Annotated in this window: 44 protein-coding genes (2 of these 44 only partly in view); 22 read left to right on the top strand and 22 right to left on the bottom strand. The window is 47.6% G+C overall.

Annotated features, from left to right (window positions below):
* Together rne and BCT27_RS20390 are read left to right on the top strand one after the other, a co-directional pair.
* Positions 1-2,700, top strand: partial view of a ribonuclease E gene (gene rne / locus BCT27_RS20395; protein ID WP_102396606.1) — the 3' portion only. 423 nt of this gene lie to the left of the window's left edge; only the last 2,700 of its 3,123 coding nucleotides appear in the window; its start codon lies off the left edge, out of view; it ends in the stop codon at positions 2,698-2,700.
* A gap of 406 nt (positions 2,701-3,106) precedes the next feature.
* Positions 3,107-4,663 carry a SulP family inorganic anion transporter gene (locus BCT27_RS20390; RefSeq protein WP_102317128.1) on the top strand — a complete coding sequence of 519 codons (1,557 nt, stop codon included), beginning with the start codon at positions 3,107-3,109 and terminating at the stop codon, positions 4,661-4,663.
* 122 nt (positions 4,664-4,785) lie between these two features.
* Here the strand turns inward: BCT27_RS20390 and BCT27_RS20385 are convergent, their stop codons facing one another.
* The 3 genes from BCT27_RS20385 to BCT27_RS20375 form a co-directional block, all read right to left on the bottom strand.
* Positions 4,786-5,313: a fasciclin domain-containing protein gene (locus tag BCT27_RS20385; protein ID WP_102396605.1), complete on the bottom strand. Its 528-nt coding sequence runs from the start codon at positions 5,311-5,313 to the stop codon at positions 4,786-4,788.
* 112 nt (positions 5,314-5,425) lie between these two features.
* Complete coding sequence (locus BCT27_RS20380; protein WP_102396604.1) at positions 5,426-6,115, bottom strand: helix-turn-helix transcriptional regulator; 690 nt, start codon at positions 6,113-6,115, stop codon at positions 5,426-5,428.
* 11 nt (positions 6,116-6,126) lie between these two features.
* A complete protein-coding gene (locus BCT27_RS20375) occupies positions 6,127-6,453 on the bottom strand; it encodes a hypothetical protein (protein WP_102396603.1) in 327 nt (108 codons plus the stop codon).
* A 137-nt stretch (positions 6,454-6,590) separates the two neighbouring features.
* Here BCT27_RS20375 and miaE point away from each other — a divergent pair, with 137 nt between their 5' ends.
* Positions 6,591-7,370 (top strand): tRNA isopentenyl-2-thiomethyl-A-37 hydroxylase MiaE, encoded by a 780-nt coding sequence (miaE, locus tag BCT27_RS20370; RefSeq protein WP_102317132.1) that lies wholly within the window; start codon positions 6,591-6,593, stop codon positions 7,368-7,370.
* A gap of 249 nt (positions 7,371-7,619) precedes the next feature.
* Complete coding sequence (locus BCT27_RS20365; protein WP_102396601.1) at positions 7,620-8,360, top strand: sporulation protein; 741 nt, start codon at positions 7,620-7,622, stop codon at positions 8,358-8,360.
* 40 nt (positions 8,361-8,400) lie between these two features.
* On the opposite strand, the gene BCT27_RS20360 is transcribed toward BCT27_RS20365, so the two are convergent.
* Positions 8,401-9,222, bottom strand: coding sequence for a LysR family transcriptional regulator (locus BCT27_RS20360; protein WP_241908611.1), 822 nt, complete (start codon positions 9,220-9,222; stop codon positions 8,401-8,403).
* A gap of 155 nt (positions 9,223-9,377) precedes the next feature.
* Here BCT27_RS20360 and BCT27_RS20355 point away from each other — a divergent pair, with 155 nt between their 5' ends.
* Positions 9,378-9,635: a hypothetical protein gene (locus BCT27_RS20355; RefSeq protein WP_102317134.1), complete on the top strand. Its 258-nt coding sequence runs from the start codon at positions 9,378-9,380 to the stop codon at positions 9,633-9,635.
* Here BCT27_RS20355 and BCT27_RS20350 read toward each other — a convergent pair.
* Positions 9,632-10,348 carry an RluA family pseudouridine synthase gene (locus BCT27_RS20350; RefSeq protein WP_102390948.1) on the bottom strand — a complete coding sequence of 239 codons (717 nt, stop codon included), beginning with the start codon at positions 10,346-10,348 and terminating at the stop codon, positions 9,632-9,634. The two genes, BCT27_RS20355 and BCT27_RS20350, sit on opposite strands and share 4 nt — an antisense overlap.
* Positions 10,349-10,554: 206 nt before the next feature.
* Here BCT27_RS20350 and BCT27_RS20345 point away from each other — a divergent pair, with 206 nt between their 5' ends.
* Positions 10,555-11,040: an acyl-CoA thioesterase gene (locus tag BCT27_RS20345; RefSeq protein WP_102396600.1), complete on the top strand. Its 486-nt coding sequence runs from the start codon at positions 10,555-10,557 to the stop codon at positions 11,038-11,040.
* A 76-nt stretch (positions 11,041-11,116) separates the two neighbouring features.
* On the opposite strand, the gene BCT27_RS20340 is transcribed toward BCT27_RS20345, so the two are convergent.
* From BCT27_RS20340 to BCT27_RS20330, 3 genes are all read right to left on the bottom strand, one after another.
* Positions 11,117-12,628, bottom strand: coding sequence for a CoA-acylating methylmalonate-semialdehyde dehydrogenase (locus tag BCT27_RS20340; protein WP_102396599.1), 1,512 nt, complete (start codon positions 12,626-12,628; stop codon positions 11,117-11,119).
* A gap of 101 nt (positions 12,629-12,729) precedes the next feature.
* Positions 12,730-13,620: a myo-inosose-2 dehydratase gene (iolE, locus tag BCT27_RS20335; protein WP_102317138.1), complete on the bottom strand. Its 891-nt coding sequence runs from the start codon at positions 13,618-13,620 to the stop codon at positions 12,730-12,732.
* Positions 13,621-13,678: 58 nt separating this feature from the next.
* Positions 13,679-15,616: a bifunctional 5-dehydro-2-deoxygluconokinase/5-dehydro-2-deoxyphosphogluconate aldolase gene (locus BCT27_RS20330; protein WP_102390945.1), complete on the bottom strand. Its 1,938-nt coding sequence runs from the start codon at positions 15,614-15,616 to the stop codon at positions 13,679-13,681.
* 239 nt (positions 15,617-15,855) lie between these two features.
* Here BCT27_RS20330 and BCT27_RS20325 point away from each other — a divergent pair, with 239 nt between their 5' ends.
* Together BCT27_RS20325 and BCT27_RS20320 are read left to right on the top strand one after the other, a co-directional pair.
* Entirely contained in the window at positions 15,856-16,452 is a 597-nt protein-coding gene (locus BCT27_RS20325; protein WP_102396857.1) for a TetR/AcrR family transcriptional regulator, read from the top strand.
* A 183-nt stretch (positions 16,453-16,635) separates the two neighbouring features.
* Positions 16,636-17,670: an NADP-dependent oxidoreductase gene (locus BCT27_RS20320; RefSeq protein ID WP_102396598.1), complete on the top strand. Its 1,035-nt coding sequence runs from the start codon at positions 16,636-16,638 to the stop codon at positions 17,668-17,670.
* 92 nt (positions 17,671-17,762) lie between these two features.
* Here the strand turns inward: BCT27_RS20320 and BCT27_RS25910 are convergent, their stop codons facing one another.
* Entirely contained in the window at positions 17,763-19,640 is a 1,878-nt protein-coding gene (locus BCT27_RS25910; protein ID WP_241908610.1) for a cholesterol oxidase substrate-binding domain-containing protein, read from the bottom strand.
* Between the two features lie 570 nt (positions 19,641-20,210).
* Between BCT27_RS25910 and BCT27_RS20310 the strand changes: the two genes are divergently transcribed.
* The gene (locus BCT27_RS20310) at positions 20,211-20,687 is read left to right on the top strand and encodes a DM13 domain-containing protein (protein ID WP_102317141.1); all 477 of its coding nucleotides are present in this window, start codon (positions 20,211-20,213) and stop codon (positions 20,685-20,687) included.
* A gap of 112 nt (positions 20,688-20,799) precedes the next feature.
* Here BCT27_RS20310 and BCT27_RS20305 read toward each other — a convergent pair whose 3' ends face one another.
* Entirely contained in the window at positions 20,800-23,361 is a 2,562-nt protein-coding gene (locus BCT27_RS20305) for a hypothetical protein (protein WP_102390943.1), read from the bottom strand.
* Positions 23,362-24,073: 712 nt separating this feature from the next.
* Here BCT27_RS20305 and BCT27_RS20300 point away from each other — a divergent pair.
* From BCT27_RS20300 to BCT27_RS20285, 4 genes are all read left to right on the top strand, one after another.
* Positions 24,074-24,727 carry a heme-binding beta-barrel domain-containing protein gene (locus BCT27_RS20300; protein WP_102317143.1) on the top strand — a complete coding sequence of 218 codons (654 nt, stop codon included), beginning with the start codon at positions 24,074-24,076 and terminating at the stop codon, positions 24,725-24,727.
* 208 nt (positions 24,728-24,935) lie between these two features.
* Positions 24,936-25,637: a class I SAM-dependent DNA methyltransferase gene (locus BCT27_RS20295; RefSeq protein WP_198597599.1), complete on the top strand. Its 702-nt coding sequence runs from the start codon at positions 24,936-24,938 to the stop codon at positions 25,635-25,637.
* Between the two features lie 141 nt (positions 25,638-25,778).
* Positions 25,779-26,714, top strand: coding sequence for a patatin-like phospholipase family protein (locus BCT27_RS20290; protein WP_102396597.1), 936 nt, complete (start codon positions 25,779-25,781; stop codon positions 26,712-26,714).
* Between the two features lie 360 nt (positions 26,715-27,074).
* Positions 27,075-27,986, top strand: coding sequence for a DMT family transporter (locus BCT27_RS20285; protein ID WP_198597598.1), 912 nt, complete (start codon positions 27,075-27,077; stop codon positions 27,984-27,986).
* Positions 27,987-28,048: 62 nt separating this feature from the next.
* Here BCT27_RS20285 and BCT27_RS20280 read toward each other — a convergent pair whose 3' ends face one another.
* From BCT27_RS20280 to iolB, 3 genes are all read right to left on the bottom strand, one after another.
* Positions 28,049-28,615 (bottom strand): DNA-3-methyladenine glycosylase I, encoded by a 567-nt coding sequence (locus tag BCT27_RS20280; RefSeq protein WP_102390940.1) that lies wholly within the window; start codon positions 28,613-28,615, stop codon positions 28,049-28,051.
* Between the two features lie 158 nt (positions 28,616-28,773).
* Entirely contained in the window at positions 28,774-29,763 is a 990-nt protein-coding gene (gene iolG, locus BCT27_RS20275; RefSeq protein WP_102396595.1) for an inositol 2-dehydrogenase, read from the bottom strand.
* A 74-nt stretch (positions 29,764-29,837) separates the two neighbouring features.
* Positions 29,838-30,668 (bottom strand): 5-deoxy-glucuronate isomerase, encoded by an 831-nt coding sequence (gene iolB, locus BCT27_RS20270; protein WP_102396594.1) that lies wholly within the window; start codon positions 30,666-30,668, stop codon positions 29,838-29,840.
* A 341-nt stretch (positions 30,669-31,009) separates the two neighbouring features.
* Between iolB and BCT27_RS20265 the strand changes: the two genes are divergently transcribed.
* Positions 31,010-32,185, top strand: coding sequence for a phytanoyl-CoA dioxygenase family protein (locus BCT27_RS20265; protein WP_102396593.1), 1,176 nt, complete (start codon positions 31,010-31,012; stop codon positions 32,183-32,185).
* 108 nt (positions 32,186-32,293) lie between these two features.
* Complete coding sequence (locus tag BCT27_RS20260) at positions 32,294-32,875, top strand: GNAT family N-acetyltransferase (RefSeq protein WP_102396592.1); 582 nt, start codon at positions 32,294-32,296, stop codon at positions 32,873-32,875.
* A gap of 57 nt (positions 32,876-32,932) precedes the next feature.
* On the opposite strand, the gene BCT27_RS20255 is transcribed toward BCT27_RS20260, so the two are convergent.
* From BCT27_RS20255 to BCT27_RS20245, 3 genes are all read right to left on the bottom strand, one after another.
* Complete coding sequence (locus BCT27_RS20255; protein WP_102396591.1) at positions 32,933-35,581, bottom strand: calcium-binding protein; 2,649 nt, start codon at positions 35,579-35,581, stop codon at positions 32,933-32,935.
* A gap of 688 nt (positions 35,582-36,269) precedes the next feature.
* Complete coding sequence (locus tag BCT27_RS20250; protein WP_102396590.1) at positions 36,270-39,047, bottom strand: calcium-binding protein; 2,778 nt, start codon at positions 39,045-39,047, stop codon at positions 36,270-36,272.
* A 647-nt stretch (positions 39,048-39,694) separates the two neighbouring features.
* The gene (locus tag BCT27_RS20245) at positions 39,695-41,446 is read right to left on the bottom strand and encodes a calcium-binding protein (protein ID WP_102396589.1); all 1,752 of its coding nucleotides are present in this window, start codon (positions 41,444-41,446) and stop codon (positions 39,695-39,697) included.
* Positions 41,447-42,243: 797 nt separating this feature from the next.
* Here BCT27_RS20245 and BCT27_RS20240 point away from each other — a divergent pair.
* Positions 42,244-44,199, top strand: a complete 1,956-nt coding sequence (locus tag BCT27_RS20240; protein WP_102396588.1) for a methyl-accepting chemotaxis protein — start codon at positions 42,244-42,246, stop codon at positions 44,197-44,199.
* 90 nt (positions 44,200-44,289) lie between these two features.
* Here BCT27_RS20240 and BCT27_RS20235 read toward each other — a convergent pair whose 3' ends face one another.
* The 6 genes from BCT27_RS20235 to BCT27_RS20210 all read right to left on the bottom strand — a co-directional run bounded on the left by BCT27_RS20235 (position 44,290) and on the right by BCT27_RS20210 (position 50,321).
* Positions 44,290-44,793, bottom strand: coding sequence for a M48 metallopeptidase family protein (locus BCT27_RS20235; protein WP_102396587.1), 504 nt, complete (start codon positions 44,791-44,793; stop codon positions 44,290-44,292).
* Between the two features lie 51 nt (positions 44,794-44,844).
* Positions 44,845-45,903: a LacI family DNA-binding transcriptional regulator gene (locus tag BCT27_RS20230; protein ID WP_102317156.1), complete on the bottom strand. Its 1,059-nt coding sequence runs from the start codon at positions 45,901-45,903 to the stop codon at positions 44,845-44,847.
* A 322-nt stretch (positions 45,904-46,225) separates the two neighbouring features.
* Positions 46,226-47,194, bottom strand: coding sequence for a sugar ABC transporter substrate-binding protein (locus tag BCT27_RS20225; RefSeq protein ID WP_241905138.1), 969 nt, complete (start codon positions 47,192-47,194; stop codon positions 46,226-46,228).
* Positions 47,195-47,325: 131 nt separating this feature from the next.
* On the bottom strand, positions 47,326-48,129 hold the full coding sequence (locus tag BCT27_RS20220; protein ID WP_017010770.1) for an ATP-binding cassette domain-containing protein: 804 nt from the start codon (positions 48,127-48,129) through the stop codon (positions 47,326-47,328).
* Between the two features lie 55 nt (positions 48,130-48,184).
* Positions 48,185-49,321 (bottom strand): ABC transporter permease, encoded by a 1,137-nt coding sequence (locus BCT27_RS20215; protein ID WP_102317157.1) that lies wholly within the window; start codon positions 49,319-49,321, stop codon positions 48,185-48,187.
* A gap of 106 nt (positions 49,322-49,427) precedes the next feature.
* Positions 49,428-50,321 carry a TIM barrel protein gene (locus BCT27_RS20210; RefSeq protein WP_102317158.1) on the bottom strand — a complete coding sequence of 298 codons (894 nt, stop codon included), beginning with the start codon at positions 50,319-50,321 and terminating at the stop codon, positions 49,428-49,430.
* Between the two features lie 346 nt (positions 50,322-50,667).
* On the opposite strand from BCT27_RS20210, the gene iolD reads away from it, so the two are divergent.
* The 6 genes from iolD to BCT27_RS20180 form a co-directional block, all read left to right on the top strand.
* Positions 50,668-52,521, top strand: a complete 1,854-nt coding sequence (gene iolD, locus BCT27_RS20205) for a 3D-(3,5/4)-trihydroxycyclohexane-1,2-dione acylhydrolase (decyclizing) (protein WP_102396586.1) — start codon at positions 50,668-50,670, stop codon at positions 52,519-52,521.
* A gap of 38 nt (positions 52,522-52,559) precedes the next feature.
* Positions 52,560-53,735, top strand: coding sequence for a Gfo/Idh/MocA family protein (locus BCT27_RS20200; RefSeq protein ID WP_017010774.1), 1,176 nt, complete (start codon positions 52,560-52,562; stop codon positions 53,733-53,735).
* The gene (gene iolC, locus BCT27_RS20195) at positions 53,728-54,759 is read left to right on the top strand and encodes a 5-dehydro-2-deoxygluconokinase (RefSeq protein ID WP_102396585.1); all 1,032 of its coding nucleotides are present in this window, start codon (positions 53,728-53,730) and stop codon (positions 54,757-54,759) included. The genes BCT27_RS20200 and iolC overlap by 8 nt, the downstream gene beginning before the upstream one ends.
* Positions 54,760-54,826: 67 nt before the next feature.
* Complete coding sequence (locus tag BCT27_RS20190) at positions 54,827-55,687, top strand: 5-deoxy-glucuronate isomerase (protein WP_102396584.1); 861 nt, start codon at positions 54,827-54,829, stop codon at positions 55,685-55,687.
* A 27-nt stretch (positions 55,688-55,714) separates the two neighbouring features.
* On the top strand, positions 55,715-56,566 hold the full coding sequence (locus tag BCT27_RS20185; RefSeq protein WP_102396583.1) for a class II fructose-bisphosphate aldolase: 852 nt from the start codon (positions 55,715-55,717) through the stop codon (positions 56,564-56,566).
* Between the two features lie 48 nt (positions 56,567-56,614).
* Positions 56,615-57,671, top strand: the 5' portion of a protein-coding gene (locus BCT27_RS20180) for a Gfo/Idh/MocA family protein (protein ID WP_102396582.1). It continues 113 nt past the right edge of the window; the window shows 1,057 of its 1,170 coding nt (coding positions 1-1,057); the start codon lies at positions 56,615-56,617; the stop codon falls past the right edge of the window.

Here is a 57,671-nt window from a genome sequence, read left to right as displayed (position 1 = left end):
GGTGAAGAGCGTAGCCAACTTAAAGAAGCAATGTCAGGCCTTAAACTGCCACAAGGCATGGGTCTTATTGTTCGCACCGCAGGCGTAGGCAAATCAGCTGAAGAACTTGAATGGGATTTGAACTATCTGTTGAACAACTGGGAACGTATCCTAGGTGCTGCAGATTCTCAAAATGCTCCTTTCCTTATCTATCAAGAAAGTGACGTTATTGCTCGTGCATTCCGTGACTACCTACGCCGTGACATCGGTGAGGTATTGATTGATAGCGAAACAGTATTCAATCAGGCTCGTGAGCGTATTCAGGCGACCCGCCCTGACTTCCTGCAGCGCGTTAAGCGCTACGAAGGCGAAGTACCTCTATTCAGCCATTACCAAATCGAAAGTCAGATTGAATCTGCATTCCAGCGTGAAGTCCGTCTTCCATCTGGCGGTTCGATTGTTATCGACCCTACAGAAGCATTGACCTCTATTGATATCAACTCAGCCCGCGCAACAAAAGGCTCTGATATCGAAGAAACTGCACTTCAAACGAACCTAGAAGCAGCTGACGAAATTGCACGTCAATTACGTCTACGCGACTTGGGTGGCTTGGTTGTTATCGATTTTATCGATATGACCCCTGTTCGCCACCAACGTGAAGTTGAAAACCGCCTTCGTGAAGCAGTTCGTATGGACCGCGCACGCGTTCAAATCGGCCGTATTTCACGTTTCGGTCTGCTAGAAATGTCTCGCCAACGCCTAAGCCCGTCTTTGGCAGAAGCGAGCCACCATATTTGTCCTCGTTGTACGGGTACAGGTGTGATTCGTGATAACGAATCCCTGTCGCTGTCTATTCTTCGATTGATCGAAGAAGAAGCATTGAAAGAGAACACATCGCAAGTAATGGCTATTGTGCCAGTGCCTGTTGCCTCTTACCTGCTTAACGAAAAACGCCGCTCTGTGCAGCATGTAGAGAAATATCACAACGTTCGCGTTGTTATCGTGCCAAACGCAGACATGGAAACGCCACACTTTGAAGTGTTGCGTGTCCGTGGCGGTGATGAAAACAGTACGCTTTCTTACCACTTGCCTAAGCAGCTGGAAGCAATACGCGAAGCAGAAGCAAAAGATGATGCCCCTGCTGAACGTGTCGAGAAGAAACGTGAAGAGCCTGCACTTCAAGGTTTCTCTGCGCCAGCTTCTCCAGCACCATCTGCGAAGCCTGCACCAACCAAAGAAGCTGAAACACAACCGGGCTTGTTCTCGCGTTTGGTTAGCTTCATTTCTGGTCTGTTTGCATCAGAGCCTGAGCAAGAGAAGAAAGAAGAACCGAAACAAGAAAACCGTAATCGTCGTGATCAGAAACGTTCGCAAGACCGCAATCGTCGTGGTTCACGCAACAATCAACGCGATGAAAACGGCAAGCAAGAGCGCAACGAGAAACGTCCACAACGTCGTAAAGACCGTCCAGAAACGGCGGATCGTAACGAACAGCGTAATGAACGTAACGAGCGCAACGGCAACGCAGAACGTCAAGAAAAACCTGCGAAGAAGCAAAACCGTAAGCCTGTTGATAAAGCAGAGAAAACGGAACAGCGCCAACAGCAGAAAGTCGCTAAACCTGTAAAAGAAGAAGCGCCAGTAGTTGCAGTTGAGAAGCAGGAAAAAGCGGAGAAGACGGAAAAAATTAAGCAACGCCGTCAACGCCGTAAGCTAGACAAGAAAATTCGCGTAGGCGACACGTCTGTTGAGCAAGAGAATGTGGCTGAAAACCCTCTTCAAGAGATGGGCAAAGCAGTTGCTGCCGAAGCAAAACAAGTTGATGTGAACGAAACTGTCGCTGCGCAAGATGGCGAACAAACTGAGCAACGTGATGAGAAACGTCGTAACCGTCGTTCACCTCGTCACCTACGTGCTAGTGGTCAACGCCGTCGTCGCAACTACCGCGAAGACAACGACACTGAATCGACAGAACAAGGTCTTGACCAGCTAGACATGATGGAAACTGCAGTTTCTGTTGTAGAGAAGCGCAACAAGGTTGTTCTGAAGTCTGGTGTGGCTTCTCCAGAAATGGCAATGGGTAAAGTATGGCCGTCGAAAGCGGCACAGAAAGCACCTGTTGTTGCAGAAGAAGTCATCGCTGATGTGGCACAAGAAACACCCGTTGTTGAAGAAGCAGTTGAAGCAAAACCAGCCCTAAGCGGTGTTGCTTTCCCTGAAATGGCAATGGGTAAAGTATTCCCTCGTCCTGCAACGCCTACGATTTTGGAAGAAAAAGCCAAATCTGAAGGTGCAGATGCACTGAGCGAAGAACTTCCACTAACAGTGAATGCTGTATCGGAAGAACCTGCCGCTCAACAAGCGCCAGAAACCGTTGTTGCAAAAGCCGACGTTCAAGAGACTGTGGCTCAAGAAGCAGTGGTTGAATCAGCGCCAGTTGCGCCTGTTCAGAACGAAGAAAAAGCAGACATCAAAGAAGTGATTGAAGCGAGTGAAATCTCAGCGGTTGAAGCAGAAAAACCTGCAGAAGCGCCAGTGATTCGTTGTCGTGTTGCAACGTCTCCAATGACGAAAGCACCCGCTCCAGCTCAAGAAGTGTCTTCTGCACCAATCCAAGTCGCAATTGCAGAGTTCCGTGCAGAGCGTCTTCAAACTAAACAAGCAGGTAGTGACACGGCAACTAGCCGCGCCGCAGCACCCGCGACCAAGCCTAACTTCTAAGTTAAGGCTAGGGTAAAAAAGAGCCATGCATGTCATGGCTCTTTTTTTTTATACCCAAACAAACTCTCGGTGAACAAGTATCTTGAGGTTGTTTGGGTATAAAAATTTAATGTATTCGTTATGTTGCCCTCGAACACGACTACCCTAATGCTATACACGTATTTCAGGCTGTCACTTCAACATGTCGAGCACTGATATCTTTATTATTAAGATTCACAATTACGTTACGAACATTGAACAAAATCACACTATTAGGTAGTATCCGCAAGCATTTAACAGTTGAGACAGCTGTTTATAGAAAGAACGTTTAATTGCTAGCTATGTGATTACAAGGACGATCGTTTTGCTACCGCTAGCGATGTTGTGTGATTCCCTTTAACCCATCTAAAGACAAGTAATTTACATAATGTTTGAATTTCCTAAATTCCCCCAGCACTCAGTGAAAAACGACGTACTGTCAGGGTTGACAGTAGCGCTCGCACTTGTGCCTGAAGCCGTTGCATTCGCCTTTGTTGCAGGTGTAGACCCTATGGTTGGTCTCTACGCTGCGTTCATCATGGGTCTATTGACCTCTATTCTTGGCGGTCGCCCAGGCATGATTTCAGGCGCAACAGGTGCAATGGCCGTTGTTATGGTCAGCTTGGTTGCTCAGCATGGCATCGAATACCTTTTTGCTGCCGTGATGCTTGCGGGCCTCTTCCAAGTGTCTGCCGGTATTTTCAAGCTCGGAAAGTTCATCCGCATGGTGCCGCACCCTGTGATGATTGGTTTCGTTAACGGCTTGGCTATCGTCATTTTCCTTGCTCAACTTGGTCAATTCAAAGCGCCAGACGCAGCAGGAAATCTAGATTGGCTTCAAGGTAGCCAAATGATATTGATGCTTGGCCTTGTGGCTATCACCATGGCAATCATTCACTTCCTGCCAAAACTAACCACATCAGTACCGTCTTCACTGGTTGCTATCGTGTCTGTTACGGCTGCCGTCGTATTGCTTGATCTCGATACACGTACAGTGGTGGACTTCCTACGCTCAATGAGTGGCGACGAGAACGCGACGCTTGCTGGCTCACTGCCAACCTTCGCCGTGCCAGTGGTACCGTTTAGCCTAGAAACGATTTACATCATTTTGCCTTACGCGCTGATTCTCGCTGCAGTTGGTTTGATTGAGTCGCTACTTACGCTTACCGTCATTGATGAAATGACAGGCACCCGTGGTCACGGTAACCGTGAGTGTGTGGGACAAGGCGTTGCGAACGTAACATGTTCAGTGTTCGGTGCAATGGGCGGCTGTGCGATGATTGGTCAATCAATGATCAACGTGAACTCAGGCGGTCGTGGTCGTCTATCAGGTATTGTTGCCGCACTCGCGCTGCTTTGCTTTATCTTGTTCACCTCTTCACTGATTGAAATGATCCCACTTGCCGCGCTTGTTGGTGTGATGTTCATGGTCGTCATCGGCACCTTTGAATGGGCAACCTTCAAGCTGGCACGCCGTGTACCTAAGAAAGATTTCTTTGTCATCGTGTTAGTCACCGTTGTTACCGTCATGACTGACCTTGCAATTGCCGTGATTGTTGGTGTGATTGTCTCTGCGTTGATGTTTGCATGGGAACATGCGAAACACATTTACGCGACAAGCCACATTAACGAAGAAGGTTCGAAAATCTATGAAGTGAACGGCCCATTGTTCTTCGGCTCAGTGGCTAACTTCCTTGAACTCTTCGACGCACAGAATGACCCAAGCGACGTTATCGTAGATTTTGGTAAGTCACGTGTTGCTGACCATTCCGCGATTGAAGCGATTGATACCTTGGCAGACCGATACAACAAATCAGGTAAGACTCTGCATCTTCGCCATTTGTCGCCAGACTGTCAGGCGCTACTGACAAAAGCAGGTAGCTTGGTTGAAATCAACCACATTGAAGATCCAAACTACAAAGTGGCAGACGACCTATTGGGATAACCCCCTGCTGTCTGACACCCATTTGGGTTCTCAGTAAAAACAAAAAAAGCGAGCCAATGGCTCGCTTTTTTGTTCTTTAATCCCGTTGCACCCGATTAACTTTCGGGTGAGTCAGCGTCGCTTTAATTCGGAATAATGACACTATCAATCACGTGAATAACGCCGTTTGATGCTTCGATGTCTGTCGCGACCACATTGGCGTTATCGACTTTCACGCCGTTCGTCGTATCGATAGAGATAATACTGCCTTGCGCGGTCGTTGCCTCTGTCAGATCGACCACGTCTTTTGCCATCACTTTGCCTGGCACTACGTGATACGTAAGAATCGCGACAAGCTGATCTTTGTTTTCTGGTTGTAAAAGGCTTTCTACTGTCCCTGCTGGTAACTTTGCAAATGCTTCGTTCGTCGGGGCGAAGACGGTAAATGGCCCTTTCCCTTGAAGCGTTTCGACAAGGCCAGCCGCTTTCACTGCAGCGACTAGCGTACTGAAATCTGGATTTCCTGCAGCTATTTCAACGATGTTTTGTTTCGGTTTCTCGTTCATCGCCTCATGGTGTTTAGCCTGACTGCTGCATGCAGCAACCGTAAAAACGACAAACATAGAGAATATTGCTGATTTTAGAGACGGCACTACCTTCGTAGAAATCATATGATTTCTCCTATTCCATATATTAAAGGTTGAGAGCGTTTGCTCGATTTAGCTGATCAGCGAAGAGTCATTACGGAGTGATTTTTGAAATGGTTTACCTTACGCAATAAAGTTATTTCTCGCAGCCATAGCTTGCTGCCAAGTAATGCTGAAACGATTTCTCTTTGTGTGTAGTAAACGTATCCGCTAACGAATCAACACGCAGGATGCGATCGATGCGAAAGCTTCGGTAGTCATTCCTGAGTTCGCACCACGCCACCAAGGTCCATACCTTTCCCCAATAAACTTGCCCGAGCGGTTGCACCACCCTATCAGACACAATGCCTTCACCCGTTTCATAATGAATTTGGATTTTCTTAAACTGCGCCGTTGCCTCCCGCAATAATTCATTGCGATCAGCATTTTCACTGCCGACATGAAATGCTGGCACTTCAATGGGGAACGTTTCAATTTGGGCGCGAATGTGCTCTGGTAAGATGGAATGTATTTTTCGCGATGCTGAATGAGAAGCTGCCGCCAATTGCCTGTCTGACCAAGCCCTCACCATTCTCATACCCAGTTCCATAGCGAGCATTTCTTCTTCAGTGAACATGAGCGGAGGTAAATGGGAACCTTTCCCTAATCGATAGCCAACCCCTGCCTCACCTTCAATGGGCACACCTGAAAGCAGCAGAGATTGGACATCACGGTAAATCGTGCGTTCACTGACGCCTAGCTCTTCTGCCATCGCCTTGGCTGTCACCGCGTAACGTTTAGAACGCAACAGGGTCAACAACTCAAACAAACGCTCCGATTTACTCATTTAACTTCCTGTTAAGCCGACTCTATACACTCACCCATGGCACTCATTTTGACGGACTCATGCGCCATAACAAGTGTAGCGCCATCAATATGTGACACCATTTTTTGCGCACCAGCATCTTGCATGAAGTTGTTTGATGCCGCTTGCGCATTAGCGAGGTTGGTCCAATACACAATGTCCGTCCACTCTTGTGTCTCTTCATTCAAACTCAATGAGCGATAAACAAACCCTTCGCAGCCACTGATGTAAGGCAACGTACCTTCTGCCGCAGCAAGGAATGTTTGAACGTCCGTGCCTTCTTTCAATTTAAAGCGAACCGTTTCAACGATGTTATCCATGGTGTTTTCTCCTTTCATGTGGGGTTGAAAGAAGCTTACTGCCAGCTACTGACAGAACATGTCAGGAGAGTTTCTCTCAACTCTCGCTGCTTGTATAATCGATGCCCTCAACACCCTAAAAAAGAACAGAAATGTCGATGCAACTTAGCCAAGAATTAGAACAACTCTTAGAGCCCGTTCGCGGATTTCTTCACTGTGAAACACCGCAAGCATGGATAGATGAAGCCATTAAACCTGAGAATGAAACCATCCTGCTGCGCGATCATGCAAACTGTGAGTTGAAAGCCGCGCAAACCGCAATGTGGTTAATTCGCAAATACGGCATCGACAAAGACAGTGGTTCATTGCTTTTAGAGTGGGCAAAACCTTACGAAGATTTCGTGTACAAACGTCAACGAGAGGGTGTTTTTCACGCGAAGAAAAATGGCTTGAGCGCACCATTAACGCCCAAAGCCGGGTTTGAGCACAGCCAAGATCTTATCGATAAAATGGTTCGCTTGATTAAAGAAGAGTTCCATCATTTTGAGCAAGTCATCGAGATCATGGAAAAACGTGACATGCCCTACTCGCCTCTGCATGCAGGCCGCTATGCGCGCGGGATGATGTCAGCCGTGCGAACGCATGAACCTGCCACATTGATCGATAAATTGATTGTCGGCGCTTACATTGAAGCGCGTTCTTGCGAACGCTTTGCAAAGATTGCCCCCTACCTTGATGCGGAACTGCAGAAGTTCTATATCTCACTGCTACGTTCAGAAGCGCGCCACTATCAGGATTACCTCACCTTGGCTGCCGCCATTGCGGGCGGAGACATTCAAGATCGCATCACACTGATCGGCGAAAAAGAAGCAATGCTTATCCAAACACCGGATGACATGTTCCGTTTTCATAGCGGGTCGCCACTGCAAGTCGCTTAAATTGTTCACGACCCTCAGCGAGTTTGTGGGTCGATGTCTCCCAGCACAACATCGCCTTCAATGTTCAATCTCGTTATCCAATACTGCATCTAAGTCAACATAAGGTGACGCTCATTTCCTTCGTGAGTTATTGCTTATCAACGAATTGGGAATGCAGGGAATGATCATTATTGTCGCTTGTCTACATTGGCAGGTTTGTGTAAATAAGAGATGAGCAAAGAAAATTGCCACAAATAATAAAGGACAACCATGTTCAAAAAACTAAAAGCCTCTTTAGGTATTGGCGCAGCCAAAGTCGATACCGTTTTGGACAACGAATCGGTCTACCAAGGCGCCATGCTAACGGGGACAATTCACATCAAAGGTGGTGACATTGAGCAACAAATCGATGCCATATCACTCAAACTGTGCACCGAAGTAAAAGTAGAATCTGACGACAGCGTAAGTTATCAGAACTTCGTTTTGGGCTCGATGCAAGCCGTTGAACCCTTTGTGGTTCAACCGGGCGAAGAAATATCGACACCTTTCGAAATGCCATTGCATGTCGAAACGCCTATCACCGCAGTTTCAGCTAACGACAATCAATCAAAAGTGTGGATAGAAACGTCACTCAACATTGATTTCGCAATCGACCCAACGGACAGAGATTATCTGGAAATTCGTCCGTTACCTGCAATACAGCGCGTGATCAGTTTGCTAGAAAGTGAAGGCTACCGCATGGTGAAAGCTGACGTTGAACAAGGTCAATTGAACGGTAACGGCTTCTCTTCACACTCAGGGTGTTACCAAGAATTAGAATTCCAGAACAGCGGATTTTTTAGTAAAAAGGAAATTGAGCTTTCCTTTGTGTTGGATGGCGATCGAATTCATTGCCTAGCGGAAATTGACCGCACAATAGGACGTGGTGACATGTACCGTTCCTTCACGATTTCACGTGACGCAACTAATGCTGAATTGCAGCAAGCACTGTCTTCCACACTGGGTGCGTAACACCTAAAAAGGCGCATTAAAAGCCTGCTTAGCAGGCTTTTCACCCCAACACATTACACAACTTATCAATCACGCTCCTCACTTCCGGTAAATGACGATCATCTTGATGTGTCACCATCCAACGGTCATGCCCCAACTCTTCTATTTGTCCGCCCATTCGTTTCAGCTGAGGGTAAGCATCACCAATAAACGTGGGAAGTAGCGCAATACCTTTGCCTGCGAGTGCCAAGTCTAGGCTATTCCGAGGGACATTGACTTCACATACTGCGTCTGTTCCCACAAAACGATCTAGCCAATTTGCGGAAGGTATATCTGCAAGTACTTTTATCCAGCGCGTTTCCGCTGTTTCAGTGGCATAGGGAGCGAATTCAACACGCGTCAACTTCCTACAAGCGAGAGAAGGCTCTGTCGGCCTATGGTTTCGAATGCCAATGACCACCTCACGGTGAGAAATATCGAGCACTTTCTCGGTAGACACAAAGCGCAATCGCACATCAGACAGAGAGTCGGGTATTTGGTCTAGGTGTTGGATCAAAAACAAGGTGGTCCAAGTGCCCGCTGAAATCTTCACCAGCGGTCTTTCTCCCTGAACCGGTGGCGTCGTTAGTTGGAGGATCTTGGATTCAACATCCGTCAATGCAGCCAACAACGAACGTCCCTCCGCAAGAAGTTCATACCCTTTGTCATGTCTAACAAAAAGCTCTCGGCCAATTGCACGTTCCAATGCATGCATTCTTCTGCCAAGTGTCGCGGCACTTTTCTGGCTGGCCTTCGCTGCAGCGGAAAGCCCGCCTTCTCGCGCAACGGCAAGAAAGAGTTGTAAATCGTTCCAATCTGCGTTTTTTCCATCCATTTCATTCATGAAAAGACCTTAACATTTCGTTTCATTGATGAAATTTCATTATCCAGTATTCTCAAAGAAAACCACGACAGAGGTATCTCGTTCTTTAAACGGCATCACAAAACACAATGCGTTGGACGACCCGACAACGAACGTTTTTATTGAGGGGAACACTCATGACATTAAAAACAGACATCAATCAGCCAAACGCCATGATGCGAGAAGCCGGTAAACGCCCATTTCCACATGAATCAAAAACACAAGCGATTAAAGAAGAGGACCAATATTACAAAGTCTATGGTTCTGAGGGGAATTGCCGATTTTATCGCATGCTAACCGCTGTTCAAGAAAAAATGAACCGGGTCACCACAACACTGAAAGCGCTAACTCAAAGAAAGTCTGACACTAAAAAATCAGAGCGTACGACGCATTAGGCAAATGGGCACTCACTCTGTCCGTGTACTTTTTCTCCCGTCATGGGATGCACAAAGAACACATCACTCGCATGTAACTGCAATCGGGAGGCCAAACTCTCACTGGTATCACTACTGTACAAATCACACCCTAAAATAGGATGCCCCATCGACAAGCTATGTATTCTCAGTTGGTGCGTTCGCCCTGTTATTGGCGTGTATTTTACGAGTGAGCGTTTCGGGTTGGGATAACGCGCAATAACCTCATAGTCACTCATCGAAGGCTTGCCTGTTTCGGCACATAATTTCACGCGCGGGAACAGAGTTTTGTCTTTCGCAATGGCTGCGGTGATCTGGCCGTGATCATCGGAAACCCAACCTTCCAACATCGCCATGTATTGCTTCTGAACGGCTCTGTCTTGGAATTGTTTATTAAGGTGTTTTGCTGACTCGGCGTGCAATGCCGCGACCATGATGCCTGATGTGCCAAAATCTAAGCGGTGAGGAAGTTTAGCCTCAGGAAAGGCGGGCGTCCGTCCGTCTTGCCCATGAACCAAGCGATGATGCACCGAATCCCAATTCAGCGGGTTTTTACCGGAAAGGCTAAACAGCCCACTGGGTTTGTCGATCAATAAGATATCGTCATCTTGATAAAGCAGCGAGATGAAACCCTCGCAAACAGGTGCAACGAAATCATCAACAATGGTGTGGTTCAGCGAATCAGTAACAGGCATAGTGCATCTTTATGAGTATCCAACCACGCCACAACATGGCTTGCTGGATGGAAGAATGAAAACGCCGCCATCATACAGGATATTCATAAGCAGCCTTAACAAACTCATGAATTCCTTTCTAAGAGCCAGTAACGCCGACTATTCCCTACTTGTCTCACTCATTCTTTGTTATAACTAAAGTAATTCATGCAGTAAGGATAACGACAATGAGTGCACAACAAAGGAATATAACATTACGCTTTCTGGCAGAGCCCAGTGACGTGAATTTTGGCGGAAAGGTGCACGGTGGTGCCGCCATGAAATGGATTGACCTTGCAGCCTATGCATGCGCTGCAGGATGGAGTGGCAAGTACTGTATTACTGCCTATGCAGGCGGTATTCGTTTTGTTGCACCGATTCATGTCGGCAATCTCGTCGAAGTCAGCGCCAAAGTAATTTATACCGGCAACTCCTCCATGCACATTGCCATTGATGTGCAAGCCAGTGATCCCAAGGAACTGAAAAATCGACTGACGACTCATTGTATTGTCATCATGGTCGCGGTAGATGAAGGTGGCAAACCCACATCTATTCCTAAATGGATACCAGAGACAGACGAAGATATAGAATTGGAACAGTCTGCCATTCGCCTAATGAACATGCGTAAACAGATTGGGGAAGAAATGGAAGCGCATGTGAAGTTGTATAAGTAAGTAACTGGCAACCCGCTTTTGCCCAATAAACAACGAAAAGGCCGCAACAGCGGCCTTTTTATCGTTTAATCAAACGTTAACCCATGGTGGGCATGGTGAAGTGACTGTCGTGCTTTTCCAAACGCACACTGGCAGGCCAACGCGTGGTAACGGTTTTCATGCGGGTATAAAAGCGCACACCGTCATTGCCGTGGACATTCAATGGGCCAAAGATAGAACGCTTCCAACCACCAAAGCTGTGGAACGCCATTGGAACAGGAATCGGCACATTCACACCCACCATACCTGCCAACACATCTTCACTGAACTGGCGCGCGGTTTCGCCATCTCGTGTAAAGATCGCTGAACCGTTCCCATATTCATGACTATTGATGAGTTCGAGTGCCGTTTGGTAATCAGGTACACGAACCACAGACAACACGGGACCAAAGATCTCTTCTTGATAGATACTCATGTCAGGTGTGACATCATCAAACAAGGTTGGGCCAACGTAGAAGCCGTCGTCATGTCCTTCAACCTGACAAGCACGACCATCAACCACCAGCTTAGCGCCCTGCGCTTCACCGGCATTGATATAACCAAGGATTTTATCTTTGTGTTGCGCAGAAATAACTGGTCCCATGTCGTTTTCAGGCCCATCAACAATACCTGGGCCAACACGCATTTTAGCGATGCTATCAGACAGTGAAGCCACCAAGGTATCTGCGGTTTCATCACCCACAGCAACCACGACAGACAGCGCCATGCAGCGCTCACCTGCTGCGCCAAACCCTGCCCCCATGATGGCGCCAGAGGCCATGTCCATGTCTGCATCCGGCATGAGAATACAGTGGTTTTTCGCACCACCTAATGCTTGGCAACGCTTGCCGTGCGCAGACGCCGTCGCATAAATGTATTCTGCAATTGGCGTTGAACCCACAAAACTGACCGCTTGCACACGAGAGTCGGTAAGCAATACATCTACGGCTTCCTTGTCACCGTTCACGACATTAAACACACCGTCAGGTAAGCCTGCTTCTTTCAAAAGCGCTCCCAGCACCAAACCCAATGAGGGATCTTTCTCAGACGGTTTCAACACAAAGGTGTTTCCCGTTGCAATGGCAATCGGGAACATCCACATAGGCACCATAGCGGGAAAGTTAAACGGCGTGATCCCAGCGCAAACACCTAACGGCTGCATCAAGGAATGGCTATCAACGCCAGAACCCACGTTTGCAGAACTTTCCCCTTTTTGCAGGTGAGGAATGCCACAGGCAAACTCAACCACTTCTAAACCGCGTGTCAGTTCTCCCACCGCATCTGAATACACTTTGCCGTGTTCATTGCTGATCAAACGCGCCAGCGTATCTTGATGCTTTTCAAGCAGGGCTTTGAATTTAAACATGACGCGTGCACGGCGAAGTGACGGTGTTTTCGCCCATGCAGGAAAAGCGGCTTGTGCTGCTGCAATGGCCTGTTCCGTTTCTTGGGCGCTACTCAGTGCGACTTGTTTGGTTTGCTTGCCTGTCGCGGGGTTAAACACCGCACCAAAGCGGGTGGTCTGACTTTCGGCAATGCTGCCATTAATATAATTATGAACCGTTTCCATGTCTTGGGTCTCCCTGTATTGAGCCTCATGCTGGGTCATTTAATTTTCATTTTCCTTTATCAACACTGCCTCTTTTATTCCGCAGTGCCGATCTGATTTGTCTAGAGCAATCCTGCTTCTCTTGCGTAAGCTTCAAGATTTTTATGCCCTTTCTTCGCATACGTCAGCGGGTGCGCTATCGCAGGATCTTGCTCTGCTTCTACCACCAACCAACCTTCATATTCGTTGTCTTTCAACACCTGCATCACCCCCGAATAATCGATGCACCCATCACCAGGTACAGTGAAGACACCATTGAGAACTGCATCCAAAAAGCTGAGTCGGCGATTGTGAGCATCATCGAGAATAGGTTGTCGAATGTCTTTGCAATGCACATGATTGATGCGTGAAGCATGACGTTTCGCGACGGCTATCGGATCACCCCCCGCAAAATGAAGATGACCAGTATCGAGCAGTAGTCCGACTTCCTCGCCCGTCACATCCATTAATCTGTCAATATCTGCTTCGCTTTCAATCACTGTGCCCATGTGATGATGATAAGCAATTTGAACACCCTGTGATTGGGTGTACTTTGCAAACTCGGTCAGTTTTTCGCCGTATTCTTGCCAACGATTCTCAGGAAAACGAGGCCGACGCTCAACGGGCATATTGAGGTTGCCATGCACACATCCTGTCACTTCTGCAAACACCATGACAGTTGCGCCCAACGTTTTGAGCAAATGAAGGTGAGATTGCACCGCGTCGATTTCCTGCTCAACCGATCGGCTGAGTAGCTCTCCTGAATACCAGCCGGATACCAACGCCAATTCATGCTTACGCAGAATAGGGCCTAGTATTTCCGGCGTTCTTGGGAATTTGTTGCCCAATTCGAACCCCGTGAATCCTGCTAATTTTCCTTCCGTTAAACATACATCAAGGGGCGTTTCTGCCCCTAGTGAGGGAAGATCATCATTTGTCCATGTCAGTGGGTTGATGCCTAATTGAACTGCCATGTCTGTCTCCTCGTCTCTGCGATTGCCGATCTGGCGCAATAAAAAGTAACCATCACCATTAACGTTGACGCCATGTATCAATCAAATCAATGTAGTTTCGTTTCACGGCATTCACGAACTGCTCTCCCGTTAACTCGCCACGCATCCATTGTCGGCTCGGTTCGCCAAAGATAGTGCGTCCCACTGCGAAACCTCGAACAGTACGAGACTGCGATGCCGCAGAGAAACCCGCTTTAAGCTGTTCTGCTGGTTGATCTAACCCCAACAGCACAACACCACGGCAGTGCGAATCACGCTGCTCGATCAAGGTATCGACGTCTTTCCAACCTTTCGCAGTGAGTGGCGGCAACTTCCACCAATCGGGTTTAATGCCAAGGTTATACAAGCGCTCCATCACGCGTTGATACATGGCATCTGCTTCGCGGGCTGAGCCGACGGGCGCATCTTTAGGGAGAATGATTTCAATCAGCAATTCATTGGTGCTTTCACAGCAAGCGTTGTACACCTCTTGCAAGGTTTCTTCCTGATCAAGTTGAAGCTCACGCTCATCATCAGGATGGTAAAACATTAAACATTTCACCACTTGCTCTCTTGGCCAGTTCGCCAATTGCGTGCCGATATTGCCATTTTCGAGGCGCAGCGGACGCGACCCAGGTAGCTCGATAGGTCGGCCAACCCAATAGCGCTCTGCCACGGAATCGCCATACCCTGTCGCGTCATTCAGCACATCCATACCAAAGGTAGAATCACACAAAATACCCGCTTTACCGGTCAGCCCACTTTCTGCCGTGACTTCTTGTACTGCCTGCCAAATGAGTGATTTCAAATGCGGAATGTGTGCCACATCAATCCCTGCACTGAGCGCCATTTCAACAAACTGTGAACGGTGATCAAACGCCAACACACACAGTTCTGGCCACGCTTTTTCACGGGTAGTGACACGGTGAAGGTGGTTCAACATCACGTCGCGATCAGGACGGGGCACTTCATGCTCGCGCAGCAAATAGTTATCAAGCTCTTCTTTGGTTGGCATCGCAGGAGAACAACCATGACGCGACACGACCAAAGCACCACACGCATTGGCGTAGCGACAGCTTTGCTCCCACGATTCGTCATTCAAGTAGCCACGCAGTAAACCAGACATAAAGGCGTCACCCGCCCCCAGCACATTAAGCACTTCGACACGCACGCCTTTCACCGTGATGCCATCATCCAATTGAGTGCCAATTTCGTGTGTAAATACGCTGCAACCCAATGGGCCCCGTTTACACACCAAGGTGGCATCCGTAAACTCGCGCACTTTTTTCAACGCACCGATGGAATCTTCAGTACCCCCAGCGATGTGAAACTCTTCTTCCGTGCCCACAATCAAATCGAACAAGCCCAGCACTTCCTGCAACTGGTTAGTGACATCATCAGATGCAATGAACCGAGTTTCACCGTCACCCAAAGAGGTTAAGCCCCAAAGCACAGGACGAAAATCCACATCCAATGCAGTGCGTACACCATGTTTACGCGCGTAATTAAGCGCGGTGATCACCGCTTGGCGAGAACTTGGATTTGAAAGGTGCGTGCCTGTGATGGCTAAACATTTCGCGGATGCGATGTATTCTTCGCTGATGTCTTCGGGCGTGATTGCTTGGTCAGCGCAGTTTTCGCGAAAGAAAATCAGCGGGAAAGTATCTTTGTCTTTGATGCCGAGTAACACCAATGCCGTCAGACGTTCTTTGTCCGTGATGATATGACTGGTATCGACACCGACACGTTCCAGTTCTTCACGAACAAAACGTCCCATGTGTTCATCACCGACACGCGCAAGCATGCCGGACTTGAGCCCTTGTCGCGCCGTTCCATGTGCCACATTGCCGGATGAGCCGCCTAAGTATTTTGCGAACGTTCGCATATCTTCAAGCCTTGCGCCGACTTGTTCTCCATAGAGGTCGACCGCTACGCGCCCAAGGCAGATAACATCCAGTGTTCTTTCCCGCGTCGTCATGTATGACTCCTGTCCGACTGTGTTGTTGGTGTGAAGAAGGGTTGGAATGAAACGCATCGAAATACAGAAAATCATAACGAAACGTTTATTTCATTTAATAGTAAGATCGAAACGTTTATCGCGCAACCAATGAAATAAACATTTCATTAATGAAATACGCGAAGATGTGATCACAAGGCAAATAACAGACAAATGCTTTTGACTAGACGACTGGTCTAATTGATCTTAAGATGCACGCCATGAATACAGAAGCGCAACCTACTCGCCAACACATTTTAGATGTGGGCTACCAATTGATCGTTGAGAAAGGCTTTACCCGTGTAGGCCTGTCCCAATTGCTTACGCACGCCGGTGTGCCGAAAGGCTCGTTTTATCATTACTTCAAATCCAAAGAGCAATTTGGTGAAGCATTGATCACCGAGTATTTCGCCAATTACCAGCAACGTCTTAATGCAATGTTCAGTGAGTCAGGCATGAATGGCTATGAAAAACTCATTCACTACTGGCAAAAATGGATTGAAGTAAACGATGGCACGTGCAGTAACCAGCGTTGCTTAGTTGTTAAACTCAGCGGTGAAGTGTCAGATCTTTCTGATGCCATGCGCTTATCTTTACTCGACGGTGCAAGCCGCATCATTGCACTGATTGCTCGGTGCATAGAAGAAGGCATGGAGGACGGCTCCATTCAGGTCAAAGACAGTCATGTTGCCGCCAATCAACTTTACTATTTGTGGATTGGTGCAAGCCTTATGAGCAAACTCAGCCAAAACACAGATGGCATGTCGCAAGCATTGTTATCAACAAAACATTTATTAAAAGGCGACACCGTCTTTTAAACCGACATATACCCAAACAACCTGAAGATGCTCGCTGAATCTGGCACCTTCACGTTGTTTAGGTATACGCGAGTGATGCATTCACTCTAAAAGCCGCCATGTCATGTGGCGGATTTTTTTAATCAAGCACTAGACGACCGGTCTAATGGCCGTTCACTATCAGAATAAAAAGGATATTGCTTTATGTCAGCACCGTCAGAAAACGCACGCATCGTACTTGCCTCTCGCCCAGTGGGTGCACCTGTTGCCGATAACTTCCGCTTAGAAAATGTTGATATCCCAGCCATTGGCCAAGGCGAGGTGCTACTGAAAACCATCTACCTCTCTCTTGATCCATACATGCGTGGCCGCATGAGTGATGCGAAATCGTATGCCGAACCTACCGCAATTGATGACGTCATGGTGGGCGCGACCGTGTGTCAGGTGGAAGACTCTCAACATCCCGAGTTTGAAAAAGGCGAATGGGTATTATCATTTTCAGGTTGGCAATCTTATGCCGTGTCTGACGGCGAAGGGCTTCTAAAACTGGGGCAATCACCGTCTCACCCTTCGTTTGCACTTGGCATCATGGGCATGCCTGGCTTCACTGCGTACATGGGCTTACTGGATATCGGCCAACCTAAAGAGGGAGAGACCCTTGTCGTCGCTGCAGCCACAGGCCCAGTAGGTGCAACTGTGGGTCAAATCGGCAAATTGAAAGGCTGTAACGTTGTCGGCATTGCCGGCGGCGAAGAGAAATGTCGTTATGCCGTTGAAACATTGGGTTTCGACGTGTGTATAGACCACAAGGCTGATGATTTCGCCCAACAACTAGCAGCGGCGTGTGATAAAGGCATTGATGTTTACTACGAAAATGTTGGCGGAAAAGTGTTTGATGCCGTGCTCCCGTTGCTGAATACCGGCGCACGCATTCCAGTATGTGGCATGATTTCTCAATACAACGCAACCGAGTTGCCTGCTGGGCCTGACCGCATGGGCATGCTGATGGCGACGTTGTTGATTAAGCGCATCAAGATGCAAGGTTTCATCATCTTTGATGATTACGCACACCGCTACAATGAATTTGCTGCGGACATGTCACAGTGGTTGGCACAAGGAAAGATGCAATACAAAGAACAAATGATTGATGGTCTCGACAATGCGCCAGAAGCGTTTATGGGTCTGTTAGACGGCAAGAACTTCGGTAAGTTGGTCGTCAAAGTAGCTGACGCAAGCTAACTGACTTTCTCGCTCAGTCACGCGCGAGCTAAATGAAAAAGGACGAAACGTGTGTTTCGCCCTTTTTCGTTTCAACGTTGCTATCGAGTAGCTTATGGCACCAGCTTTCTTATCAAACTTGAGGCAAACAAGTAATGCGGATCATACTGTCGCAGTCGCGCCGCCGTCTCTTCATAAGGGCGTGTTGCAGTGCTAAAGGTTGTCGGCACCGTATTCGCAATAAAATCTTCATTTTTCCATGCACCCGCACCGTTATATCCCCAACCTTTTGACCATTCAACCCGGACTTGATGCGCAGGCAGTTGTTGGTAGAGCCACTCCTCAATTTCTTGATAAAACTCCCCTGCCCACGGCATGTCCGCAAACGTCAGCAAATCTAACCACACCACAGCATCCAAGTTCGGATCTTGCGTGTCGGTGGTTGCCGAAAGCGCAGGCGGATTTGCATTTGAAAGGTTGAGCCCTTCTGTTTTATCCACGCCCGTCACCCTGATTTCCATCGGCCCTGCGATAGGGAATTGACCCCTTCCTGCATATTCTGATTGAAGACGTAAATACACATTGGCGAAATCGTGCAAGAAAGGCTGAACATCCGCACGATTGAGGTGCACGGCGTAGCCATTCGCTGTTACACGCAAGGTTGTTTCGCGAACATACACCAAGGTCTTCCAAGCTGGCCCCCAAATGTCGTAGTTTTGCGCAAACAAACTGCGGGCATTTGTGTTGTCAGGTTGCGTGGATTCAACCGCTTCAATGTAAGGAAGGAAAGCCTCGAATTCTTCTTCAGTGATCGTTTCATTGCTAACACCATCACGGGTTAAGCTTCTCGACGACGTATTACTCACGACTTGATTGTACAAATTCGCTCGATTCGCACCGCCCTTCAATGCAAGGGTTGTCGTGACGGACTGTAAAATACCAAAGGCTGGCACTAACTTAGGCTTCGCCACCAAAATGCCTTTGATGATGTTAGAAATGAACAGAGGAATATTGTCGCTAAACGCATAATTGTATGCACCTGACACCGCTCGCGAAGACGCCGGTTTTTGCGGTTCATTGCTCCATACTTTTAACCATGGCTTCTGGCTAAAAGGAAACCAAATAACCTCCATACGCCCTGCCGAATCCAAGATTTTTGATATGGACAACGGTGTTTCGTCTGCTGTCGATGCGAAAAGTTCAGCGTAATGAACATCCGTGAAGCTCTGACAGCGAAGGTTATAATTCGGCAGGACATACAACGTGGCTTCAAGAATGATGGTTGAGCCGAGGGCTGCCAAGAAGAGATCGCCGTCCTCTTCATCGCGAGAAAAGGTTCTCAAAGCATATTTGCTGCCATTCCATACCAAGGCCGTCACCGACAATACATTGTTACTGATACTGCCATTCAACGTTTCATTCTCTTGAGAGCCGTTATAACTCACCTTTGTGCCGTGACCACCAATTGAAAGCATGCCAGCAAGAGAAAGATTACCCGGTGCAGGGGTGTTAGAAAACGCATAGCCGGGAATGTCTGGTTGGCCACCGGGTTGATTTTCAAGGAACGAATACAAGTCTTCTGCTTGCACACCGCACCCCGCTTTCACAATGCCATAGTCCGCATGAGACTCTACCATTTCAAGATGATTGAACTGCGACATATCAAGCAGCAAGGCTTTGTCTTTGGGTTCATCTTCAGAAAGGATCAACGGCGACCAGTTATGCATCGAACCAAAGGCTTTAATGAAATGCCCATTGTCGAGCGCCCATTTTGCCACTGATTCGAGATCTTCTCTTGATGTCACCTTCGCCGCCAATACGCCACCGACGTTGATATCCTGCGCCCAGTTTTCATACGTAATGTGATAAAACGGGCTGTTACAACCTGAAAGAAGGAATGACATAGGAAGCGATGAGATCGCAACAGAGGTGAAAAGCAATCCACGGCCATTTTTTAAAAACGTTCTTCTTTCATTGTTTATATTAGACATACCTATCCCTTTGATTAAAAGTCTATTTACGACCATAGAGAGCAGTAACATCAACAACAAGTGCTATTTATGCAACATGATTTCATTCCAACCAAATAGGCACACCTTCTAAGATTTGACACCTTGTAAAACATATTTAACTTGAGCGTAATCTTTATAAAAAAGCGCACACCATTCTCACACAACGCACTTACGCACCCATGTTTAGGATGTATAAAAGAGAAAGGTGTTCTTGTAGTGGTACGAACAATGTTCTTTGTTGGAAAATATAAATAAAAAGTGACAAACCAGAATGAGCAGCCGTACGATTCAGAACATTGTCGTAGTTTTAACAGGGGTAATATTCTTATTTTTATACAAATAAAGACCAGATATTTAGTGCAGACAATAATGTAAGCGCAAGCATGCGCATAATGGTAAGTGTTGTCACCTTCACATCTCACGAAAGAAACAAGGGCGACGGTTTCTTTATCCCACCCTATTACACATAATCACTGTATCTAATCAGCACAAAGATGTTGATTCACATAGTTCAGGTGTGACACCCCTATCCATCGGAGGCTTTCATTTATGACTACGCGACAAGCTATTGCTCTCGTCATTTCCCACGTTACTGCTGTGGCTGTTGGCTTTGCCGTCGGTATCTATGCCCTGCCTATATTAATTGCCCCTGAAGGCCCATCAACGGCAGAGATCGCCTCAGTGTCTGCCAACGCGAATTACACCGCAGAGTTCCGCAAAGATCTGAAAGACAGTGATACATTTCATTGGGGTGAAGGCAGTGTTGCCATTGGTCCAGATATGATTACATTCATGGGAGAGCTCGCACCAGGGCCAGACTACAAGTTGTACCTTTCCCCAGAATTTGTCGAAACAGAGACCAACTTTAAAGATTTAAAAAGTAAAATGGCACAAGTCGGCGATGTGAAAACATTTGAGAACTTTATCGTTAAGGTCCCTGAAGGCATTGACCCTTCTCAATTCAACACCGTGATTGTGTGGTGCGAAAGCTTTAACGAGTTCATTACAGCAGGTCGCTATAAGTAAGCCGACATCTACACACAGCAAATTAATTAAAAAAACAGCCACGCTATTGTGGCTGTTTTTTATGGCACATACTCAGTGCGTTTTATGGGTTTAACCCGTCAATCACAACCGACTACTGTAATGAAGTGTCTGCACTGGCCGTTTCAATTTTGATTTTGAAATAATGCATAAGATTTGCAGCATTCGGATAAGCCAAGTCCTTATCACTTGTATTCAGTAATGGAATTTCCACACTGAATTTTTTATCTCCTGAAGCGTTTTTCCATAATTTAACCCTTGGTGGCATCATCAGTAAACTGGTGGGCAACGTGGGCGCAGGTGTACCCACTGTTTTTTTAATTTCATCATCAAGGTAATTTGCAGACACATTCAATAAATTCATATCGATATCGTCAAACTCTTTCCGCTCAAAGAAATCCACCATGGCAGAGATGGTATACACCGAACCCGCAGCAATTTTCCGACCTTTAAAATTTTGGGCGATAGTGCCAAAGTACAAATTATTGATTTTATGCTGCCCTGCAATGCCCAACGCATCCGCAGACAAACTCACTTCTTTTGCGTTACCTGCGAGCTTGGTATGTCGTGCACTGAACGCCACCTTCCAACTGAGAGATTGTTGGTTCGCCAATGGCGTGATGCCATAAAACCAAGGTCGGAAGAGGTAAGAACGCAAACCAGAAAACAGGCCTTGAATCTCTCCTACCCCACCGGGGATACTTTGAATATCACCAGCAGCACGTTCGTTCTCATCGTAAGGAGCTAAGTGGAGATGGGCTATAGATGGCGGGCGGACCTCAACCAATGAGCCAAAATTATCTGGCCGAGGGTGACAGTAATGATTCGTGCTTAATGCTGAGTACACATTGCTGTCAGGATTATTCGAAACTGGCGTTTCTTGCGTTAATCTTGCTTTACAATAGGTGACTCGTCTGGCATCTGTTGGCGTACTCGTAACGACGAAATCATTTCGTCGCGCATCTGCTGCAAATACAACGAGGCTAGTCCATCGCAAAGGGTTCCAATCACTTTCTTCTCTCTCTGAGGAGTTACCGAAAGGATCAACATTGTTCGAATCAAAATGATCTTCCATGCTTCCTGTCTGCATAGAATTCGACGATGCCCCCATGTAAATCGATCCCCCCCGACTGCCATAGGTATCAAAGTTGCCAAAATCATTTGATGACGCAGTGTATGAGGATTTCAAGTGAACTTCGAGCACGCCTGCGGCATTTGGCCATCCGTTCGTATCTCTCACATTATTGCTAGCAAACACTGCTTCAGAGGCATAAAGCGACCAGCCGCCATTATTCACCGCCGCACAACTCACAAATGCGTTGTGCATGTAATCTTCATAACCGCCAGGAAAGAACCAACCATCCAACCCGTTTTCGCGCGCCATCAGGTTCGTCAACGTATTGTAAGCACCATCAATGCCGACAAAGCCATTCCAAGGCATACGCTCTACGACGATGTTCATAAACTCGTTATAGGATGCACGCGCCGTGGTGTAGTAGTTACCAGGGAGATAAGGCGTCATTTGTGACACCAAGGAGTAGTGTGTCACCAAGTTATAGAACGAGACTTCGACCTTTGCGGTATTCGCGGGTAAACCACCAGGTACAACCACTGTCGTTTTTGTGTCATTTTTCCCAATCGGCTTATGGTACACACGGGTTTCACCACTTGTCTTAGGTTTTCCCGTGGTTTGCCTATCATCAGCATCAATTCCGACATTGCCTCCACCGAGTTTTGAACCGACATTGGCATAACGCGCCACTTCTTTACCATTGGCAGCAAACGCCCTCACCCAACGTACCAGCGGAATATCGACCTTGTCGTCCAACAACACCTCTTTCGGTGTATTGTAAGCCCCCCTTGCAGGTACCGTAATTTCTGTATCCCCCTGCCCATTGTTTAACTTAAATGTCGTTAGGCCTGACCATACCAACGGAAAAGTAAAACGCTTTTGAGGAAATCGATTGGGCTGCCCTCCCCAGTATTGAGTAGTATTGGGCTGTGCAGATGTTGACACTGAAGGCTGCGGCGGCGTGTGTCCCAAGATTATGCCGTTACCACCATCCCCTTTGTCTTTTAAGCAGCCACTAACCGCAAAATCCGCCAAAAATGTAGAGCCACACTGGGTGAGAAGACCATTTTTATCCGCCCCACCAATTGGGCAAAGCGCCGTCGGATGTTTTGCAACGCCGCGCAACGCTGAACTCAATGATTTTCGTCGTACGTAAGACCCTTGCCCACGGAAAAAACCCGATCCAACAGGGATAATCAAATCACCAAGAATAGGAAAATACCCTCGACCAAGCACCACATTAAAGCCCAGAGTCAGCTTTGAATCTGGCACGAGGTTTCCTAGCTCGTCTCGTGTGCCTAGTGCTTGTTCGATCTTCAATTGGTTTTCTTTGGCAATGGCCCTAACCCGCGTTTTATCTGCTTTCCAAGCCGCTGTTGCCTCTTGCGAAGAGTTACCGATAGATTCAAGATCTAACGTTGAGTCTCGAGGAGAAGGAGGCTCCTGAATCAATATAGGGGAATCCGGAATCTCTTCCGGGGGGAAAATGGCATTAATGATTCGCTCAAAAAAAATGACGACTTGCCTAAAAAAACTGCCTAATGCCGCCCAGACACCTGCAATTCTCTCGTTAAAATCGCTCATCGCATCGCTCCATGTTTATCATCAGAAATAAATCATCAAACAGATGCTAAGACCGTCCTGTGTCTAACCCACTGACATCGTTCAATTCACAATTGCTAATCAAATCCCTCGCTCAGCAAAGAGAAACCTCGCCGCATTAACTGTGCAAAGTCACCCTTTCACTGTATGCGAAAGCATCGCACGAACATGTCTAATTATTGTGATATTAAAGATAAATATTGCCTAAATTTTCATACTAAAAATATACACAGAAATACCCATACATTTTTCTCTCTGCTGAAAATTAAACACAGAGAATCACGCACTTGTGCAGGTCTACAAACAACAAATCAAGAGTTTGCGACTTTTCAAAATTGCAACGTTGTATAACAACACCCCAAATACTCGCTTATTTGCATATTGAATTCAGGCATGGTTACCATGCTATAAAACACTGTATTTTTGGGCACAACCTCTCATGTTTCGTTGAGAAAAATGTATAGTCTCAAACTCAATCTCATTCTCTAACTTTCAGTGTTCATTATCATTTCCCCCACCTTGTTGCAGCCTGAATAATCTTTGGATATTCGCTTTTCATTGACTACTTTATTTGACGCTTCTTCCATAGGATTGTTGCGGCTGGATACTACAAGTCTTTATTGGGATCACCGCATTACGATTGAATATCCAGCGTAGAAATCAAGGAATAAACATATAAAAGAGGAAGCAATTAATGAGCAATAAAATCTTACAAGCTGCAGTGTTTTCTATTGCATGTAGTACTACTTTGACTGCGTTTGCAGAGAGCGAGACAACGACAAACAAAGACGTGATTGATGGCATCAATTTTGGTCCACTGGCGCAGCTTGTTGGTACATGGAAGAGCGACAACCCAGGCGGCGTTGATGTGTCCCCAGCACAAGCAAACACAGCGCAAGGTGAAGGTGCTCCCGCTGCCACACCTCTCTATGAAGTGATGACGTTTGAAGTTGCCGCTGACGCAACAAATGCAAGCGAGCAATACCTCGCAGCCATTTATTACAAGCAAGAAGTATTCAGACAATTAGATGACACTAAGTTTCATGATCAACGTGGTTATTTGATTTATGACCACAAAAACCAAACGGTATATAACTCGTTCTGTGTACCTCGCGGCACCTGTGTCGTCGCAGAAGGGAAAGCTGGGAATGAAATGACCCTCGTTGCCTCCGGTGAAGGCATTGCACAATCGAACTTCATGTCTGAAAAAGCATCAACGAAAGACTTCACCATGAACATTAAAATTGACGGCAATAAACTCACCTATTCCGAAACGGTGAAGTTGGACATTTACGGAAAACCATTCTCGCATACTGATAGCGATACCTTGGTTCGCCAAACGCCATAATTGTCTCTCCCTCCACCTTGTGTGGAGGGCAGTTTTCATATGCGCTTAGCCACACTAAAAAATTAGCACTCTTTTTTATTCTCTCATCTCCAATATTACGCTATCAGCGCCAAAAATTCGTATTCTTTGCCCTATGAATGCTGGCAAAATAGGAACAAGCCCCTTTTTTAAATCACCCCGTGTTTTCGCGCATTACAGAGATACCTTCATGAAATCGGAAATGTATTCAACACATGCGGAACAATATGATCTTGCTGTTCAAGATAACCTCTACAACGCACATTTCGAACGTCCAAACTTGCAAGCAATGCTCGACAACCTCACCGGTAAAAACGTATTGGATTTAGGATGTGGTTCAGGGGTGTACGCGCAGTTTCTCTTGGATTCAGGCGCAGCAGAGGTGACCTGTATTGACGCCTCACAGGCGATGATTGATATTGTCTCACGCAAGTTTTCAGACCGCGTCACTGCTTATGCGCAAGACCTCTCTCAAGGTGTACCTCAAGAGGCATCGGACAGCAAAGATGTCATCATTTGTCCACTCATGCTTCATTACATTGAAGACCTCACATCTCTCTTTAATGATGCGTATCGCGTGCTGAAGTCAGGTGGGTATATGGTATTTTCCACCCATCATCCATTCTCTGATTTTGACTACTCCACCAGCGGTGATTACTTCCAACGAGAATCCGTGATCGATTTGTGGAACACGGTTGGCGAACCCGTGGAAGTTCACTTCTTCCGCCGTTCATTAGCCGAGCTATTAGGTGCTGTCACTCAAAGTGGCATGCTGATTTCTCATGTGTCTGAAGGTATCGTCGGTGAAAAAATCAAAATGCTATCACCAGAAACCTACCAATCGATGCGTAGACAGCCTCCCTTCATTTTTGTGAAGTGCCAAAAAATGTAACTAAAACAAGTTGCTTGGCCACAAAAAACACTCCTCTGACCATTGATAAGTAAAAACTATCAGAACGATAGTAAAGAGCGATTTCTCCTCACACTGAGGCACGCGTAATCTGTGCTGATTGGTGAATAGGAGGATGTAGCAATGGCAGGTCAACGAGCATTAGTGGTAGAAGGCGGGGCAATGCGTGGCATTTTTGCCAGCGGTGTTTTGGATGCGTTCTTAGATAACAACTACAAACCTTATGATTTTGCAGTGGGTGTGTCTGCTGGCGCATCAAATCTTTTAGGGTATCTGGCTGGGCAACAAAAACGTAGCTATCACGTGATCACTGAGCTCGCTACAGACTCACGCTTTTTCAACCCGACGCGTTTTTTACGGGGAGGTAATTTAATTGACGTGCAATGGCTGTGGGATGAGTCCCACTCGCGGTTTCCACTTGATAGAAAAACCTTTTTTAATGCCGTGCCTCTGCTCGCCACCGTCACCAATGTTGATACCGGGTTAGCTGACTATTATTGGGTCAACGAAGACAACATCACCGATGTCATTGAAGCAACATCGGCGCTGCCCATCGCGTATCGCCAAACGCCTTGTTTCTCTGGCGGCTGTTACACTGATGGTGGTGTGGCAGATTCTATTCCTGTTGCTGAAGCGTATCGCCGTGATGCGCGAGATATTACCGTGGTTCTCTCTCACCCTGCCGATTTCACCATGTCGCCAATGAAAATGCCGGGATTGATGGATCACCTTCTAAAGAAATACCCCAACATCGCGGATGCAATGCGCCAGCGAGCCGAACGCTACAATCAATCGCTCAGCTTCATCAAAAACCCACCCGTCGATTGCAAAATCCGTGTCATTGCGCCACCTAAAAACTTTGCAATTGGTCGCTTCACCATGAAGAAATCCAAGCTCGATATCGGCTATGAAATGGGTAAAAAAGCAGGAAGACGTCATATTGCAAAGCAACGTAGCGCCAATAATACGCCACACATCGCCTTCGCAACCATGACACCCTCAAAAATAAGGGCTATCAACCCAACCAGCAACAGCGATCGTTTACGCGCGTCGTTGTAAAACACGAACCAATCGCGTGTTACGCTGCAGAGGTTGAAGGTTGCTCATCCTGCACTCGACCGATAGACCGTTGACTTAGCGCACCTCAACGGGTAGCGACACTAACACCACCAAATGAAACGCTGTTTGAGTTAAAGGTTGCACCAATGTAAAAGATGCTTTAGTTTCAGTTGGGTTAGTATAAAAAACCACCAAACAAAAAAAGAGCACTTATGTTTACTTCATCGCTATTACTCTGGCTTCTCCTCCTTATGCCCACCAGTCGGTAGCTATGCTCTTTTCCGGCTGTGAGTAATGCAGCCGGATACCATTTCTCACAGCCTTGTTTTCTTTCCCAACAACAAGCAAGGACGTGAAAAAATGAATGATACATCCGCCGCCGCACAGCCCAACGCCGATTACCGCCAAGGCATTATCTTCGCGTTGATTGGCACCGTGCTTTTTTCCCTTAAGCCTATTCTTATCAAACTTGCTTATGCGGCAGGTGGCGATGTAACCGACATCATGAGCCTTCGTGCTGTCTCTTCCCTTCCACTCTATCTCGCGATACTAATCTGGCTATGCCGCGTCCCAGAAGAGCGCAGCAAAGTGCGACAGTTTGGATTGCAAGCCGTGCTTGTCGGCATCCTTGGATATTACTTCGCTTCTCTATTAAACATCACGGCGTTGGAGTTTATATCTGCACAGCTTGAACGCCTGTTGCTGTTTTTGTTTCCCTCTTTTGTCGTGATCATCAGTTGGGTATTCCTGAAAGAACCACCGCGCCAAGGCACCTTTGTTTCCATCGGCCTTGGCTATGCTGGCGTGGCCATGATCGTTTTGCACGACTTTAGCTCTTTTGGCTCGCAAGTGTGGATAGGAAGCGCGATGGCAGTTGGGGCAGCATTGATATTCGCGATATATCTGGTACTGAGTAAAAAAGTGATCAGCAACATAGGTGCGCAGCTTTTTACCAGTATTGGTATGGGCAGTGCCGGCGTTGTCATCATGGTCCAACATCAATGGCAAGGTACGCAGTTCAGCAACATGTCTGATGAATTGATTGTCTTGGGTGTCGCTCTCGGATTTTTCTGCACCGTACTGCCGTCGTACTTTGTCGCAGCAGCAATGGCACGTTTAACACCGTCAGTATTGAGCTTAACCAGCAATGTTGGCCCGGCGATCACCGCCCTTTTTGCCATCACTCTGCTCGATGAAGCCTTCACGATCTGGCATGGACTGGGCATGTTGTTGGTTGTTTATGCAGTCGTAAGAATTAACAAGAAGGCATAAAACAAAAAAGCGGGAGAATTCCCGCTTTTCGCATTTCCATTACCATGCCTCTTCAGGCGATGTTATTTTCCGACATCAACACCGTAACGGAAACAAGATGTCATGTGGTCATTTACCATGCCTGTGGCCTGCATATACGCGTAACAAATGGTGCTGCCGACGAACTTAAAACCCCGCTTTTTCATCGCCTTACTCATCGCATCAGACTCTGCCGTGGTGGCAGGTACGTCCGACATACTTTCCCAATGATTGATGATGGGGTTTCCGTCAACAAACGACCAAACGTAAGCATCAAAACTGCCAAATTCTTTTTGAATGTCTAACACCAAGTTAGCATTCGTCACGGTGCCATTCACCTTAAGTTTGTTTCTCACAATGGCAGGGTTCGTCAGCAGTTCTGCAATTTTTTCGTCGTCATAAGCAGCCACGGTTTCAATATCAAAATGATCAAAGGCCTCTCGGTATCCTTCACGCTTTTTCAATATGGTTGTCCAACTCAGGCCCGCTTGTGCACCTTCTAAAATCAGCATCTCAAACAATTCTCTATCATCATGAACAGGTACGCCCCATTCCGTGTCGTGATAAACCTGATCAAGCTCGCTTACATTCGCCCAGCTACAACGTTCCATCGTGTTTCCCTTGAAAAAGTAATTAATGCCGACCTAAAAACACTGTATATATGACCACATATTAAAAGCGGGAGATAGAAAAAGAGGATGCAATTGTGAGAATGGCATCCTCTTGGTTTCGATAGGCTGTTTTAGGTTTATTTGCTAAGGCGTTTGCTTTAGCCGAGTTTCACCGTATTTTGCGCGTTCAACGATTCAAGTGCAGCCTCCGCCAACACCAACGCTTGCTCGCCATCGTAGCCTGAGCATTGTGGTTCGACTTTGCCGTCCAACACATCAACAAAGTGCTGCCACTCTGCGATGTAAGCTTTCTCATAACGCTCAAGGAAGAAGTACTGAGGCTTTGCGCTGCTGCAATCTTCTTCGCCCCAATGCTCAACCAAATGCTCGCGCACGTTGCCGGCTTTTAGCATGCCTTTACTGCCATGCAGTTCGATGCGCTGATCATAGCCATAGCCCGAACGGCGGCTGTTGATGATGTTTGCCATTGCACCGGACGGGAAGTGCAGCACGATCACAGCACTGTCGATGTCCCCCGCTTCACCAATCTCTGGGTCAACCAAACATGCTCCATTCGCCGAAACTGACACAGGGTCCTCCCCCATAATAAAGCGAGCCATGTCGAGGTCATGAACAGACATATCACGGAAAATACCGCCAGACACTTTCACATAATCGACGGGGGGTGGCGACGGATCGCGAGAGGTAATCACCAAGGTTTCTGCTTTGCCGATAGCGCCGCTTTCAAACAAATCTTTCAGTGTGCGAAATTGTGGGTCATAGCGGCGGTTAAAGCCCACCAAGAAAGGTACGCCACTCGCATCGACCACCTCTAAACAGGCCTTCACTCGTGCAAGGCTTAAATCTATCGGCTTTTCACAGAAAATGGCTTTTCCCGCTTTCGCCGCCAATTCAATAAGATCTGCATGTGTGTCTGTCGCTGAACAAATACAAACCGCATGAATATCAGGATCTGACATGGCTTCATCCACAGTCATGACATCAGCACCGTATTGCGCCGCGAGTTGCATCGCACCTTCTTGATAAGGGTCAATCACCGCACGAATCTGAGTTTGAGGGTTTGCAGCAATATTGACCGCATGCACTTTTCCTATTCGCCCACATCCGAACAACGCGATATTAAACATGGCAACTCCTTATGCTTTCCAAGTTTTTATAAAGATGGGTGTACTGACTGTCATTGAGAGACAACGTCAAGCACCTAACGTGAATGCTTTTCTTCGTAAACGGGAGAATTTATCCAAGCATGATCTTCTTCCCACGTGAACAACCATTTGCGAACCGGGCCCGCCATGACGTTGAGGTAGTAGCTGTCGTAACCTGCCATGGTGGCAACTGGATGGTAGCCTTTGGGTACCATGACCACGTCTTTATCATACGCTGCCATGCACTCATCAAGATCACCATCATCGGTATAAACCCTTTGAATACAAAAACCTTGAGGCGGGTTTAACCTGTGATAGTAGGTTTCTTCCAGCTGGGTTTCTTCTGGCGGTGCATCACGATCATGCTTATGGCTAGGATAGGAACTCGTGCATCCTTCATCGGTATACACTTCAACAACCAATAAGCTGTCAGCTTCTTTGTCATCAGGCAGAATGTTGTGCACATACCGCTGATTGTTCCCATGGCCACGCGCTTCCGCGCCCACATCATCAGGTCCGATCAAACGTGAAGGGTACGTTCCTCGCCCTGGTGCAGAGCACACCGCAAGATCCATTCCCGTCACAGCCGTAATTGTCGCGGAGTCTCCCGCAGTAACATACAACGAATAAGGTTTTGTTCTTTCAAAAGGGTCAAGGCGCTCACCAATCACGCCAAGCGGTTGTCCCGCCAAGGTCGCATCCGCTTTACCCGCTAAAAACACCAAACACAGTTCTGTATCACTTCCTGCATCGAAGGTGTGTGTATCCCCTTCTGACAAGGAATACGCTTCAAAGCCGACATATTTCCAGCCGGCAGATTCAGGTGTGATGTGCTGATAGCGCCCAGATTGGTTTAACTCGCGCTTTTTAGACAGAAGATCAGGCACACGTCCTCCTTGGTTGTGTGTGAGTGAGCCATTGTTCGCCTCAAGTATAGAAACCGGTCCGTGGTCTCTTCTTGAAGGTGGTTTAATCGGTCGATTGAAAATGTTTTCAATTTCAACGTTAGAAATAATAGAACAATTTTTTCACATATCAACCAAATGAAATTTTTATTTCATTTTGAATCAGTTTTGAAATAGACTGATTTTGTCACTGGTCGAATTTCCACCAGGACATAGCCATCTATAGATGTTACAGAACGCACAAAAAACCACGTCAAAGAAGTAAAGCCAGAAATACGCAAGACAGGTGCATTTAAAGAGAGACGCCAAAGGAGAAAGGCACAATGAATCAATCAACAAACGTTGTTTTACCCTCGTTTTTTGCGTCATCAGACATCCAACTCGATGACTTTCACACTCTCTGCCACCAAACTGCCCATACGGGCCAATATCCTCTTGCCCACGCCATCATCAATAATGTCGTTATCTATGATGGTGAAGTCATCCGTCAGCACCCTGAGAAATCGCGTGATTTTCAAAATGAAATGGCATCAGTGCTACGGGATGGTCCTGGAGTGTTCGCAATAAAGCGCTTTTTCCAAGACACGCATGTGATCAACGAAATGAGCCAAGTTTTTGAAGACATTCTGGAGGCGGAACGTGGATTCGGCGCTGGCGATCACTTTGGAAAAACCGGGCCACAAGCTAACGGTAGAATTTGGAATGTTTTCCAAAAAAGCGCCATAGCGGCACCGTCGACCTTTGTTGAATACTACAAAAACCCCTTATTAAGCCTGGTGTCAGAAGCGTGGTTGGGCCCTCATTACCAAGTAACAGCACAAGTGAACATTGTGAGACCCGGTGGTGATGCTCAGGTATCCCATCGAGACTACCATCTGGGCTTTCAGCAACCAGACGAAACCGTGCGCTATCCTCTTCATATTCAGCAAATGTCATCCATGTTGACGCTACAAGGCGCAGTTGCACACACGGACATGCCCATTGAAAGCGGCCCGACGAAATTGCTTCCCTTCTCCCAGCTTTATCCCCTTGGATATGTTGCTTATCACGATGACGCATTTAAAGCCTACTTCGAGCAACACTGTGTTCAGGTACCTTTAGAAAAGGGGGATGCGGTCTTTTTCAACCCCGCACTTTTCCACGCTGCGGGAGCAAATAAAACGCAAGATTTCCACCGTTCGGCGAATTTACTGCAAGTTTCTTCGACGTTTGCCAAACCAATGGAAACCGTCGACCTCGCCTACATCAGCCGAGTAATCTACCCCTCTCTCCGCCAAGCATGGGAAAACAATACCTTTAGCGATGCAGAAAAAGCCGCAATCATAACGGCAGCAACCGACGGCTATTCATTCCCGACGAACCTAGACACAGATCCCCCTATTGGTGGTTTAGCCCCTGAGTCGATGGAATCCCTTTTGCACCGGGCGCTAAACAGCGAATGGTCACACGAGGAATATCAAGACGCATTGAAGGAACTGCAGTCAAAACAGGGGGCGTAGCAACAGACAGAAAATCATCTCCCGCCATTTAAAAACGCTTGTGTGGTGGAAAATTCGGCGTAATCTGTGCGCGAATTTCCACCATAGAAGACGAACAACGTGTCGAACATGAATACTTTTAAGCGCGGCCAAGCCATTCCTTTAATGAATGGTTACACCATCGCGCTCATCCAGCGAAACGATCTCAACGATATTATCGAGATGCTGGGCGACCCAAAGGTCACGGAATACCTCTACTTTGCGCCCGCGCCAGAAGACGTTTACCGTGATTATTTTGGTCCTATCATTGAAGGCACAGCGGAAGCGATTGGTCATGGTGAATGGCCTGAAAGCCCAACGACCATTATTCGAGACGACGAAGGGCGTTTCATGGGTATGGTGGGTTTACATGCCGTGATGTTTTTGTCGGGGAATTACGAACTGGGCTATCAGTTTGCTCAACATGCATGGGGTAAAGGCCTTGCAAGTCGCGGTAGTGCGTTCCTTCTGTCCATCGCTTTTGATGTATTCGGCGCACACAAAGTCTCCGCAGATTGCTATCGCGCTAACGAGGGCTCATATAAAACGCTCGCTAAAGCAGGCTTGGTTGAAGAAGGCTGCCAAACCGCCTACTACAAAACACAGTCAGGCTTTGATGACCGTCTGCATTATGGCGTCACCAAAACGCAGTACAGCGCGCTTTCTTGCTAACGAACAGCCATAAAAAAACCCGCTAAATGCGGGTTTTTTCATTATTGCTGGAGGCAATTACATGCTGAAGATGTCTTCACCGTCTTGTAAAAAGTTCTCAGCATCTGTCCAAACTGTAATTGACGCACCTGAAGAACGAGTAAACACATATGCATCCAATTCTCCTACTTGTGTATCAGTCAGTCCCATAAAGGCTATCTGGTCAGCAGAAAGCTCCGCAGAGATTGGTGCATCTGCATCATAATTCCAGTTCAACGCTTCAAGGTTAAAGGTGTCGTTACCTGCGCCAAGATAAGCCACAAAACCGTCCCAATCTCCCGGATCCACATTTGTAGTCGTTTGGAATTGGTCAGATTGCGCTTGAATCGCAAAGGCATTAACCGTCACCGTCTGATCACCTTCGCCCGCAGCAACAACCGCTTCCACCTGCGCAATCGGCTTAGGACCTGACGTCACACCGTATGATTTACCTGAGAAATCGACGTTCGCATCACCTTCGACAATGATTTGATCGAAACCACGGTCACCCACATAGATGTTATTGTGCTCGGCTAAGAAATCCGCATCAGTGAAGTCATCTTGGTCGAAGATCATGGTGTCATTACCTTCGCTACCAATGTAAAGGTCTTGGTCTTCGCCACCGTCCATAATGATATCGTCTTCAAAGCCCGCTTGAAGCACATCGTTACCTGCACCGCCGTACAGTGAATCGTCACCGCTCGCACCGAACAGTTGGTCATCACCGTCGCCACCGTAAAGAATGTCATCACCTTGGCTACCGTTAATAACGTCATCGCCCGCGCCACCATAAATGGTGTCGTTGCCTTGACCGCCAATCAGGTTGTCATCACCTTCGTCACCGTTAATCAGGTCATCGCCGTCTCCACCGTGGATGTAATCGTCGCCTTCACCACCGCTGATGGTGTCATTGTCGCTGACAAATACTTCTTTTGTGGTTTCTGCAAACTCAGAGTAATCAAGGTCACGAAGGTTCTCATAAGAATGAGGGACCAAGGTTAAGTCTGTCGCGGCAGTGATTTCTGGGCCTTCGATTTGTAGAAGGATTTTGCCGTTCTCACCAAGGTTGTGGTAGTGATGGCGGTTACCGTCTAAATCCACATCGATGATCGCGAACTTATAAACGTTACCGGCTGCATCGCAGTACTTGAGTGTGTAATCCAAGTTAACCGCGTACGTGTTTCCATCAATGGTGACAGACTGCGACTTATCATCAGAGTATTCGTTACAGTAGTTATCACCGTTCAGAACACCATCGTCGTCTTGGAAGGTAACTTCAGACGTACCGCCGTCAAACGCCAGTTTCTGAGGGAAAGACCACGTATGGAAGTTACCACCCGATGGCATTTCGAAATCATCACCCATGATGAACACGCTTGCAGTTGGGTCAGTTTCGATGGTTTCCGTTGCTTCTTGGCCACCGTAAATAGTGTCGTTGCCTTCGCCACCGTAGATCTCATCATCGCCCCATTGACCGTAAATGGTGTCATTACCCGCACCGCCGTCAATGTAATCATTGTCGTTAGATTTTTGCGTTGTCGCGTTCGCAACATCATCGTAATCCAACTCATTGATGTTTTTGTACGAATGAGGAACCAGTGACAAATCGGTAGCATCAGTGATTTCAGGGCCGTCGAGTTGCAGCAACAGGTTACCGTTCTCATTCAGGTTGTGGTAGTGGTGGCCGTTGCCATCCAAATCAACATCAAGGATTGCGAAGGTGTAGACGTTACCGTCTGAATCGCAGTACTTAAGGGTGTAGTCCAAGTTCACTGGGTAAGTGTTGCCATCGATAGTCACAGTCTGTGATTTATCGTCAGAATACTCGTTACAGTAGTTATCACCGTTCAGCACGCCATCGTCGTCTTGGAATGTCACTTCAGTTGAACCACCGTCAAATGACAGGCTCTTTGGCAAAGACCATGTGTGGAAATTGCCGCCAGACGGTAGATCGAAATCTGCGCCCATCTGGAAAACAGTCACGGTTGGATCTTCGCTGAAGTTTGGCGTCGCTGTGTTGCCGTAAATGATGTCGTCGCCATCACCACCGAACAATGTGTCGTTGCCATTTTCACCAGAAATGTGGTCTTCACCTTTCAGGCCGAAGATGGTGTCGTCGCCGTCGCCACCAGCAATGGTGTCGTTCAGATCAGCAGGATCTACAGTTTCTGGCTCTGTGATGTCTGCGTAATTCAGGCTGCTAACGTTTTGGTAAGAATTAGGAACCAAAGAAAGGTCTGTGTCACCTGTGATCTCTGGGCCATCAATTTGGATTAAGATCTTGCCGTTTTCACCCGTGTTGCAGTAATGATGGCCATTGCCATCTGCGTCAATATCAACAATCGCAAACGTATAAATGTTGCCATCGCTGTCGCAGTATTTGAGGCTGAAATCCACATTTGCAGAATATTCTTGTCCACCAATGTCTACGGTTTGTGATTTGTCATCAGAATGCTCATTCCAACGATCATCACCATTTAACTGGCCATCGTCATCGTTGAAAGTAACGTCTGTCGTAGAACCGGTGAAATTCAAAGTAGGAGGAAATGACCAAGTGTGGAAGTTACCGCTGTCCATGGTGAAATCAGCGCCCATCACGAACATTGCGCCAGTCTTTTTAGAGTCATCACCGTTACCGATGTCACCGTATAAAGTATCTGCGTTAGACGTACCGTTAATATCTGCCATTCCCTTTTTCCTCTGTTTGTCTGTCTATTTTATGAGCACTAACGAATGGCAGTAATACATCCTTAATACGTAATTCCGCTTACAGGCAGCACTTACATTTGGGATAACTAACATTCGAACCACGCTTGCTGTGACATCAGTTTTATAGATAAGACACACTTAAACAATGGGTATAGGGCATGTTCATAGCAAAGTCAGTTGCTTGAATTAATAAGATCTCACAGGTTAAGTAATGAAGTACCAATACACTTATGAGTAAAGTATCAATTTAATACATTATATCGGCACACTGCATAGATAACTGACACAGAGTGCTCAGCCACCAACAATAGATTATTCGTTAGATCATCAAAAAATTGGATAATAGAGGAATGAAACATGGACAGGAAATAGAGCTGAGAGGGAGCAATGGATAAGCCATGGCCAGATTAATACATTATATATTAGCAAGTTACTGGATTCGCAAAACAAGACACTAAACATTGCCCGCGCCAGCCTCGTATTAATCAGGATGTAGTTTTCACCCACATATTATAGTACGTCATTCTGTAAAACTCAGAGGCAAACAAGAAAACAACAATTAACTAGATTGCACTTAACGGCATGGCATGCCTATATAAAACATAAAACAACAAAAATAAAAAAGCCCGGCACTTGGCCAGGCTTTTCACACGTATTCTCTAACCGATTAAGTTAGGCTGAAAATGTCATCACCGTCTTGTAAGAAATTCTCAGCATCTGTCCAAATTGTGATTGATGCGCCTGAAGAGCGAGTAAACACATATGCATCTAACTCTCCTACCTGCGTGTCATTCAATCCTAAGAAGGCAATCTGGTCGGCAGAAAGCTCCGCAGAGATTGGTGCATCTGCATCATAGTTCCAGTTCAACGCTTCAAGGTTAAAGGTGTCGTTACCCTCACCTAAGTAAGCGACAAAGCCATCCCAATCACCTGGATCTACGTTAGTAGTGGTTTGGAAGTTATCTGATTGCGCTTGAATCGCAAATGCGTTAACCGTCACCGTCTGATCACCTTCACCCGAAGCAACAACAGCTTCAACCTGTGCAATTGGCTTAGGTCCTGACGTTACGCCATATGACTTACCAGAGAAGTCGATGTTTGCGTCGCCATCAACCAAGATCTTGTCAAAGCCACGGTCACCCACATAAATGGTATTGTGCTCGGCTAAGAAATCAGCATCGGTGAAGTCATCTTGGTCGAAGATCATGGTGTCATTACCTTCACTACCAATGTAAAGATCTTGGTCTTCACCGCCGTCCATGATGATGTCATCTTCAAAACCTGCTTGAAGTACATCATTACCTGCACCGCCGTACAATGAATCATCACCGCTCGCACCGAACAGTTTGTCATCGCCGTCACCGCCGTAAATAATGTCATCACCTTGGCTACCGTTGATAACGTCATCGCCCGCACCACCGTAGATGGTATCGTCGCCTTTACCACCAATCAGGTTGTCATCGCCTTCATCACCGCTGATCAGGTCATCGCCATCACCACCGTGGATGTAGTCGTTACCTTCACCGCCGTTGATGGTGTCGTTGTCGCTAAAATTCTGCTCTTGAGAAACAGTAATAGTGAATGTGGTGTCGTTGAAATCACGGTCACCTAGGTTCCACAAATCTTCCCAGCCAGATGTGTTGCCATTAACCGTTTCGTGGTCTTTACCGTCGCCGTTTTCAGCAGCATTCGCCACATAAACAACAGAGCTGCTTGAACCTTGTGAAACGGTTGAGCTAGTCCCGGACAAGTTCAGCGTCACTTCACCCACATCAAAACCTGCGCGGTCGCCGTTAGGGATAAGGAACATGCCGAATGACTCACCGCCAGACACATCGATATCAACAGACAGTTCAGAAATGTTCTTCACGTTATCAGCGATAACGGCTGCACGAACAACGTTGCCGTTTTCATCAATCACGTAGTAGCCAATGCTGTTGTTGTACGCTGCGCTGTGCGTGAAATCACTCACGTTGATGGTGACAGTACCTTCACCTTTAACGTCGTAGATGGTTGCGCCATCTTGATGACGTAGGTCGAATGTTTGGCTTAACTCAGTACCACCAAAAATGGTGTCATCGCCTGTACCGCCGTCAATAACATCATCACCGTGTTCGCCGTAGATAGTATCGTTACCCGCGCCGCCATTGATGGTGTCGTTGTCTGTTTCGTTGTTCACTTTCTGTTGAAGTGACACATTGTCAATCAGCGCACCGTAGCTGTCTGAGCGGCCTTCCGCTTCAAAACGGATAGAGATGAAGTCCACACCTTGTGGCACAACAACATCTGCCGTGAATGACTCGTAGTGGTCGTTCGATTGGGTGTTGTCGAAGTACTGGCTGTAAATGACTTTGCCTTCTTGGTCGAAGACTTTTACTTCAAACTGGCTGGTTGATGTGTCGCTGCCGCGGTAACGGTTTGCGTAATCAAAAGAAAGCTCAAGAACCGCATCACCGTCTGAAGACAAACCTTGAACATTAACGTCTTGTTGAACCCACGTATTTCTGTGGCTGTCTAGTTCCAGCACAGTGTTTGAAGAACTATTTTCTGGCGTGCCACCGAATTGGCCTTGTTGAAGTTCAATCAGGTTAGTGCCAGGTGTATACCAACCCGTCACTTGGTGATCATGGAACAAGCCCCACTTGTTGCCTGCGTTATCACCCCAATCTTCAAAATCACCATTGATCAGTAGTTCACGTGCACCGTTACCGTGCACACCGTCGTTACCGTAAATTGTGTCAGCACCTTCACCACCTTCGATGGTATCGTCGCCATTGCCGCCGATGAGCGTATCGTCACCCTCACCACCGTGAATCGTGTCGTTACCTTCCAGGCCGTTGATGATGTCGTTAAGATCGCCCGTTTCAGATTGAGACACTGATACGTTGTCGATCAATGCGCCGTAGCTGTCAGATTGGCCTTTACCTTCAAAGCGAAGTGAAATGCCATCTGTGCCAGCAGGAACAGAGAAATCGACCTCAAAATTTTGGTAGCTTTCATTAGATTGGGTGTTGTCGAAGTACTTGCTGTAAAGCACGTTGCCTTCGTTATCCATCACCTTCACTTCGAATTGGCTCGTCGCGTGGTTGTCGCCTTTGTAGCGGTTTGCATAGTCAAAAGACAGGCTTAAAGAAACGTCGCCATCTTCTGCCAGTTCCGTCACGTCAATGTCTTGTTGAACCCATGTATTACCGGTTGAATCAAGCTCTAGAACAGTGTTGTTAGAAGGTGTGTATGGCGTGCCACCGAAAGAGCCCTGTTGAAGCTCAATTGACATGCTGCCCGGTGTGTACCAACCAGCAACTTGATTGTCAGCAAACAATCCCCATTTTCTGTTGCCATCGTCACCCCATGCTTCAAAATCACCATTCATTAGGAGATTCTCGCCAGATGCGCCTGAACCGTACAAAAAATCTGAACCGCTAGTCCCTGTAATCTTCGACATCACTTCATCCTCTATTTTCGACTGTGTTCATTTGGTCAAAAAGCAAGAGGTGGTTATCACCCACCGACATCACACTGCTTATGCGACCTGAACTTATCTATCATTTCACGTCTCATTTAAGAGAGGTGTAAAATTGAACGCTTCTTTAGTGAACCCAGTTTTGATGAAGTGGAGGAACGGCACAATAGCCAGAGAGGATGTTCAGCGGAATCTCAGCGATAGGGTCTAATTCATTGATCATATTCTAATGAGCAAGAACCGATCTAAAGTACCACTAAAGAATGAATCAAATATTTAACAGACGAATCACCAGTGATGCATTTAAATCAAATTCTTTTATCACCCGCCACAAAACACCAGAATAATGAGAGATAAAACCAAATATTATAATGTTCTAATTTAAATCACTTTACGCCAATTAAATATACAAACTTGCCCACCTTAGCACCTTACTCATACTTCTTTTTCCCTATTATTTTTAAGCCATTTAGCCACTACCCTTACAATAGACGACTAGAAATTTAGTCAAAACTTTACAATTATCGAGGCCCATCACCACAAAAAGCCAATAAGACGAGATGCTCTGCGCTAGAAACAAAAAAGCCCAACACGAGACCGTGTTGGGCGATATTCGCTAACTCGAAATACTAGATGTTATTGCCGTTTGCTTGAATGGTTTCCGCATCCGTCCAAACGGTGATCTTTTTGTCTGCGTAAGTGAAAACGTAAGGACGTAACTCTGTCACTTGGGCAAAATTCAGCCCCATGAATTCGATCATGGCGTTTGACAAAGTGACTGACGCAGAAGCACTTGCATCGTATTGCCAGATACCCGTTTCTACATTCAGCGTGTCATTGCCCGAACCCAAGTAAGAAACAAAGCCTTTCCAGTCACCTGGATTAACGTTTGTCTCGGTCTGAATATCATCAGATTGTGAGAAAATCGAGTTGGCATTGATAGTCACCACTTGATTGCCCGCATTCGCCACGACAGCTTCAACTTGAGCAATCACTTTTACGCCGGGATTTTGACCGTTCTGGAAAAAAGAGTGACCGGAAAAATCGATGTTTGCATCACTGTTAACAATCAATTTATCAAAGCCGCGATCGCCCGTGTAGACATTGCCATTTTGGGTGAGGAACGCTTCATTCGAAAAGTCCTCTTGGTCAAAGAACATGGTGTCGTTGCCTTCACTGCCAATGTAAAGGTCGAGACCCGTGCCACCATCCATCACAATGTCATCGTCGTAACCAGCTTGGAGGACATCGTTACCCGCATCACCGTAAAGCGCATCATTGCCACCCGCGCCAAACAACTTATCGTTGCCCGAACCACCATGGAGGACGTCATCACCATTGCTACCATTGATGGTGTCATTACCAGCACCACCGTAAATGGTGTCGTCACCATTAAAGCCAGTGATAGTGTCATTGCCCGAACAACCATATAGCACATCATCACCTGCCGTACCGTTGATCACCTGATCAGAAGCTGTGGTACCCGCAATGACGCGCATTGAGCGAGGGGTAGAAAAATCGAGGTTTTGGCCGTTACGTGCTTTCACATTTTCTAGCTGACGGTTCGGTGTCGCGCAGTTAAAAATGCCTAAACGATTGTAAGAAAGGTTATCCCAATCGGAGAGCATTACCGCAGTACCTTCAGACGGCTCAACATACACTTCGTGCGATTTGATCCAGCTCGGTAGCGAGTAACCTGAGCGCTGACCTACAGGTAGGCAGTATCTTTCACCTGTTTCTAGACTGACGATACAGCCCAAAGGTGCACTATTCGCAACAACGCGCATTGAACGTGGGGATGAGAAATCGAGGTTTTGCCCGTTGTAAGCACGAACATTTGTCATTTTGTTGTTTTCAACAGTGCCAGAGAACACGGCAAGACGGTTGTATGACAAATTGTCCCAATCAGACAACATTACGCCGGTACCTTCAGACGCTTGCACGTAAACTTCATGCGCGTAAATCCAGCTTGGTAGCGAATAGCCAGAGCGTTTACCAACAGGCAGACAATACTTATCGCCAGTTTGCTTGCTCACAATACAGCCCAATTTTTTGTTACTAGCGACAACGCGCATTGAACGCGGCGCAGAAAAGTCGAGGTTTTGACCGTTGTAAGCTCGAACATTCGTTAGTTCACTGTTCGTTGTTGTGCCTTCAAATACTGCGAGACGGTTATAAGACAAGTTGTCCCAGTCAGACAACATCACTGCGGTACCTTCTTCTGCTTGCACATAAACTTCATGAGAACGAATCCAGCTTGGTAATGAATAGCCTGAACGTTTACCCACAGGCAAACAATATTCAGCACCCGTTTCAAGGCTCACAATACAACCTTCAGGGCCTTCACTTGCTAACGCACTGTTGCCGAGGGAAAGCATCATGAATAAACCCGTTATCCATGAAAATAAGCTGACTAATTTACGCATAATCTAAAACCCTTTAGATAGAGACTGCATTACGTTCATCCGTAATAGCGTGATGTTTGAATAAAACGTGTAATCGTTCTGTCCTTCCAAATATTTACAACAAACATATTTAAAAGTAAGAAAGTCCAATATTAGAGATTACTAACTCTTCTTTTGTCTCAGTTGCGACGAAAGAATTAATGACAAGACACTTTCTGACAAGTTATGACCACGAAGTTAATTGATTAATCACGCCAACGAATGAGAAATTTTCAGATGAGTTTGATTTTTTCATGATCAATAAGATGAGATAAGAATGGAAAGAGGTGATCGCTTAATCATTAAAGTTAGGTATGTCGACATGGGCATTTTGTTTGAAATTCGAGCACTAAAATGCAAAGCCGCCCAAAAAAATGCGACGTTGTAACATGAAGGAAGAGCGAAATGCCAAACTCACTTTAGACAACATGCGTATGACTGTTCAATCATCCAACATCCTCACCATCAACCAATTTAGTCATGTCATTTGTTTGCCATATAACCATCAGATCAACAACCTAAAGTTAAAGTGGAAATAAAACAGTAGTTTATAGTTTTTCTATGTCGCGACAAGAGTAGCGATAAGGCCATTCTGCATATCAATAAATCTAGACATACCCCGCTACACCCCGCGAAATTAAAGGACTGGCATGGTGAATGACTCATTTTTGAGCTAATTGTTAATAGATTAATTATTTTTCTTAATGATTGGATTTTTGTGGGGAGAAGTATCAATGCTAAGTAACTTAAGACTGGGGCAACAGTTAACGATTTCGTTCGCTGCTGTCCTTGCCTTGCTACTCGTGGTGTCTGTTATTGGCTATAGCGGGCTTTCTGAAGGGTACAAGAACTTTACCGACTACCGTGGGCTTGCGCGTAGCTCCAATGAAGCTAGCGAAGCACAATCTACCTTATTGAGTGCCCGACTTGGCGTATTGAAGTTCTTAAAGAATCAAGACGCCGCTCAGGTCGAGAAAGTTCAAGCGGATATGGTCCGTATAGACACACTCATTGACTCTATCCTTTCTCATGAGACAGCCCCCGATCGTATTCGTGAGCTCGAAGAATCAAAGAAACTGCTGCAAACATACAGCCAAACGTTTCCATTGGTAGTGAAAGATTTTCAAGACCGAAATGCGATCGTCTCAAGCCAACTTGATCCTAATGGCCTTAAAATGCGCCAAATCATGACAGAAGTGATCAAAGACGCTGAACTCATGGGCAGCGTTGAACCGCTTTACTATGCTTCACAGATCCAAGAGAAGCTTCTGCTCGGTCGATTGTTTGCGGCGAAATTCCTGATCAGTAATTCGGAAGCAGACCTAAAACGTTCATTATCGGAACTGAACAACCTTCTCGTGCCTCTCAGTTCTCTGAAGCGCATTTCTATATCTCAAGCTGATATTCAACGTTCTGAAGCATTCTCAAAAGCACACCGCACGTATATTTCTGCGCTTAAAGGCACCGCAGATATCATTACTAAGCGCAACGATCGCATTTCAAACACCTTGGATGTGATTGGTCCTCAAGTGACCACCAATTTAAGTGATTTTAAAGCGTCTATCCGAAGTTCACAGGATACCCTTGGCCCTGAGGCTCAAAGTGACAGCGAAGCCGCTGTTCAATTTGTCATGATCGCATCAGCCATTGCCATAGTTGTGGGGATTATCCTTAGCATCATGGTAGCGAAAGCGATCCGTATGCCGATTGGGGGCGAACCGCGAAACATTGAAAACATGGCGCGTAACATTGCACAAGGCGACCTCACACAAGATTTTTCAAACAAGAAAAATGCCACGGGTATTTATGCTGCCATGGGAGACATGAGTACAAACTTACGCGACATCGTCACCCAGTTAAGGACATCTCTCAACACCTTGAGCGGGGCCTCGAATACCTTGGTTGACGTAACAAAAGACACCGCAAACAACTCAGAGGCTCAGGCAAATCAGCTAGGTCAAACCTCAGAAGCCATGCATGAACTCACGCAGACCGTGGACAACATTTCTCAAAACGCGCAACAAGCATCAGAATTAGCCAATCAAGCAGACAGCCATGCTCACCAAGGCCAAACCGTGCTTGATCAGACCCGCGCCAGTATCGACTCTTTGGTGACGAACATGGGTGATGTGAGTGAAATCATTGAGAACTTGGAAAATGAAACCAAGAACGTGGGAAGCATCCTAGACGTTATTCGTGGTATTGCAGAGCAAACCAACTTGCTGGCGCTGAATGCTGCGATTGAGGCAGCGCGTGCTGGTGAACAAGGACGCGGGTTTGCGGTGGTTGCAGATGAAGTGCGAAGCCTCGCAAGCAGAACGCAGCAAAGCACCGAAGAGATTCAAGAGCTAATATTGCGTCTACAAAGCGAATCTAAACGCTCTGTGGATTCGATGCGCGTTAGCATGAAAGAAGCCTCTGATACGTCTGAGAAAGCCAACAAAACGCGAGAAGCATTGGTGTCGATTACCGAGTCCGTGGCAAGCATTCGTGACATGAACAACCAAATCGCGGTTGCCGCTGAAGAACAAAATGCCGTCGTAGTGAACATCAACCAGTCTGTAGATGAACTCAACACATTGGCAAAAAATACGGCGTCGGGCGCAGATACGCTGTCAAAAGAAGCAAGCGGCTTAACGTCAATCACCCGCAGCGTGAATGACATTGTGGGGAAATTTTCACTCGGTTAATCGCAGGTTTTAACAAACAAAAACGCGCCCAATAAGGCGCGTTTTTTCTTTGTTCTTTCTGCTATCTGCTTTGTACTCTTTAGTGAATCGCTATTTTTGCTTCTCACTTTCCAAGTGGATCAAGTACAAGCGCGCATCAAATTCGAATTGATGGTAATCCGGCTCCATATGACAACAAAGCTGATAAAACGCCTTGTTGTGTTCTTTCTCTTTGAGGTGCGCGAGCTCATGCACAACCAACATCCGCAAGAAAGCCTCTGGCGCATCTTTAAACATGGAGGCAATACGTATTTCGTTCTTCGCCTTTAACTTGCCACCGTGCACCCGCGACACAAAGCTGTGTAACCCTAGAGCATTATTCACCACATGGATCTTACCGTCGTAAGCAACTTTGCTCAGCGGTGAAGACTTTTTCAAGTATTGGTTTTTTATGCCAACCACATAATCATACAGCGCCTTCTCAGACGTTATGTTGTGGTTATGCGGGTAACGTTGTTTAAGCCACGCGCCGAGCGTCCCTTTCTCAACAAGCTGCTCTACTTGCGAAGTCAGGTGCTCGGGGTAACCATTTAGATAGCGTAAAGTCGGATTCATATAAAGCGTAATTAAGAGAAAAACCGGGGCGTATGCTACCAGTATTGTCGCTTACTTGCTCTTCTTCGTTGAGCCTCGCTCAACCGGTTCACACGGCAGAGTAATAGATTGCGGTGGTAAATGCGGATCAGAAATATGTTCAAACAACGCATCTATTGTACGTTGGATCATTTCTTCGTTTGGTTGACGAATAGTCGATAGGTCATAGGAACGACTGTTTGCCAAACGAATATCATCCACACCCATCACACCCACGTCTTCAGGCACGCGCAATCCCAAGTCATAACGCAGTGCGTCCATACCACCACACGCCATGATGTCATCGGCGTAGAACAAGGCATCTGGACGTTCTACACTCTTAAACATACGAAGCGTAGCGTCATACCCAGCGTCGTAGCTGAACTCACCCCCTTCAATAACTTGCCATTGATTGCAGCCTCGCTCCATCAAGCGACTGATGAAACCGCGTTGGCGATCGATGGTGGCGGATGTGCCAACAGGACCCGCAACAAACGCTGGTTTGGTATAACCCGCATCTAATAACATGTCTGCCGCCATGTTGCCTGCCAAGACATTGTCACAGCTTACAACCGTGACACTGTTTTCACTGGAATCTCGGCCGAAAATAACCGCCGGAGTGTTCTGTGAACGGCACGCATCAACCAGCTCTTTTGGAAGGCTCGCAGACGTAATGATCAAACCATCAACGTTGTATTCCATGACCAGCTCAACAGCTTCTTGAATGTCCATATCGCCATCAACATGGATCAAGAGGCTATGGCAGCTCCTGTTTTGAATTTCAGAGGTAAAGCGCGACAAAATAGGCAGATAAAAAGGGTTATTAAAGTCTGTCATCAATATGCCAACCAAACTCGAGCGAGACTTTATACCTCGTGCTAGTCGGTTAGGTTTGTAATTCAGTGCCGCTGCCGCCTTAAACACTTTCTCACGCAAAGGGCGAGAAATGCTGGCGTCAGGGTTAAACGCGCGAGAGACCGCAGAGACAGAAACACCGGCCGCTTCGGCAACTTCAACAACAGTGACTTTTGGCTTTTTCTTCGGTGGAAATGAAGGTGATTGATTGTCTCTCTTTTCTTTACTGACTGTCATATACCTTCCTGCCGATATTCCTTTCGATAACGATGTTCCATTTCATCTGTTCATACTGCGTCGTGCAGTCTTTAGGCAATGATAATGAAATTGATTTCAGCTAGATACTGTCAGAGGGCGTCAATCCCTGAGTTAAGTTGTTATTTGTGACGTGTAATTGAGCATTTCCTGTTATTCAAACAGACCAATCACAGCAAGGGATGCAGCGAAGGAACCGAGCAAGCCCCTTCCTTCGCTGTGGGTTCAAACAAGCATACCGACAAAAGAAACGGTCGCTTATCAAAAAGCGACAACCGACCGTGTCTTTCACTCGTCGCTAAAATTAACGGTACTCACCCGCCAATTCTTCAACCTGTGCAACGTTTTCTTTCGTTACGAAACCAGGGCCAGAGTTGATGTTGTTTGACGGTGCAATGCCATAGCGGTTGTACATAGTCAGTACCATCACTGGCACATAACCTTGCAAGAACGGCTGTTGGTCAATACCCCATTGGATGTTGCCATCTTTGATTGCTTGCGCGATTTCGCCGCTAAGGTCAAACGTACCGAAGTAGACTTTGCCTAATTGACGTGTTTTCTCAAGCGCACGCAGTGTTGGGTGTGCAGACGTTGGGCCGAGAGTCAGAACCGCACCCGTATCTGGATTTGAACGGAGGTAAGCCTGTACTTTTTTCTCAATACCCGTTGGATCCTGACCAACATCGATCATTTGGCTGCCCAACTCAACACCTAATGCGTCCGCGAAGCCCTGACAGCGCTCTACAGAAGCTGGGTTTGTGATGTAGTGGTTTACACAAACAAATGATTTCACGCCGTCTTTCTTCGCACGTTTACCCGCACCAAAGCCCGCATCGTATTCTGGTTGACCCACGTGGAGGATAGCCCCCAAGTCTTCACTTTGCTGATGCGTGCCAGAGTTCATGGTAACAATTGGAATGCCTTTCTTACGCGCTTTCTCAAGTGGGCCTTTCAACACTTCATAATCCGCGATGGTGGTGATGATTCCCTGTGGGTTCGATGCCACAGCTTGCTCGATGATACGTGCCATATCCGCCAAGTCACCTGATGGTGGGTTACGGTATTCCACTTTTACATCTAGCTGTTCACCCGCTTGGTTGATCGCGGTTTTAATGGTGTTCCACCATGAGTCTGAATCAGGCGCGTGGCTGATCATAACGAAACGCTCGCCTTCTGCAAATGCGGTGCTCGGAAGCATTGCACCCATGCTGGCAGCCAAGGCCAAAACAAGTACAGATGCTCTCTTTGCTACAGATCTAAGTAGGGTATTCATCCAGTGTTCTCCAATCTACTTATTGTGTCATGGCTAAGGAACGGGTCTTTCCTTTTGTCCGCTTAGCCATGGCGTTTTGGTCGGGCAACATCGCTGCCCTTTTCTTACTCATTTATTGCTTGGTTAAAAGCTTAATTCGCCTCGGCAGTGTCTGCGCGTTCGAATTCTGCTAATTCTGCTTCGAGTGTTTCTAGCTCTTGTCCGCCGGACATCATTTCTAGAATTTGCTCGCGTGTGACGTCTTTCTTCATCCAAGTGCCCAGGCTCTTACCGCGGTTTAACAAAGTAAAACGGTCTGCAATCGGGAATGCATGGTGGACGTTGTGCGTGATCAAAATGACCGCAAGCCCTTTGCCTCGCGCCCTCGCAATCACCTTCAATACGTTCGCGGATTGCTTCACACCGAGTGCCGCGGTTGGCTCATCCAAAATCAGCACTTTTGCACCGAAGTGAATCGCACGGGCAATCGCCAAACATTGGCGTTCACCACCTGACATAGTGCCGATTGGGTGTTCTGGGTCTCGCACATCGATCCCCATGTCTTTCATGCCCGCTTTCGCAATTTCATTAGCACGTGCCGTATCGAACACTTCAAAAGGCCCAATGCGCTTGGTCAACTCTCGCCCCATAAAGAAATTGCGCGTCACGCTCATCAAAGGCACAAGCGCCAGATCTTGATAAACCGTTGCGATACCTGCATCTAGTGCATCACGGGGTGATTTAAACGTCACCCGTTCGCCGTTCATCAGGAACTCACCTTCCGATGGCGTATGCACACCGGCCAAAGTTTTAATCAGCGTGGATTTACCTGCACCGTTATCACCGAGCAAGCAATGCACTTCGCCCATTTTGACTTCCATATCGATGTCTTTCAGCGCGATAACAGAGCCAAAGTAGCGGCTGACTTTTTTTAATTCGAGGATGTATTCAGACATTGTGTTTCTCCTAAAATCCGTTTTCAGTTCAACAGTAAGGTGTGTTCACACCTTGCTATCGCGCGCTCGTGACTTTCTTGCGAATGAAGTTGTTGAACAACACCGCAATCAAAAGCATCACGCCGAGGAAAACGCGGAACCAATCTGAATCCACTCCCGTAAAGAAGATGCCCATTTGCACCACACCAAAAATCAGCGCACCGAAGAAAGCACCAATCACGGAGCCATAGCCACCCGTGAGTAGCGCCCCACCGATGACCGCGGCAATAATGGCCTCAAACTCTTTCAGCAAGCCCCTATCTGCCGCCGCTGAACCAAATTCGAACACCTGACAAGCCGCAAATACCGTGGCGCAAAATGCAGTGAACATGAACAGCATGATCTTCACGCGATCCGTGGGTACACCCACGTTTTTCGCCGCGTTAGCATCACCGCCAGAAGCGAAAATCCAGTTACCGAAGCGCGTACGAAGCAACACAAATGAACACACTGCCGTTAACAAGAACCACCACACCACCACCATTGGAATACCGGTGACCACAGGCGTGCCATCAGAATAGGTTTCAAGCCAGCCAGCATTACCGAGCCAGGTGAATAATCCCGTTCCGATTTCACCCCCAAACATGGACGCCAACCAATCACCTTCAGCCACATCACCCACGCCTGAAAGGATGGTTTTGTTGGTCAGCATGATTGACAGTGCAATGGTCAAACCGCGAAGAATGAAGAGGAAAGCGAGCGAAACGATAAAGGAAGGAAGCCCCGTCTTCACCACGATATAGCCATTCAAGAATCCGACCGCCATTGCCCCTGCAAACGCAAAGAGGATCGCAGCCCATGCTGGCCATCCCCAGAACACGGCTGGAATCGCTATCATCATGCCGGCGAAACCAATCATCGAACCGATGGAAAGATCAAACTCACCAGCAATCATCAACAGACATGCACCCACAGCGATAATGCCAAGCTGAGCTGATACCGTTGTCCAGTTCATGATGCCGTCGGCATTGAACATGCCAGAATCCCACGCAACCAGTGCGAAGAATACGAAAACTAAAATTGCGCCTGATACCGAACCCAACTCTGGTCGAGATAACAGCCCGCTTACAAAGGAAACCTTACGAACGCGTTCATCACTTGCTCCACCTGCTGGTTGAGTATCCGTTTCTGATGCGGCTTCTTTTACCGACATACTTGCCTCCAATCCTTTTTAGGGCAATTCGTTGCCCTGCTCCCAATATTGTCGAACACGATCAGTGGTTGTGCGCATAAACCTTTAGCGCACAACCTACTGTCAATTAACTTGCTAACACCGCCTTTTCGATAAAGGCGCGGCTTTTTTCTGCATCGGTTTTGGCATCGCTTTTCGCTGCTGGATCGGTGTCTTGCTCGACCGTGACCCAACCTTTGAAATCGATCTCATGCAGTGTTTGACGCACAGCGGCAAAATCCACGCACCCTTGCCCAAGCGGGCAAAAGATGTTGTTGCCAATGGCGGTGTAAAAATCGGTATCTTTCGCAATAGATTGCGCATGCACCTCGGCATTGATGTCTTTGAAGTGAAGGTATTTAACACGGTCTTTGTAGGTACGCAGCACATCACAAGGGTCCATGCCCGCGTACACACAATGGCCAGTGTCAACGCACAACGACATCAACTCAGGCGGAAGATCTCGCATCGCCTTATCCAGCTCATCGCGATACTCGATATAGGTTCCCGCATGGGCATGCAAAGTCGGTGTGATGCCATATTCCGCACAAATTTTTCCGACACCCCGCAGGGTGTCCATCATCGCATCCCATTGTTCATCAGTCAGACGCGTTGCGGTGTCCACTTGACCTGCTTGGTCAGTACGCGGTGATGACACATGGTCGATAACAACGAGGTATGACGCGCCTTGCTGCTTCAAGATTTCACAGGTTTTGTGTGTCGTTTCGTAAATGGCATCACGCGCTTCAGGTTTATGAAGGTGCACAAACAGCGTGCCTGCGACTAAACCGAGTTCGCGTGAAGCAAGTGCACTTTGCAATGTGCTCGGCTCAGTGGGTAAGTAACCCAACGGGCCTAGCTCAGTTGCGCCATACCCTGCGCCGGAAATTTCATCTAGCACCGTTTGCCATGTTGGGTTTGCAGGGTTGTCTGCAAACTCAATTCCCCAAGAACATGGTGCATTAGCAATTTTAAGTTCCAATCCGTTGCCTCCTTTGCATCTTTACCAACGCTGTGTTGGTGAGTGTGCGGGCGTATCTGTTTTAAACTTTTCGTCAGATCGTCTGCTCAAGTCTTCATCCCTGTAAACCTGAACGTCGTTGCCAACACAAAATGTTTAAAGTCTCGTTAACATCTTTTAAACAATTATGGTAATGATTTCATTTTGTCAACGTAACTCGCGTCTCACAACTGAGGAATGTTCGACCGGATGCCCTTATAGAATGAAAATTGGGCGCTATCTCTGATTTTTACCTTTTTTAGTTTTGAAAACATTTTCAAATAATGACTACTATTTCATCAGAAGGGAACGTTAGGAGATTCCAAGGATGACAACAATAAGACTCACTACTGCACAAGCTCTTGTGCGTTACTTAGCTGCACAACAGATTGAAATTGATGGGAAAGTTGAATCGTTATTTGGGTGTGCTTTTGCCATATTCGGCCACGGTAACGTGACATGTCTAGGTCAACAGCTCTTTGAAAATCAATCAGTTTTTCCAACATGGCGCGGACAAAATGAACAATCCATGGCGCTTGCTGCCGTGGCGTATGCCCGTGCAAACCAGCGTCGTCGCATTGGTATTGCCACCTCGTCTGTGGGCCCAGGGGCAACCAATATGATCACCGCAGCAGGGGTTGCGCATACCAACCGATTGCCACTTTTACTCCTCGCTGGTGATACGTTTCAATCACGCTTGCCCGATCCCGTGCTTCAACAAACCGAGCATTTCGCGAACCCGTCACTCACCGTGAATGACGCGTTTAAAACCGTGACGCGCTTTTGGGATCGTATCAATGCCCCTTCGCAGCTCACCGTCGCACTCCCGCAAGCCATTGCTACCATGCTTGACCCTGCGGATTGTGGCCCTGCGATGATTGCCCTGCCCCAAGATGTACAAGGCCAAGCATGGGACTTCCCTGAAAGTTTCTTTGCACCCAAAGTGCATCGCATTCGCCGTCCTCAGCCTGAACCCATTGAATTGGATTTAGCCGCAGAGGCCATCAAGAAAGCGAAGCGCCCGCTGATCATCGCAGGTGGTGGCGTAGCCTATTCCGGCGCACGAAATGCCTTGATTCAGTTTGCGGAAAAACACCAAATCCCGGTGGTGGAAACCATTGCGGGTCGTACCTTGCTCAGTGCAGATCACCCGCTTAACTGTGGCCCTATCGGTACAACAGGCTCAAACAGTGCCAATCACATGTGCGAAGACGCTGATGTCGTGATTGCCATCGGTACACGCCTTCAAGATTTCACGACGGGTTCTTGGACCGTCTTCCGCGACCCCGACATGAAGCTCATCAGCATCAATGCAGGGCGCTTTGACGCTACAAAACATATGGCGCAATCCATCATTTCCGATGCAAAAGCCGCGATCGTGCCGCTCAGCGAACGCTTAGGAAACTGGCAAACGCAAAACGCGTGGGTAGACAAAGCCGCAGCGGAAACCTCGCAATGGCGTGGTGTGGTTGAGCAACGCACTGCTGCAAGCGACACAGCGCTGCCTTCTTACGCGCAAATCATCGGCAAGGTGAACAGCCTTGTTAACGAAGGAGACCGCGTAATCACAGCCGCAGGAGGATTGCCTGCCGAACTCAACATGAACTGGCAAGCAACCTACCCGTATTCTCTGGATGTCGAATTTGGCTTCTCGTGCATGGGCTACGAAATCGCGGCTGGCTGGGGCAATAAAATCGCACGCCCAGACCATGAGTCCATCGTGTTAGTCGGTGACGGCTCGTACTTAATGATGAACTCTGACATTTACAGCTCTGTGCTTACAGGCCACAAAATGATTGTGTTGGTGTGCGACAACGGTGGTTTTGCGGTGATTCGCAAACTTCAAACCAACACGGGCAACACCGCATTCAACAACCAACTTGAAGATTGCACCACGGAACGTGATTACGAATTACCGCGCGTCGATTTCGTCAGCCATGCTCGCGGTTTAGGAGCAAATGCAGAGAAAGTCGAACATCTCAGCGATTTTGAAGCGGCGTTCGAACGCGCGAAAGCGTCAGACAAAACCTACGTCATCGTCACCGACATTGATGACACCGTGTGGTCTTCCTGTGATGCATGGTGGGAAGTGGGCTTGTCAGAAGTGACCGATAACGAAAGCATTGCCAACGCCCGAGACCAATGGGAAGAAGGCCGTAAGCATCAACGCCGCGGCGTGTGATGTTGACCTAAGGGATTAGATTTCAGGAGAAGCGCACTATGTTCAATGAAGAAATGCACTTTGAGTCCCCGATCCGCTGGGGCATGGTCGGCGGCGGTCGAGGTAGCGAAATTGGTTACTCACACCGCGCCGCGGCACAGCGTGATCGCTTGTTCAGTTTTGTGGCTGGTGCACTCGATCTTAACGCCGAACGTGGCAAAGAATTTGGTATGAATCTGGGGCTTGCAGCCGACCGTTGCTACCCCGATTACAAAACCATGTTTGCGGAAGAAGCCAAACGTGAAGACGGCATTCAAGCCGTCTCCATCGCCACACCAAACTCGACCCATGCTGAAATCGCCAAAGCAGCGCTAGAAGCAGGTTTGCACGTAGTGTGTGAAAAGCCCGTGACCGTGCATGTGGAAGAAGCCCTTGAACTGAAAGCGTTGGCTGAAAAACAAAACAAAATGCTCGCCGTGATGTACGGCTACTGCGGTTTTCAAATGGTGCACCAAGCCAGAGAAATGGTGCAGCGTGGCGACATCGGCGCAGTGCGCGTTATTCAAATGAGTTTTGCTCATGGTTTCCACAATACCGAAGTGGAAAAAGATAATCCCGGTGCGAAATGGCGAATGAACCCTGAAGTGTCTGGCCCGAGCTTTATTATCGGCGATTGCGGCACCCACCCTTTCTACATGGCGGGTTTGATCACCGGATTGAAAGTAAAATCGTTAATGTGTTCACGCCAAAGCTTTATTGAATCACGTGCACCACTTGAAGATAACGCGCATGTCGTCTTCAACTTTGAAGGCGGCGCGGTCGGCACATTGTGGGCTAGCGCAATCAATAGCGGTTCAATGCATCAACAGAAAATCCGCATCGTTGGCGAAAAAGCCAGCCTTGAATGGTGGGATGAATATCCGAACCAATTGCGTTACGAAGTCCAAGGTGAGCCAGCTCGTATTTTAGAACGTGGCATGCCATACCTTCACAACGACTCTCCAGGTGTGTCTGCCAATCGCCAAGGTGGCGGTCATGCTGAAGGCTTTTTCGAATCGTGGGCCAATATCTATCATCGCTATGCGTTAGCTATCGATGCGTTCGAGCGCGGTGATACACAGTTTCTTGAGGGCCACTGGTACCCGAACATTGATGGCGGTATCGACGGTGTGAAAATGGTGAATGCGTGTGCTCGCTCAGCCGACCAAGGTGCAGTCTGGGTGGATTATGACTAAAGGCATGATTCAACTCTCAGGCTGTGAGCAAAACGCCGATCGCCCCATTGATGTCATTTGTTTGGGGCGTGCGGGTGTTGATTTCTATGGCAACACTGACGGCGCAGATTTTGCGCAAGAAGTCAGTTTCAAGAAAAGTGTCGGTGGTTCGCCAGGCAATGTTGCCATTGGTCTTGCGACGTTAGGTGCGAAAGCAGGCTTCATTGGCTGCCTCTCCGACGATGCCCTCGGCCATTTTGTACGCCAATACATGTCGAACAAAGGCATCGATTTAGCAGGCATGAAAACCCTTAGGGGTGAGTATCGAACCAGCTTAGCCGTCGCTGAACTGCGCCCTGAACCCGAGGTGGTGATTTACCGTAACAACGCGGCAGATCTTGCGTTGTCTCCAGACGATATCAGTACCGAATACCTTGCCTCTGCACGGTGTTTGTTCGTGTCCGGCACGGCCTTGTCGGTGAGCCCATCACGTGAAGCCACGTTAGCAGCCATGCAAACCGCGCAACTGAATGGCACGCAAGTGGTGCTCGACCTCGACTATCGCCCCTATTCTTGGGCGGCACCGGAAGATCCACCGTATTTCTACAAACTTGCTGCGTCATTCAGCGACATCGTGATTGGCAACAAGGAAGAATTTGACGTCATGGGTGTGCCTCATGATGTCACTGACAGCCACATCAATGCTGCATCTGAATTACTCAGTGGTGGCACAGACATGGTGGTGGTGAAAGCGGGAGCAGAAGGCTGCGACGTGTTCGGTCTCGACAATAACGGCGACCTCGCCCAGTTGTCTCAACCCATCTTTCGCGTTGAAGCACGTAAACCTTATGGCGCAGGTGATGCCTTTGCTGCCGCCCTGCTGTTTGGCTTGCTTAACCAATATTCCTTGAGCGATGCCGTCGCCATGGGCGCGGCTAACGCAGCCATCAATGTCACGGGTGATACCTGTGCCGACGCTATGTCGACACTACCCGATCTCTCTAATTTCATGCTGGCACGCGGACATCAATTGTTAAGAACATAAACAAGGGCTGACGACATACCGTTAGCCTTATCGAATCAAGATTCACGGAATGAATAAGGAGTTCATCATGGGAAAGCATATCCCTCCGTTTGATAACAAGAATGAGCCAGTCATCGGCGTAGATGATGACACCACCCCATTGTGCTATTTCAACCCCGTGAAACTGCACCAAGGTGCAAGTTACAGCTACTCGCTGGAAAATTACGAATCCGCAGTGGTACTCGCAGGCGGCACCTGTGATATCACGGTCGATGGCGAAACCTACAACAACATCGGCAAACGCGCCCATGTATGGGATGGCGATCCTGCTGCGGTGTACGCCCCTGTCGGCAGTGAAGTCACCATCACCTGTGTCTCTGAAACCGCCGATGTGATGATTGCAGGTGGACGCTTTACGCCTGAAGAAGGCAGCGACCCCCTCACCTCTTTTGCAATCGCGCCAGAAGACACAGACAAGATCCAATACGGCAGCGACGACACAAAAACCCATCGCAAGATTAAGCATATTCTCGGGCAGAAAAATGCGGATCAACGTGGTCGGTTAATGGTGAGTGAACTGTTTACCGTTGGCGCAGGTGGTTGGTCAGGCTTTCCACCACATAAACACGATGAAGAGCGTCCGCCAACAGAAACGCGCTACGAAGAAGTGTACCAATTTAGATTCAACCCTGACTTTGGCTTCGGTGCACAGTTCCTTTATGAGCATGAAGATGACTTCGGCCCGGTTTACCACGTGCGCACCGGTAGCGTTATCGCCATTGATAAGGGCTACCACCCATCAGTGGCTGCACCGGGCTACGAAATGTATTACTTCACGATCATTGTGGGTGAGAGCAGCAAATCGCTGGTTCAGCATTTTGACCCGCACCATGAATATCAGGTTCACACCATTCCTGGCATCAAAGACATGGTGGCGAAGTTTAAGTAGCTCATCAACATTCACAGGGAAGATGCAATGTTAGTTAACCTCAACGAATTACTCCCCGATGCCGCCGTATCAGATGGCGCTATCGCGTGTTGCAATGTGTTTGGGCTTGAGGAAGCCCAAGCCATTATTGCGGCAGCAGAAGCGCGTTCATTGCCTGTGATCCTTGCGGTGAACAAAGACATGGTCGACCTCGCTGGCGTCGAAGCCATGGCTGGGATGTTAGTCCCGATGGCGAAAGCTGCTTCCGTGCCCGTATGTGTCCACCTTGACCACTGCTATGAAGAGGCCATTGTGTATCGCGCCATTCATGCAGGATTTAGCTCTGTGATGTTTGATGGTTCACAACTGCCGCTTGACGAAAATATTCGTCGCACGCGTCAAGTCGTCGATGTGGCGCATGCGGTTGGGGTATCTGTCGAAGGGGAGCTGGGCTCAGTGCCTTATCAAGAAGGGCGTGACCACATCAAATCCATGTCGACAGACCCAGCGGAGGCCACCCGATATACACAAGAAAGTGGCATTGATGCCTTGGCCGTGTCTGTTGGCAACGTGCACCGTAAAACCGAGGCAGACAGCCCGATCGAGTTTGAACTGCTGAAACAAATCGAAGTCGCAACCACCCTTCCCTTGGTGATTCATGGCACAACGGGAATAGCGGAAGCCGATCTTCTGACACTCAAACAGCAACGTGTCGCCAAATTCAATGTAGGCACAACGTTCCGCGTCGCTTTTGGCAATGCCATTCGCGCGTGTATGGCACAAGAGCCGGATAAGTACGACCGCCAATATTTCGCAGGTAAAGCAATGCCCGCTCTGCAAGCGGAAGCTGAACGTGTGCTCGCGCTGCTCTCGGCCAGCAAGCAACCATTGTTGAAATAAGTCGTCACGGCGTAACAGGTAAATGGATTCTTTTAAAAGGAAGTAGGAATGAGCAAGGCATACCGCAAACTGGGAAGAAGGTTGAGACTAGGTGTAATTGGCGGAGGGCCAGATTCTTTCATTGGATCTATCCACCGCTCCGCCGCCACGATGCACGAAGAATTTGAAGTGGTGGCTGGCGTCTTTTCTTCTAATCCTGAACGTTCCATTGCGGCTGGGCACGCGATGGGCATTGAACGCCCCTACGCCGACCCTGAAGCCTTGTTTAAGGGCGAAGCGAATGCAGAAAACCCCATCGATGCACTCGCCATCATGACGCCCAACAACAGCCACTATGAACTGTCTTGCCGCGCGCTTGAGGCAGGGTTTAATGTGTTTTGTGAAAAACCATTAACCATGACTGAAGACGAGTCAGCAGATTTGGTCAAACGCGTGAAAGCCTCCGGTAAACGATACTGTGTGGCTTACGGCTATAGCGGTTATGCCATGGTGCGACAAGCACGTGAAATGGTGGCACAAGGTCTTATCGGCGATATCACCATGGTGCAAAGCAATTATGTTCAAGGCCATCTAGCTGAACTCACGGAATCAGAGCGTGCGGGTTCAAACTGGCACATGAAGCCCGAACTGGCTGGCCCTTCTCTTATTCTGGGTGACATTGCCACGCACAGCTACCACCTTTCCAGCTATGTCATGGGGATGGAAGCGTCTTCTTTGAGTGCTGACGTAACCGCCATTGTAGAAGGCCGCGACGCCGATGATTATTGCGGCATTTTGCTCCGGTACCCCAACAAAGCACGGGGTGTTTTCTGGGTAACACAAGCGGCTGCAGGTGGCGTTCATGGTTTGAACTTCACGATTTATGGCACCAAAGGTGGATTGGAATGGCACCAAGAACAGCCCAATGAATTGATAGTTCGCCCTATCGACAAGCCTGCATATTTGCTCACCAAAGGGGGAATTGGGCTTTCAGAAGCGGGAAAACGTGTTTCTCACGTCGCCATTGGTCACCCTGAAGGGTATCGCGAAGCGTTCGCCAATCTGTATTTCGATTTTGCGTCGAACATTGTGGATGATCTTATGGGCGAACAACCCGAACCTTTCA

Origin of the sequence: Enterovibrio norvegicus (assembly GCF_002876705.1) — a bacterium.
GTDB lineage: Bacteria > Pseudomonadota > Gammaproteobacteria > Enterobacterales > Vibrionaceae > Enterovibrio > Enterovibrio norvegicus_B.
Note: the sequence above shows the minus strand (reverse complement) of the source record. Positions and strands in the feature narration are given on the sequence as shown.

Coding starts and splice junctions, on each gene's coding strand:
- BCT27_RS20390 (WP_102317128.1), top strand. CDS start 3,107: ATGTTTGAATTTCCTAAATTCCCCCAGCACTCAGTGAAAAACGACGTA.
- BCT27_RS20385 (WP_102396605.1), bottom strand. CDS start 5,313: ATGATTTCTACGAAGGTAGTGCCGTCTCTAAAATCAGCAATATTCTCT.
- BCT27_RS20380 (WP_102396604.1), bottom strand. CDS start 6,115: ATGAGTAAATCGGAGCGTTTGTTTGAGTTGTTGACCCTGTTGCGTTCT.
- BCT27_RS20375 (WP_102396603.1), bottom strand. CDS start 6,453: ATGGATAACATCGTTGAAACGGTTCGCTTTAAATTGAAAGAAGGCACG.
- miaE (WP_102317132.1), top strand. CDS start 6,591: ATGCAACTTAGCCAAGAATTAGAACAACTCTTAGAGCCCGTTCGCGGA.
- BCT27_RS20365 (WP_102396601.1), top strand. CDS start 7,620: ATGTTCAAAAAACTAAAAGCCTCTTTAGGTATTGGCGCAGCCAAAGTC.
- BCT27_RS20360 (WP_241908611.1), bottom strand. CDS start 9,222: ATGAATGAAATGGATGGAAAAAACGCAGATTGGAACGATTTACAACTC.
- BCT27_RS20355 (WP_102317134.1), top strand. CDS start 9,378: ATGACATTAAAAACAGACATCAATCAGCCAAACGCCATGATGCGAGAA.
- BCT27_RS20350 (WP_102390948.1), bottom strand. CDS start 10,348: ATGCCTGTTACTGATTCGCTGAACCACACCATTGTTGATGATTTCGTT.
- BCT27_RS20345 (WP_102396600.1), top strand. CDS start 10,555: ATGAGTGCACAACAAAGGAATATAACATTACGCTTTCTGGCAGAGCCC.
- BCT27_RS20340 (WP_102396599.1), bottom strand. CDS start 12,628: ATGGAAACGGTTCATAATTATATTAATGGCAGCATTGCCGAAAGTCAG.
- iolE (WP_102317138.1), bottom strand. CDS start 13,620: ATGGCAGTTCAATTAGGCATCAACCCACTGACATGGACAAATGATGAT.
- BCT27_RS20330 (WP_102390945.1), bottom strand. CDS start 15,616: ATGACGACGCGGGAAAGAACACTGGATGTTATCTGCCTTGGGCGCGTA.
- BCT27_RS20325 (WP_102396857.1), top strand. CDS start 15,856: ATGAATACAGAAGCGCAACCTACTCGCCAACACATTTTAGATGTGGGC.
- BCT27_RS20320 (WP_102396598.1), top strand. CDS start 16,636: ATGTCAGCACCGTCAGAAAACGCACGCATCGTACTTGCCTCTCGCCCA.
- BCT27_RS25910 (WP_241908610.1), bottom strand. CDS start 19,640: ATGTCTAATATAAACAATGAAAGAAGAACGTTTTTAAAAAATGGCCGT.
- BCT27_RS20310 (WP_102317141.1), top strand. CDS start 20,211: ATGACTACGCGACAAGCTATTGCTCTCGTCATTTCCCACGTTACTGCT.
- BCT27_RS20305 (WP_102390943.1), bottom strand. CDS start 23,361: ATGAGCGATTTTAACGAGAGAATTGCAGGTGTCTGGGCGGCATTAGGC.
- BCT27_RS20300 (WP_102317143.1), top strand. CDS start 24,074: ATGAGCAATAAAATCTTACAAGCTGCAGTGTTTTCTATTGCATGTAGT.
- BCT27_RS20295 (WP_198597599.1), top strand. CDS start 24,936: ATGAAATCGGAAATGTATTCAACACATGCGGAACAATATGATCTTGCT.
- BCT27_RS20290 (WP_102396597.1), top strand. CDS start 25,779: ATGGCAGGTCAACGAGCATTAGTGGTAGAAGGCGGGGCAATGCGTGGC.
- BCT27_RS20285 (WP_198597598.1), top strand. CDS start 27,075: ATGAATGATACATCCGCCGCCGCACAGCCCAACGCCGATTACCGCCAA.
- BCT27_RS20280 (WP_102390940.1), bottom strand. CDS start 28,615: ATGGAACGTTGTAGCTGGGCGAATGTAAGCGAGCTTGATCAGGTTTAT.
- iolG (WP_102396595.1), bottom strand. CDS start 29,763: ATGTTTAATATCGCGTTGTTCGGATGTGGGCGAATAGGAAAAGTGCAT.
- BCT27_RS20265 (WP_102396593.1), top strand. CDS start 31,010: ATGAATCAATCAACAAACGTTGTTTTACCCTCGTTTTTTGCGTCATCA.
- BCT27_RS20260 (WP_102396592.1), top strand. CDS start 32,294: ATGAATACTTTTAAGCGCGGCCAAGCCATTCCTTTAATGAATGGTTAC.
- BCT27_RS20255 (WP_102396591.1), bottom strand. CDS start 35,581: ATGGCAGATATTAACGGTACGTCTAACGCAGATACTTTATACGGTGAC.
- BCT27_RS20250 (WP_102396590.1), bottom strand. CDS start 39,047: ATGTCGAAGATTACAGGGACTAGCGGTTCAGATTTTTTGTACGGTTCA.
- BCT27_RS20245 (WP_102396589.1), bottom strand. CDS start 41,446: ATGATGCTTTCCCTCGGCAACAGTGCGTTAGCAAGTGAAGGCCCTGAA.
- BCT27_RS20240 (WP_102396588.1), top strand. CDS start 42,244: ATGCTAAGTAACTTAAGACTGGGGCAACAGTTAACGATTTCGTTCGCT.
- BCT27_RS20235 (WP_102396587.1), bottom strand. CDS start 44,793: ATGAATCCGACTTTACGCTATCTAAATGGTTACCCCGAGCACCTGACT.
- BCT27_RS20230 (WP_102317156.1), bottom strand. CDS start 45,903: ATGACAGTCAGTAAAGAAAAGAGAGACAATCAATCACCTTCATTTCCA.
- BCT27_RS20225 (WP_241905138.1), bottom strand. CDS start 47,194: ATGAATACCCTACTTAGATCTGTAGCAAAGAGAGCATCTGTACTTGTT.
- BCT27_RS20220 (WP_017010770.1), bottom strand. CDS start 48,129: ATGTCTGAATACATCCTCGAATTAAAAAAAGTCAGCCGCTACTTTGGC.
- BCT27_RS20215 (WP_102317157.1), bottom strand. CDS start 49,321: ATGTCGGTAAAAGAAGCCGCATCAGAAACGGATACTCAACCAGCAGGT.
- iolD (WP_102396586.1), top strand. CDS start 50,668: ATGACAACAATAAGACTCACTACTGCACAAGCTCTTGTGCGTTACTTA.
- BCT27_RS20200 (WP_017010774.1), top strand. CDS start 52,560: ATGTTCAATGAAGAAATGCACTTTGAGTCCCCGATCCGCTGGGGCATG.
- iolC (WP_102396585.1), top strand. CDS start 53,728: ATGACTAAAGGCATGATTCAACTCTCAGGCTGTGAGCAAAACGCCGAT.
- BCT27_RS20190 (WP_102396584.1), top strand. CDS start 54,827: ATGGGAAAGCATATCCCTCCGTTTGATAACAAGAATGAGCCAGTCATC.
- BCT27_RS20185 (WP_102396583.1), top strand. CDS start 55,715: ATGTTAGTTAACCTCAACGAATTACTCCCCGATGCCGCCGTATCAGAT.